55 protein-coding genes (2 of these 55 only partly in view) are annotated in these 56,342 nt (G+C 69.5%); 30 read left to right on the top strand and 25 right to left on the bottom strand.

Features of this window, described 5'->3' with window-relative positions; all coding sequences use genetic code 11:
- Together DFR72_RS24025 and DFR72_RS24030 are read left to right on the top strand one after the other, a co-directional pair.
- Positions 1–192, top strand: the final stretch of a protein-coding gene (locus DFR72_RS24025) for an ATP-binding cassette domain-containing protein (protein ID WP_090064975.1). It extends 753 nt beyond the left edge of the window; the window shows 192 of its 945 coding nt (coding positions 754–945); the start codon falls outside the window, past its left edge; its stop codon occupies positions 190–192.
- Positions 189–968, top strand: a complete 780-nt coding sequence (locus DFR72_RS24030; RefSeq protein ID WP_090064976.1) for an ABC transporter permease — start codon at positions 189–191, stop codon at positions 966–968. The genes DFR72_RS24025 and DFR72_RS24030 overlap by 4 nt, the downstream gene beginning before the upstream one ends.
- On the opposite strand, the gene DFR72_RS24035 is transcribed toward DFR72_RS24030, so the two are convergent.
- Complete coding sequence (locus tag DFR72_RS24035) at positions 885–1,640, bottom strand: lipopolysaccharide core heptose(II) kinase RfaY (RefSeq protein ID WP_090064977.1); 756 nt, start codon at positions 1,638–1,640, stop codon at positions 885–887. The genes DFR72_RS24030 and DFR72_RS24035 overlap by 84 nt on opposite strands.
- Before the next feature lie 100 nt (positions 1,641–1,740).
- Here DFR72_RS24035 and DFR72_RS24040 point away from each other — a divergent pair, with 100 nt between their 5' ends.
- A complete protein-coding gene (locus DFR72_RS24040; protein ID WP_090064978.1) occupies positions 1,741–3,255 on the top strand; it encodes a M28 family peptidase in 1,515 nt (504 codons plus the stop codon).
- Here the strand turns inward: DFR72_RS24040 and DFR72_RS24045 are convergent.
- Together DFR72_RS24045 and DFR72_RS24050 are read right to left on the bottom strand one after the other, a co-directional pair.
- Complete coding sequence (locus tag DFR72_RS24045; protein ID WP_090064979.1) at positions 3,248–4,654, bottom strand: carboxylesterase family protein; 1,407 nt, start codon at positions 4,652–4,654, stop codon at positions 3,248–3,250. The genes DFR72_RS24040 and DFR72_RS24045 overlap by 8 nt on opposite strands.
- A 33-nt stretch (positions 4,655–4,687) precedes the next feature.
- Positions 4,688–5,542 carry a bile acid:sodium symporter family protein gene (locus DFR72_RS24050; RefSeq protein WP_245983413.1) on the bottom strand — a complete coding sequence of 285 codons (855 nt, stop codon included), beginning with the start codon at positions 5,540–5,542 and terminating at the stop codon, positions 4,688–4,690.
- Between the two features lie 132 nt (positions 5,543–5,674).
- Between DFR72_RS24050 and DFR72_RS24055 the strand changes: the two genes are divergently transcribed.
- Positions 5,675–6,373, top strand: coding sequence for an LLM class flavin-dependent oxidoreductase (locus DFR72_RS24055; RefSeq protein ID WP_211335507.1), 699 nt, complete (start codon positions 5,675–5,677; stop codon positions 6,371–6,373).
- Positions 6,313–7,257, top strand: coding sequence for a DUF1152 domain-containing protein (locus tag DFR72_RS24060; protein ID WP_170176370.1), 945 nt, complete (start codon positions 6,313–6,315; stop codon positions 7,255–7,257). Before DFR72_RS24055 ends, DFR72_RS24060 begins: the two co-directional genes overlap by 61 nt.
- 7 nt (positions 7,258–7,264) lie before the next feature.
- Here DFR72_RS24060 and DFR72_RS24065 read toward each other — a convergent pair whose 3' ends face one another.
- Together DFR72_RS24065 and DFR72_RS24070 are read right to left on the bottom strand one after the other, a co-directional pair.
- The gene (locus tag DFR72_RS24065; protein ID WP_245983415.1) at positions 7,265–8,281 is read right to left on the bottom strand and encodes an MFS transporter; all 1,017 of its coding nucleotides are present in this window, start codon (positions 8,279–8,281) and stop codon (positions 7,265–7,267) included.
- Positions 8,282–8,452: 171 nt separating this feature from the next.
- Positions 8,453–9,775 (bottom strand): cellulose binding domain-containing protein, encoded by a 1,323-nt coding sequence (locus DFR72_RS24070; RefSeq protein ID WP_090064983.1) that lies wholly within the window; start codon positions 9,773–9,775, stop codon positions 8,453–8,455.
- A 232-nt stretch (positions 9,776–10,007) separates the two neighbouring features.
- On the opposite strand from DFR72_RS24070, the gene DFR72_RS47945 reads away from it, so the two are divergent.
- On the top strand, positions 10,008–10,202 hold the full coding sequence (locus DFR72_RS47945; RefSeq protein ID WP_369679968.1) for a methyltransferase domain-containing protein: 195 nt from the start codon (positions 10,008–10,010) through the stop codon (positions 10,200–10,202).
- A 450-nt stretch (positions 10,203–10,652) separates the two neighbouring features.
- Here the strand turns inward: DFR72_RS47945 and DFR72_RS24080 are convergent, their stop codons facing one another.
- From DFR72_RS24080 to DFR72_RS24110, 7 genes are all read right to left on the bottom strand, one after another.
- Positions 10,653–10,955: a hypothetical protein gene (locus DFR72_RS24080; RefSeq protein ID WP_143086686.1), complete on the bottom strand. Its 303-nt coding sequence runs from the start codon at positions 10,953–10,955 to the stop codon at positions 10,653–10,655.
- A gap of 3 nt (positions 10,956–10,958) precedes the next feature.
- Positions 10,959–12,206: a choice-of-anchor P family protein gene (locus tag DFR72_RS24085; RefSeq protein ID WP_090064985.1), complete on the bottom strand. Its 1,248-nt coding sequence runs from the start codon at positions 12,204–12,206 to the stop codon at positions 10,959–10,961.
- Positions 12,203–12,856, bottom strand: a complete 654-nt coding sequence (locus tag DFR72_RS24090) for an ABC transporter ATP-binding protein (protein WP_090064986.1) — start codon at positions 12,854–12,856, stop codon at positions 12,203–12,205. The genes DFR72_RS24085 and DFR72_RS24090 overlap by 4 nt, the downstream gene beginning before the upstream one ends.
- Positions 12,853–13,545, bottom strand: coding sequence for an ABC transporter ATP-binding protein (locus DFR72_RS24095; RefSeq protein WP_090064987.1), 693 nt, complete (start codon positions 13,543–13,545; stop codon positions 12,853–12,855). The genes DFR72_RS24090 and DFR72_RS24095 overlap by 4 nt, the downstream gene beginning before the upstream one ends.
- Positions 13,542–15,359, bottom strand: a complete 1,818-nt coding sequence (locus tag DFR72_RS24100) for an ABC transporter permease (RefSeq protein ID WP_090064988.1) — start codon at positions 15,357–15,359, stop codon at positions 13,542–13,544. Before DFR72_RS24100 ends, DFR72_RS24095 begins: the two co-directional genes overlap by 4 nt.
- A complete protein-coding gene (locus DFR72_RS24105) occupies positions 15,356–16,750 on the bottom strand; it encodes an ABC transporter substrate-binding protein (protein ID WP_143086687.1) in 1,395 nt (464 codons plus the stop codon). Before DFR72_RS24105 ends, DFR72_RS24100 begins: the two co-directional genes overlap by 4 nt.
- Positions 16,751–16,893: 143 nt before the next feature.
- Positions 16,894–17,652, bottom strand: a complete 759-nt coding sequence (locus DFR72_RS24110) for an SGNH/GDSL hydrolase family protein (RefSeq protein ID WP_090064990.1) — start codon at positions 17,650–17,652, stop codon at positions 16,894–16,896.
- A 138-nt stretch (positions 17,653–17,790) separates the two neighbouring features.
- On the opposite strand from DFR72_RS24110, the gene DFR72_RS24115 reads away from it, so the two are divergent.
- The 5 genes from DFR72_RS24115 (at position 17,791) to DFR72_RS24135 (ending at position 24,200) form a co-directional block, all read left to right on the top strand.
- Positions 17,791–18,690 carry a DUF4142 domain-containing protein gene (locus DFR72_RS24115; protein ID WP_090064991.1) on the top strand — a complete coding sequence of 300 codons (900 nt, stop codon included), beginning with the start codon at positions 17,791–17,793 and terminating at the stop codon, positions 18,688–18,690.
- A gap of 96 nt (positions 18,691–18,786) precedes the next feature.
- Positions 18,787–20,256 (top strand): DUF1996 domain-containing protein, encoded by a 1,470-nt coding sequence (locus DFR72_RS24120; protein WP_090064992.1) that lies wholly within the window; start codon positions 18,787–18,789, stop codon positions 20,254–20,256.
- Positions 20,257–20,444: 188 nt separating this feature from the next.
- The gene (locus tag DFR72_RS24125; protein ID WP_245983416.1) at positions 20,445–21,572 is read left to right on the top strand and encodes an alginate lyase family protein; all 1,128 of its coding nucleotides are present in this window, start codon (positions 20,445–20,447) and stop codon (positions 21,570–21,572) included.
- A 19-nt stretch (positions 21,573–21,591) separates the two neighbouring features.
- Complete coding sequence (gene ilvD, locus DFR72_RS24130; protein WP_090064994.1) at positions 21,592–23,280, top strand: dihydroxy-acid dehydratase; 1,689 nt, start codon at positions 21,592–21,594, stop codon at positions 23,278–23,280.
- 137 nt (positions 23,281–23,417) lie between these two features.
- A complete protein-coding gene (locus tag DFR72_RS24135) occupies positions 23,418–24,200 on the top strand; it encodes a DUF2382 domain-containing protein (RefSeq protein ID WP_090064995.1) in 783 nt (260 codons plus the stop codon).
- 60 nt (positions 24,201–24,260) lie between these two features.
- Here DFR72_RS24135 and DFR72_RS24140 read toward each other — a convergent pair whose 3' ends face one another.
- Positions 24,261–25,859, bottom strand: coding sequence for an AMP-dependent synthetase/ligase (locus tag DFR72_RS24140; RefSeq protein WP_090064996.1), 1,599 nt, complete (start codon positions 25,857–25,859; stop codon positions 24,261–24,263).
- A gap of 50 nt (positions 25,860–25,909) precedes the next feature.
- Here DFR72_RS24140 and DFR72_RS24145 point away from each other — a divergent pair, with 50 nt between their 5' ends.
- Positions 25,910–26,449 carry a TetR/AcrR family transcriptional regulator gene (locus tag DFR72_RS24145; protein WP_090064997.1) on the top strand — a complete coding sequence of 180 codons (540 nt, stop codon included), beginning with the start codon at positions 25,910–25,912 and terminating at the stop codon, positions 26,447–26,449.
- 37 nt (positions 26,450–26,486) lie between these two features.
- Positions 26,487–27,095 (top strand): alpha-ketoglutarate-dependent dioxygenase AlkB, encoded by a 609-nt coding sequence (locus DFR72_RS24150; protein WP_090064998.1) that lies wholly within the window; start codon positions 26,487–26,489, stop codon positions 27,093–27,095.
- Here the strand turns inward: DFR72_RS24150 and DFR72_RS24155 are convergent.
- The gene (locus tag DFR72_RS24155) at positions 27,092–28,171 is read right to left on the bottom strand and encodes an SDR family oxidoreductase (RefSeq protein WP_090064999.1); all 1,080 of its coding nucleotides are present in this window, start codon (positions 28,169–28,171) and stop codon (positions 27,092–27,094) included. The genes DFR72_RS24150 and DFR72_RS24155 overlap by 4 nt on opposite strands.
- 132 nt (positions 28,172–28,303) lie before the next feature.
- Here DFR72_RS24155 and DFR72_RS24160 point away from each other — a divergent pair, with 132 nt between their 5' ends.
- Complete coding sequence (locus DFR72_RS24160) at positions 28,304–29,146, top strand: helix-turn-helix transcriptional regulator (protein WP_090065000.1); 843 nt, start codon at positions 28,304–28,306, stop codon at positions 29,144–29,146.
- Here DFR72_RS24160 and DFR72_RS24165 read toward each other — a convergent pair.
- The 3 genes from DFR72_RS24165 to DFR72_RS24175 form a co-directional block, all read right to left on the bottom strand.
- Complete coding sequence (locus DFR72_RS24165; RefSeq protein WP_090065001.1) at positions 29,118–29,687, bottom strand: TMEM175 family protein; 570 nt, start codon at positions 29,685–29,687, stop codon at positions 29,118–29,120. The genes DFR72_RS24160 and DFR72_RS24165 overlap by 29 nt on opposite strands.
- Positions 29,688–29,726: 39 nt before the next feature.
- Positions 29,727–31,355, bottom strand: coding sequence for a PHP domain-containing protein (locus DFR72_RS24170; RefSeq protein ID WP_090065002.1), 1,629 nt, complete (start codon positions 31,353–31,355; stop codon positions 29,727–29,729).
- A gap of 71 nt (positions 31,356–31,426) precedes the next feature.
- Entirely contained in the window at positions 31,427–32,812 is a 1,386-nt protein-coding gene (locus DFR72_RS24175; RefSeq protein ID WP_090065003.1) for a PP2C family protein-serine/threonine phosphatase, read from the bottom strand.
- A gap of 137 nt (positions 32,813–32,949) precedes the next feature.
- Here DFR72_RS24175 and DFR72_RS24180 point away from each other — a divergent pair, with 137 nt between their 5' ends.
- A complete protein-coding gene (locus tag DFR72_RS24180; RefSeq protein WP_090065004.1) occupies positions 32,950–37,095 on the top strand; it encodes a HAMP domain-containing protein in 4,146 nt (1,381 codons plus the stop codon).
- A gap of 67 nt (positions 37,096–37,162) precedes the next feature.
- On the opposite strand, the gene DFR72_RS24185 is transcribed toward DFR72_RS24180, so the two are convergent.
- Positions 37,163–37,531 (bottom strand): STAS domain-containing protein, encoded by a 369-nt coding sequence (locus DFR72_RS24185; RefSeq protein WP_245983417.1) that lies wholly within the window; start codon positions 37,529–37,531, stop codon positions 37,163–37,165.
- A gap of 104 nt (positions 37,532–37,635) precedes the next feature.
- Between DFR72_RS24185 and DFR72_RS24190 the strand changes: the two genes are divergently transcribed.
- The 3 genes from DFR72_RS24190 (at position 37,636) to DFR72_RS24200 (ending at position 38,696) form a co-directional block, all read left to right on the top strand.
- The gene (locus tag DFR72_RS24190) at positions 37,636–38,022 is read left to right on the top strand and encodes an ATP-binding protein (RefSeq protein WP_245983419.1); all 387 of its coding nucleotides are present in this window, start codon (positions 37,636–37,638) and stop codon (positions 38,020–38,022) included.
- 21 nt (positions 38,023–38,043) lie between these two features.
- Positions 38,044–38,277: a DUF6480 family protein gene (locus tag DFR72_RS24195; protein WP_090065006.1), complete on the top strand. Its 234-nt coding sequence runs from the start codon at positions 38,044–38,046 to the stop codon at positions 38,275–38,277.
- 71 nt (positions 38,278–38,348) lie between these two features.
- Positions 38,349–38,696 carry an STAS domain-containing protein gene (locus DFR72_RS24200; RefSeq protein ID WP_090065007.1) on the top strand — a complete coding sequence of 116 codons (348 nt, stop codon included), beginning with the start codon at positions 38,349–38,351 and terminating at the stop codon, positions 38,694–38,696.
- Here the strand turns inward: DFR72_RS24200 and DFR72_RS24205 are convergent.
- Positions 38,685–39,569: a Ppx/GppA phosphatase family protein gene (locus tag DFR72_RS24205; protein ID WP_090065008.1), complete on the bottom strand. Its 885-nt coding sequence runs from the start codon at positions 39,567–39,569 to the stop codon at positions 38,685–38,687. The two genes, DFR72_RS24200 and DFR72_RS24205, sit on opposite strands and share 12 nt — an antisense overlap.
- Before the next feature lie 109 nt (positions 39,570–39,678).
- On the opposite strand from DFR72_RS24205, the gene DFR72_RS24210 reads away from it, so the two are divergent.
- The 3 genes from DFR72_RS24210 (at position 39,679) to DFR72_RS24220 (ending at position 43,071) form a co-directional block, all read left to right on the top strand.
- Positions 39,679–40,662, top strand: coding sequence for an alkaline phosphatase family protein (locus tag DFR72_RS24210; protein ID WP_090065009.1), 984 nt, complete (start codon positions 39,679–39,681; stop codon positions 40,660–40,662).
- A 64-nt stretch (positions 40,663–40,726) separates the two neighbouring features.
- Complete coding sequence (locus tag DFR72_RS24215) at positions 40,727–41,653, top strand: GNAT family N-acetyltransferase (RefSeq protein WP_143086688.1); 927 nt, start codon at positions 40,727–40,729, stop codon at positions 41,651–41,653.
- Positions 41,654–41,865: 212 nt separating this feature from the next.
- Positions 41,866–43,071, top strand: a complete 1,206-nt coding sequence (locus DFR72_RS24220; protein ID WP_425459913.1) for a glycoside hydrolase family 88 protein — start codon at positions 41,866–41,868, stop codon at positions 43,069–43,071.
- 40 nt (positions 43,072–43,111) lie between these two features.
- On the opposite strand, the gene DFR72_RS24225 is transcribed toward DFR72_RS24220, so the two are convergent.
- Positions 43,112–43,297, bottom strand: coding sequence for a hypothetical protein (locus DFR72_RS24225; protein ID WP_090065012.1), 186 nt, complete (start codon positions 43,295–43,297; stop codon positions 43,112–43,114).
- Between the two features lie 142 nt (positions 43,298–43,439).
- Between DFR72_RS24225 and DFR72_RS24230 the strand changes: the two genes are divergently transcribed.
- The 6 genes from DFR72_RS24230 (at position 43,440) to DFR72_RS24255 (ending at position 48,304) form a co-directional block, all read left to right on the top strand.
- A complete protein-coding gene (locus DFR72_RS24230) occupies positions 43,440–43,691 on the top strand; it encodes a hypothetical protein (protein WP_114773744.1) in 252 nt (83 codons plus the stop codon).
- Positions 43,692–43,697: 6 nt separating this feature from the next.
- A complete protein-coding gene (locus DFR72_RS24235) occupies positions 43,698–44,363 on the top strand; it encodes a response regulator transcription factor (protein WP_090065014.1) in 666 nt (221 codons plus the stop codon).
- A complete protein-coding gene (locus DFR72_RS24240; RefSeq protein ID WP_090065015.1) occupies positions 44,360–45,640 on the top strand; it encodes a HAMP domain-containing sensor histidine kinase in 1,281 nt (426 codons plus the stop codon). The genes DFR72_RS24235 and DFR72_RS24240 overlap by 4 nt, the downstream gene beginning before the upstream one ends.
- A gap of 424 nt (positions 45,641–46,064) precedes the next feature.
- Positions 46,065–46,688, top strand: a complete 624-nt coding sequence (locus DFR72_RS24245) for a DUF4360 domain-containing protein (RefSeq protein WP_090065016.1) — start codon at positions 46,065–46,067, stop codon at positions 46,686–46,688.
- Positions 46,689–46,889: 201 nt separating this feature from the next.
- On the top strand, positions 46,890–47,402 hold the full coding sequence (locus DFR72_RS24250; RefSeq protein ID WP_090065017.1) for a histidine kinase: 513 nt from the start codon (positions 46,890–46,892) through the stop codon (positions 47,400–47,402).
- Positions 47,403–47,677: 275 nt separating this feature from the next.
- Complete coding sequence (locus tag DFR72_RS24255; RefSeq protein WP_090065018.1) at positions 47,678–48,304, top strand: DUF4360 domain-containing protein; 627 nt, start codon at positions 47,678–47,680, stop codon at positions 48,302–48,304.
- 91 nt (positions 48,305–48,395) lie between these two features.
- Here DFR72_RS24255 and DFR72_RS24260 read toward each other — a convergent pair whose 3' ends face one another.
- From DFR72_RS24260 to DFR72_RS24275, 3 genes are all read right to left on the bottom strand, one after another.
- Positions 48,396–49,223 (bottom strand): extensin family protein, encoded by an 828-nt coding sequence (locus DFR72_RS24260; protein WP_090065019.1) that lies wholly within the window; start codon positions 49,221–49,223, stop codon positions 48,396–48,398.
- Positions 49,224–49,384: 161 nt separating this feature from the next.
- Positions 49,385–50,287, bottom strand: coding sequence for an SRPBCC family protein (locus tag DFR72_RS46400; RefSeq protein WP_245983421.1), 903 nt, complete (start codon positions 50,285–50,287; stop codon positions 49,385–49,387).
- Positions 50,284–51,576, bottom strand: coding sequence for an NAD(P)/FAD-dependent oxidoreductase (locus DFR72_RS24275; RefSeq protein ID WP_211335508.1), 1,293 nt, complete (start codon positions 51,574–51,576; stop codon positions 50,284–50,286). Before DFR72_RS24275 ends, DFR72_RS46400 begins: the two co-directional genes overlap by 4 nt.
- 79 nt (positions 51,577–51,655) lie before the next feature.
- Between DFR72_RS24275 and DFR72_RS24280 the strand changes: the two genes are divergently transcribed.
- Complete coding sequence (locus DFR72_RS24280) at positions 51,656–53,128, top strand: FAD-dependent oxidoreductase (protein WP_090065021.1); 1,473 nt, start codon at positions 51,656–51,658, stop codon at positions 53,126–53,128.
- A 36-nt stretch (positions 53,129–53,164) separates the two neighbouring features.
- Here DFR72_RS24280 and paaZ read toward each other — a convergent pair whose 3' ends face one another.
- On the bottom strand, positions 53,165–55,186 hold the full coding sequence (gene paaZ, locus DFR72_RS24285; protein WP_090065022.1) for a phenylacetic acid degradation bifunctional protein PaaZ: 2,022 nt from the start codon (positions 55,184–55,186) through the stop codon (positions 53,165–53,167).
- Between the two features lie 87 nt (positions 55,187–55,273).
- Between paaZ and DFR72_RS24290 the strand changes: the two genes are divergently transcribed.
- Positions 55,274–55,798: an SMI1/KNR4 family protein gene (locus DFR72_RS24290; protein WP_090065023.1), complete on the top strand. Its 525-nt coding sequence runs from the start codon at positions 55,274–55,276 to the stop codon at positions 55,796–55,798.
- A gap of 9 nt (positions 55,799–55,807) precedes the next feature.
- Here DFR72_RS24290 and DFR72_RS24295 read toward each other — a convergent pair whose 3' ends face one another.
- Positions 55,808–55,993 (bottom strand): CAP domain-containing protein, encoded by a 186-nt coding sequence (locus tag DFR72_RS24295; protein WP_245983422.1) that lies wholly within the window; start codon positions 55,991–55,993, stop codon positions 55,808–55,810.
- A gap of 99 nt (positions 55,994–56,092) precedes the next feature.
- On the opposite strand from DFR72_RS24295, the gene DFR72_RS47065 reads away from it, so the two are divergent.
- A protein-coding gene (locus tag DFR72_RS47065; protein ID WP_090065025.1) for a hypothetical protein crosses the window boundary here: on the top strand, positions 56,093–56,342 show its beginning. The gene runs 740 nt beyond the window's last position; 250 of the gene's 990 nt are visible here — the first part of the coding sequence; it begins with the start codon at positions 56,093–56,095; the stop codon falls past the right edge of the window.

The following is a 56,342-nucleotide window of genomic DNA, read 5'->3' on the forward strand; positions in this document are numbered from 1 at the left end:
GCCGAGGTGGACCCCGACACGTTCCGGGTGAGCGCGGCGGTGGCCGACCGGGTGGCGGCGCTGACGCGGGTGACGTCGGCACTGGCGGCACGCGGTGTCGAGGCCGAGGACATCGCACTGCGCCGGCCGACGCTGGACGACGTCTTCCTCGCCATCACCGGGCACAAGGCCGTCGCGGAGGTGCAGGCATGAGGTACGCGGTCGTCGACTCGTGGATCGTCGCCAAGCGGGACCTGATCCACTGGGTGCGCGAACCGGTGAGGGTGTTCGCGAACCTCGCCTACCCGGTCATCTCGGTGCTGATCTTCGGCCTGGTGTTCGGCAGCGCGATGAACGTCTTCGGCGGCGGTGACTACATCGAGTTCCTGCTGCCGGGCATGTTCGGCCAGACCATCGCGTTCGGTGTCGGCTCCACGCTGATGATGGTGTCGATGGACGCCGACCGGGGCGTCACGGACCGGTTCCGCGCCTCACCGATGTCGCAGACCGGCGTCGTGGCCGGGCGCAGCATCGCGGATCTGGTGAACTCGTCGCTGGAACTGCTGGTGCTCGCGCTGTGCGGGCTGGCGATCGGCTGGTCGTTCCGCGACGGGCCGCTCAACGCCCTGCTGGCGTTCGCGCTGTTCCTGTGGCTGCGGTTCGCGCTGGTCTGGGTCGGCATCTACATCGGCCTGCTGGTCAAGCCGGAGGCGGCGCAGGCGTCGTGGATGTTCCTGTTCCCGCTGACGATGTTCGCGAACACGTTCGTCTCGCCGGAGCTGATGCCGGGCTGGCTGCGGGTGGTCGCGGAGTGGAACCCGCTGTCGTCGACCGTGGCGGCGGCACGCGAGCTGTTCGGCAACCCCGGGGTCGGCGGTGACTCGTGGGCCGCGCAGAACTCGTTGCTACTGGCGGTGCTGTGGCCCGCGCTGTTCGTGGCGATCTTCTGGCCGCTCTCCGTGCTGAAGTACCGCAACCTCAGCCGCTAGACCGTCACTTCCCAGCAAGGCGGTCCGGAACTGGCCGGCGAGCCAGCCTGCGAGCAGGCGCCGCCAGTTCCGGACCCTGGCCAGGTGCTCCGGTTTCAGCGTCCGGTCGGCCTCCCACTGCCGCCAGTCCGAGCTCGCGAGCCAGGCGATGCACCCGGCGATCCGGTGCACCCGCAGCAGGTTCGGGTCGGGCCGGGAGCCGTAACCGATCCAGAACGCCTGGGGCAGCACGGTTCCGTGCAGGTAGAGGTGCTCCTCGAACGCCGCCAGCTCGTCGAGCGGGTTGCCCAGGCCCGGGTTGTCCCAGTCGATCAGCGTGGCGGCTCCCTCTCTGACGATGATGTTGTAGAGATTCACGTCGTTGTGCAGCAGCCCGACCGCGTGGACCTTCGCGAAGGCCTCGCCGATGCGCCGCCAGACCTCTTCGGACACCGGTAGCGCGTCCGCCAGCGTCCGGCCCTCGACGTACTCGACCAGCACGTCGCCGCGGCCGTTGTGCGCGAGGACCTCCGGTGCGCCGGGGATGACGAACTTCGGCAGGTCGCGCGCCACCTTGGGTTGCCGCAGCACGGCTTTGCGCCCGTCGGCCAGCGTCACGAGGTGCAGGACGTTGGTGAGCCCCTCCCCCTCCAGCGGCTCGACGCGGACGGCGGTCTCCAGCAAACGGAACAAACACCCACCTCCAGTAGCGCTCGGTGTAACACAAGACACATCGGACAGATAAGGAACCTCGGGGGTGCATTCGGCGGCGAAGACGCATGGAGGCATACCGATGGTTCGACGTCCTCGGCGCTTGGCGCTGTTCGCGGTCCTGACACTGGTTCTACCACTGGCCGTGACCGGACAGGCACTCGCTGATCCCAGCAACAACTCCCCTGCGAAGCTCACCCAGGCCGTCACGCTGAACGGCGTCCTGCGGCATCTCGACGCGTTCCAGTCCATCGCGGACACCCACGGCGACCGCGCGGCCGGACGTCCTGGATACCAGGCCTCGGTGAACTACGTGGTCTCCCAGCTGACCTCGGCCGGCTACTCGCCGAACGTGCAGGAGTTCGACTTCCCGTACGTGGAGGACAACTCACGGCTCGACCGCGTCGCGCCGGTCCCGCGGATCTTCCAGCGGGACACCGAGTTCACCCGCAACGGGTTCACCCCGACGTTCGAGGGTGACGTCACCGGCGTCGTCCAGCCGGTCGACGTGATCGTCCCGCCCGCGCCGGTGCCGAACACGAGCAGCAGCGGCTGCGAGCCGGCGGACTTCGCCGGGTTCGTCCCCGGCCGCGTCGCGATGATCCAGCGCGGCACGTGCGGGTTCAACGTCAAGGCGCTGAACGCGCAGGCCGCGGGCGCGTCCGCGGTCATCCTGTTCAACGAGGGCCAGCCCGGACGCACCGGCCTGAGCACCCCGGTCGGTGACACCCCCGGTCTCGCGGTTCCCGTGGTGTTCGCGACGTACGCCGCCGCGGAGGACCTCATCCTGAACACACCCGGCGCCACGGTGCGGGTGAAGGTCGACTTCACCGAGGAGACGCGCAAGACGTGGAACGTGTTCGCCGAGTCCCGTGACGGCGACGCGAACAACGTCGTCATGGCCGGCGCCCACCTCGACAGCGTGCAGGACGGGCCCGGCATCAACGACAACGGCAGCGGCTCGGCGGCGCTGCTCGAGACCGCGGTCCACATGAAGAAGGTCAAGCCCAACGCGAAGGTCCGCTTCGCCTGGTGGGGTGCCGAGGAGGAGGGCCTGCTCGGGTCCGAGCACTACGTCGCCACGCTGCCGCAGGCCGGACAGGACAGGATCGCGCTGTACCTGAACTTCGACATGGTCGGCTCGCCGAACCACTTCTTCGGCATCTACGACGGTGACGACTCGAGCGGCACGGCACCCGTGCCGATCCCGCCGGGGTCGGCGCAGATCGAGGACGTGTTCGAGAAGTTCTACGCCGACCGCGGCCTGCCGTCGGAGGACACGGACTTCTCCGGGAGGTCGGACTACGGCCCGTTCATCGCGGTCAACATCCCGGCCGGTGGCCTGTTCACCGGAGCCGAGGACGTGAAGTCGGCCGCGCAGGCGGCACGGTACGGCGGCACGGCGGGCATCGCGTTCGACCCGTGCTACCACCAGCCGTGCGACACCAGGTCGAACCTGAACCTGACCGCCCTGGACGTCAACGCCGACGCGATCGCCACCGCGGTGATCACGTTCGCGTTCGACACCTCGACGGTGAACGGCGTGCGCGCGCCCGGCAAGTCGCACGGACGCGCGCAGCGGGGTTCAACTAGCTAGACCAGAGTTCGCACCGGTGATCCGCCGGTGCGGCCTGTTCGGTCGCGAAGATCCGGACGTCCTGGCGTGACCAGCCAGGATGTCCGGTCCTCGCGAACCGGGTCCACGCCCGCACCATCTCGCCGGAGAGCTCCTGCTGCTTCCCGGCGAGCTCGACACCGGCGTACCGCATCAGGAACGGCAACTCGGAGCCGTGGTAGGCGCCGTACGGGAAGTCCGGCATGCCAGGGAAGATCATCGGCGGCTCGGGTTCGGCGAACTCGTAGCCGAACGCACGCGTCTGCGCACGCAGCTCGGCGGTGGGACAGGCCGAGGTCATGTCCGAGAGCGCCGCGGAGAGCGGCACTCGTTCGTCACCACCGCGCGGCGGGTAGGCGGCCAGGATCCGCTGCGCCTTGGCCGCGCCGAAGCCGTCGGCCAACGCCTGTTCGTATCCGGCGGCGTCCAGCGGTGGGTAGAACATCGCGGCGAACACCGAGAACTCGTCGCGCGCCGTGCCCGCGAGCACCGGGATCTTGTGGAAGCGGCCTTCGCGGAGTGCCGTGATCGGGTTCTCCGGCAGTGCTTCCGTGCCGTAAGCGGGCGAGGAGAACTGCGGTGTCAGCGCGGTGACCTGCTCGGCCGTGAGCCGGCGCAGGCACACGACGTCCGCACAGCCCGATGCCTGGGCACCGGCTCGTTCGACGTCTTCGCGCTTGACCCAGGTGTGCTGGACGTTGTTCTCGCCCGCCGGGACGCCGAACTGGCACGGTCCACTTTGGATGATCGCCCGGTGGAACAGGCCGCGAGCCTTGGGAGAGGTCAGCTGCGCGCACGCCGACAGCCCGCCCGCGGACGCCCCGAAGAGCGTGACGTTGTGCGGGTCACCGCCGAACTGGCGGACGTTGCGCTGGACCCAGCCGAGCGCGGCCTGCTGGTCGCTCAGCCCGAACGCGCCGGAGCCGGCGAGTCCGGGAAAGCCGAAGTACCCGAAGGCGCCGAGGCGGTAGTTGATCGTGACGACGATGGAACCATTGCGCGCCAACTTGTCTGCGCCGTAGTCGGATCCGGCGCCGCTGGTGAAGCTGCCGCCGTGGATCCAGACCAGGACCGGGCGGTTCGCGGCTTTCACCGGCGCGGTGACGTTGAGGTACAGGCAGTCTTCGCCGGTCTCGCAACGAGGACCGGGCCTGTCCGCCTTGAGTACGCCCTGCCAGGGCTTCGCGGGCTGCGGGTCGCGCCAGCGGTTCTCCCCGGTCGGCGGGGCGGCGAACGGGATGCCCTGGAACGTTAGCAGGGCTTCGACGGTGGTTCCTGACACGAATCCGGTGTCAGTGCGGACGGTTCCCGCGGCGTGGGCGGGAACGGTGGTTGCGGCAACGAGAACGGCCGCCATCAATACAGTTGAGGTTGAACGCATGTCACGATCAACCTAGCGACCACCGCAACCGCTTTAGACGACAGCCTTGGTGCGGGACAACAACCGTGCCGCCACCGCCGCCGGCAGGTACATGAGCACGCCGTACACGGCGGGCGGGATCGCCATCGTCTCGTCGTTGAGCACGGTCAGCGCCAGCGTGATCGCGATCGTGGCGTTGTGGATGCCGATCTCCATCGCGCTCGCGATGGCCTGCTTGCGTTCGACGTTGAACGCCTTGGGCACGTAGTAGCCGATCAGCAGGCTGAAGATGCTCAGCAGCAACGCCACCGGGCCGAGCGTGCCGATGTTGTCGATCAGCTGCTGGTAGGCCTGCGCGATCGCGGCGATGATGACGAGCACCAGCACCACGACGGACGCGATGCGCACCGGGTCGTTCATCTTCAGCGCCCAGGCCTCGAACCTGCGGCGCACCAGCATGCCGATCACCACCGGCACCAGGACGATCGCGAACACCTGCACGAACTTCGCCGGCTGCAGCCCGACCTCGGCGTTGTCCGCCATGAAGTGCGCCATGCTCAGGCCGACGACCAACGGCAACGTGAACACGGCGAGCACCGAGTTGATCGCGGTGAGCGTGATGTTGAGGGCCACGTCCCCGCCGGCGAGGTGGCTGAAGAGGTTCGCCGACGTGCCGCCCGGCGACGCGACGAGCAGCATCATGCCGACCGCGAGCACGCCTTCGAGCCCGAACGCGAGCACGAGCCCGAGGCAGATCGCGGGCAGGACGACCACCTGGCAGACCAAAGCGATGACCGCGGCCTTGGGGTACTTGGCGACCCTGGCGAAGTCGTCGGTGGTGAGCGTGAGTCCGAGTCCGAACATCACCAGGCCCAGCGCCAGCGGCAGGAAGATCTGTACGACTAGCACGGTGGCCTCCGCGGGTGTCCAGCTTGTGCAGTGTGATCTGTTCGGAAGATCCTGGCGTTACGCCCGGGCTGATGGAATCGGCCAGGTGGCGGCACCGTCTCACGGATCATGCCGAGAGCGCACACTGAGCGTGTGCAGATCGGCGTGTTCACGGCAGGTGACCTCGAACCGGCCGGAATCGTCGTGCTGGCGGTCGCGGCCGACGAAGCCGGTTTCGACGTCTTCGCGGTCGGCGAGCACCACAACCCGCCCTACAACTCGTCCTCGCCCGCCACGCTCCTCGCCCACATCGCGGCGAGGACGACGCTGCGGCTCTCCACCGCCACCACGCTGATCACCACGAACGACCCCGCCCGGCTCGCCGCCGAGTACGCGACACTCGCCCTCCTCGCCCCCGGCAGGACCGATCTGGTGCTCGGGCGCGGCAACACCGCGAAGGTGTTCGGATGGTTCGGCAAGGAGATCGAGTACAGCCTGCCGCTGACGATCGAGCACTACGCCGCGTTCAGATCCTCGTGGCCGGGCAGGCCCTGCGTCTGGCACGCCTGCACGCGTTCGCCCGAGATCGCCGATCTGGCGGCGGAGCACGACGACGGGCTGTTCGTGTTCGCAGGCCAGACCGAGCACGTCGGCCGGTACCGCGACCAGGCGGCACATCCCAGGATCGGCGTGCTCGCCGACGACCTCGACGAGGGCCTGGCCTGCGCGCCCGATCGCCTGCTGGTGAAAGTCAGCGGCCCCGCGGACGTCGAAAAGCTATGGTCGGCGGTGTGTTCAGCCTTGCCACACCGCCGCTCTTCGCCAGACTCCACCACGCACGGAACGTCCTGATCGCCGGGGCGGGCGGCGGCTTCGACGTGTTCGCGGGCATCCCGCTCGGCGTCGCGCTGCGCGAGCAGGGCAAGCGGGTGCACTACGCCAGCCTCAGCTTCAGCGACCTGGAGCGCCTCGACCTCGACGCGTGGCTCGAGCCCGGGCTCGCCGCCGTCGCACCGGAGACCTCCGGCGAGGACGCGTACTTCCCCGAACGCGAGCTCGCCCGGTTCCTCGGCGACACCGTCTACGCGTTCCCGCGCACGGGCGTGCGGCCGTTGCGCAGCGCGTACCGCACGATCATCGAGAAGCACTCCGTCGACGCGGTCGTGCTCGTCGACGGCGGCACGGACATCCTGCTGCGCGGCGACGAACAGCACCTCGGCACACCGACAGAGGACATGACGAGCCTCGCCGCGGTCGCGGGCATCGACGGCGTGGTGAAGATCGTGACCAGCCTGGGGTTCGGCATCGACGCGCACCACGGCGTGTGCCACGCGCACGTGCTGGAGAACCTGGCGGCGCTGGACAGGCAGGGCGCGTACCTCGGCGCGCTGTCGATCCCGTCGGACAGCTTCGAGGCCCGCGCCTACACGACCGCCGTCCAGCAGGCGCAGGACGCGACACCGTTGTCACCGAGCATCGTGAACGGCCAGATCGCGGCCTCGCTGCGGGGCGAGTTCGGGAACGTGCAGTTCACCAGGCGCACCGAGGGCAGCGAGCTGTTCGTGAACCCGTTGATGGGCGTGTACTTCAGCGCCGACCTCGACGCGCTGGCCCGCGGAGTGCACTACCTGCCCGCGCTGGAGAAGACGCGGACGGCGTTCGACGTGGCGCTCGCGATCGAGCACTACCGCGAGACCAACGACGAACGCCGCCCGATGCGCGCGCTTCCTCACTGAAATCGTCTTATCGGCGCCAGATCACCAGCGCCACCACCAGAACCATCACGCCGATGGCGACGGCCGAGCCCAGCACCCACAGTCCGTAGATCGCGAACGCCACGAACTCCGAGCCGATCGCGGCCACGGACGTGACCGTGGCACGGGCATCGGACTCGATCCGGTGCTGCAGCTCGGTCTCCACGTGCACCAGCACGAACCGGTACAGGCCGTAGAACAGTCCCAAGAGGATGATCGCGAGCGGCACGGCCAGCAGTGCCGCCGCGATCAGCGTCGCACCCGAGGCGAACAGCACCCAGCCGCGGAACGGCAACCGGCCGGCGAGCGAGGCTCCGGCGGCACCCATCAACGGCACGCCTATGGTCGCCATCGGCACCCACACCGTCGGCACGCTCCAGTCCTGCGCCAGCAGCGTGAAGTACTCCTCGAACGCGTCGATCGAGTACACCAGAGCCACCGCGAGCACAGCACGTTTGATCGGCACGGACGCGCGCAGGCCGGTCTTCAGCGTCGCGAGGTACCCGAGTTCGTCGTCGTCCTCGTCGTCGCGTTCAGGTTCCGGGAAACGCAGCGCGATCACCGACGACGCGAGGCACATCGCGACCGACGCCCAACCGGCGAGTTCGTAGCCGCCGAAGGAGAACAACGCCGTGGCGATGACCGCGACGGGAACCTGGGCGATCAGCTCGATGGTGTCGACACGGGCGTTGAGCCGTCCGTACCGGTCCTCGTCACCGTTGGCCGCCAGCCCGTCGTAGAGCAGGGCTTCGAAGGCACCGGACTGCAGCGTGCCGCCCAGGCCCCACAGCACGAAGCCGGCCGCGAATCCCCAGAACGACGGGAACAGCACCCAGGCCGCGTACCCGAAGGCCTGCAGCACACCGGAGGCGACCAGGCAGCCTCGCCGTGAGAAGCGGTCCGCGAGCGCGCCCGACGGCACCTCGAACACGACCGAGGTCAGCGACCAGATCGCGAGCAGCACCGAGATGGAGGCGTCCGACAGCCCGCTGTCGGCGAAGAGCAACGCGTACAGCGCGTAGATCGGGATGAGGTGCGAACACCACGCCCACGCCGTCGCGGTTCGGGATAGATCAGTTGAAGATCAATGTCGTCGTCGCATGACACAAGACTAGGCCGCCAGCGCCAGCGATTAAATGGCGCTGACGGCCTGTAGTCGTCTAGTGACGTGTCGCGGCTAGAAGCCGGCGGTGATCTTCGTGAACTCCAGCTCGGACTGCGCGATGCCGGAGCAGTGCGCGGCCACCTGGCCGTCGCAGCCGCCGCGGTCGCGGTTGACCGACCAGAAGGCCAGTCGCCCGAGGCCGTTGGCCTTCGACCAGTCGCGGATCGCGGTCCAGTCGTCGGCCGTGGTCAGCTCGCGCTGGTCCGACAGGCCGTTCATGCCCGAGATGCCGACGTGCTTGAACGCCTCGGCGTCGCTCCAGCCGAAGGTCGACTTGAGCTTGTTCTTCAGCCCTGTGGCCGCGTTGATCGTGTCCTGGCGGACGTTGGAGCTGCCGAAGTCGAACGGCATGATCGTGAACACGTCGATGTTCGCGTTCAGCGCCTTGGCCTGGTCGATCAGCCGGGCGCCGTAGAAGTTCGGGCCGGTGGTCGAGGTGCCGAAGGTGACGATCGTCTGGATGCCCGGGTTGTTCTGCTTGACGATCCGCAGGGCGGTGATGATCCGGTCGGCCACGACGGTGTTCTCGAACTCGTCGGTGTTCTCGATGTCGATGTCGATGGCCTTGAGCCCGTAGGCGTTGATGACCTGCTGGTACGCGCCGGCCAGCGCCTCGGGGGTCGAGCAGTTCGGGCCCAGCTTGTTGCCGCTCCAGCCACCGAACGACGGCACGATGTCACCGCCGGCCGCGCGGATGGCGTTGATCGCCTGCTGGTCGGCGCCGCCGGTCAGCGGGCGCTGGCCGTCCCACGACGGAGTGCAGCCGCCGCTGGACAGGATGAACGCCAGGGTGAACCACTTGACGCCGGTCTGGCTCATGACCTGCGTGGCGCTCTGCGGGTTGCCCCAGCCCAGGTACAGGTAGGGCGCGCCGCGGCCGGTGCCGGGCAACGGCGGGTTCGACGTCGTCGTCGTGGTCGTCGTCGTCGGGTTGCCGGTGCCGTCACACGAACCGCCGTTGACCTTGCAACCGGACGGGGTTCCGCCGGAGCCCTTGACGGTGAAGCCGAAGCTCACCGAGCCGCCGACGGGCACGCTGCCGTTCCAGGTGTTGCGGACGGTGATGTTCTGACCGTTCGCCCCGTAGCTGCCGTCCCACAGCGACGCGATCGACTGCCCGCCCGGCAGCGTGAACTCGACGGTCCACGACGTGAGCGCGGACCCGCCGCTGTTGGAGATCGTGTACTTGGCCTCGTAGCCGCTGCCCCAGTCCGAGGTCTTGGTGAACGCCGCCGTCACGCCCGACGCGCCACTCGCGGGCGCGGCGACAACGCCTCCGACCACGGTGGCCAGCGCCAGACCGAGGGTCAGGATCTGCCAGCGAAATTTCTTCATGGTGCTCCGTTCACGTGCAGGGGGTACGTGATGGCAGGCACGTTAACTGGTCTAAACCAATGGTTCAAGGGTGTCAACACCGCTAATCAGATGCGGTGATGAGAACGCTCTCTTGCTCTGCGACGCGATGAACGCTCAAGAGATCGCCTCGCTCATGGCCGCTTCGGCACACGATTCGGACATCCAGGTCACGCAGACCGGATTCCGTCTCGAACTGGCCGAGACCTGACAGATCCCCGAGGGCGCCAGGGTGCTGGAGTTCGGGTGCGGCCAAGGCGACATGACCGCTGTGCTCGCGGACCGCGCAGGTCCGAACGGGACGGTGGTCGGGACTGATGTCGCGCCACGAGACTACGGCGCACCGGTCACCGAGGGCCAGTCCGCGCGGCACCGGTGGGCGGCGCCCTCAGCAGCCACTCCAGCATGAGACGACGTGCTGACCGGTGACGCGTCGCAACCGGTTACGACCTTGCGAAGCTCACCCACCCGCCCACCCTGGTGGTTCGCAAGGCTTCGAGGGCTCGAGACGGCGCTGAAGACAAGCCCCGCCCTCCTCGGGGGACTGACCACCACTCAGTGGCCGAACCAAACCTAGCGGTGCCGAAACCCTGTCAAGCCACCGCTCGGCGATCTGTGGACAACTCGGCTGCAGCGGCGGGTTGTCCACAGATCGCCACCGAGGGCATTTGACAAGCCCTGCTCGCCGCTAGATTTGGTGCGTCGGGTCGGGTGGTCAGTCCCCCGTGGAGGGTGGGGCCCGTCGTCGGTCGCGATGTCGATCAAGCCCTCACGCAGCCGAGCACCAGAGGGCTGGCCGAGGAACTGTTGCGGCAGACCTCGCGCAAGAGCGGCACCGTGCCGCTGCCCGCCTAAGCCCTCACGGCACGCTAGTGCGGTCGCGCTCCTCCAGCAGCTGCAGCAGGGCGTAGGTCGTCTGCCGCTGTTCCTCCACGAGCTTCGTCAGCCACGACCCGAAGTACAGGAACCCGCCGACGCCGATCAGCCCGACGCCGAGGATGCCGCCCGACACGACGTACGGGATCTGCTCGAACGTGTACCCGGTGTGCGCGACGCCCCACCAGGCGAACAGGATCGCCGCGATGCCCGCGGTCATCAGCATCGTGCCGGCAAGCCCTAGCCCGCTGCGCATCCGTGCTCGGCGCCGGTCCTGGATCGTCATCGCTCACCCGTTGCGGAGGTCGGGGACACCGGTCGGGTGCCCGGAGGGACAGGGGGCGCCGCCCAGCAGGAAGGTGCCGAACGACTTCATGCCGAACGCTCCGGCCGCCGCGACCCCGAGGCCGGTGAGCACCAGCAGTGCCGGTACGCCCGGGAAGTCGAGCAGAGAGCGCGGCCTGGTGCGGGCGGAGGCGACCGGCGTGACCGGCTTCGACGGTGGGGTCACGCCCGCGACCGGAGGCGAACCCAGCGCCGGTGGCGGGGTGTCGGCGGCGGGTGGCAGCACCGGCACGACCGGCGCCGGTGCGTCCGGCGGTGTCGACGACGTTGACGCGGAAGCGTTTGCGACGGCCTCGGTGTCGCCGACGACCACCACCATCTTGCGCAGCGGGTTGAGCAGCGGCACGAGTTCCTTGGGCAGCAACGGGGCCAGAACGCCGTCCAGGATGCCGCCGAGTCCGAGCTTGGTGCGCAACGCCAGCACGTCGACGGTCAGGGTGAGGCCGCGGCTGGTGGACGTCGCCGCCGTGCCTTCGAGCTTCGTCGCGGCCGTGGGCCAGGTGAGGGTGATCCCCAGCGGTTCCAACGCCTTCAGCAGCCCGTCCGGTGGCGCGTCCGGGGCCTTGACCGGGAACTTCTGGCCCAGCACGGTGAACTCGGCGATCGAGAACGTGCTCGTGCCGCTCCCCTTGCTGCCGTCGCTCACGGCGACGGACTCGAACTTCACGCCCGACAGCACGACCAGGCCCGCCAGCAGTGAGATCGTCTGCGCGGACGTGACGGCGGTCGAGCGGGCCTCGGACGCGCCCGCCGAACTGACGCTGCTCGACGACAGCCCGTCCGCGGTGAGCAGGAACGGCACCTCCTGCTTCGCCCCCGCGTAGGACTCGGCCTTCGCGGCTCCCGCGGTGGCCTTCATGCCCGGCTTCGACTCGTCCGCCGGACCACCGGGGTGCGCCGCGTTGGCCTGCACCGGGTAGGCGAACCCGAGCAGCTGCGGCAGGCCGGTGCCGACGGCCGCGCCCGGCCACAGCGAGCTGGCGACCGACCGGCCGATCGGGCCGGAGCCCAGTTCCGTCTGGGTGTAGGAGAGGTGCACCTCGCCCTGTGGTTCGGCCGGCACCGGGATCAGGTCGGTGTGCAGCAGCACGGACACCGGCGCGGCGTGGGCGGTCAGCGTGAACCCGCCGATGTCCGCCTTCGCGGGTGCCGGGGACAGCAGGAGGAGCAGCAGGACGAGCGCGTACCTCATGACGTCCCTCCGAAGTAGACGGTGGCCAGGTCGTCGTCCGCGGAGATCTCGCCGTGCGTCATCACGACGACCTGGTCGGCGACGGCGGAGGCGGTCTCGGCGAACTGCTCGACGACCAGCATCGTGACGCCGGACCGCGCCAACTCCCCGACGACCTCGTACAGCTCAGCGACGATCACCGGGGCGAGGCCCATCGAGAGCTCGTCGATCACGAGCACGGCAGGGTCGGTGATCAACGCTCGGGAGAACGCGAGCATCTGCTGCTCGCCGCCGGACATCGAGCCCGCGAGCTGCCCGTGCCGCGCCTTGAGCTTCGGGAACCGCCGGTAGACCAGCTCGGCGTCGCCGCGCATCAGCCTCAGGTTCTCCGCCACGGTCAGGTTCGGGAAGATCGCGCGGCCCTCCGGGACCGTGCACAGCCCGGCGCGGGCGAGCTCGTCAGGCGCGGCGTCGTTGACGTGCACCCCGCCCAGGTGGACGTGGCCGGAGGTGGCCCTGATCTGTCCACTGAGGACCTTGACCAGGGTGGACTTGCCGGCGCCGTTCGGGCCGAGCAACGCGGTGACGGTGCCGCGCGGCACGGTCAGCGACACCCCGCGCAGCACCTCGATCCGGCCGTAGCCGGCGTGGACGTCCTTCAGGTCGATCATCCGAGGTACGCCTCCCGGACACCTTCGTGCGCACGGACGACGTCCGGCGTGCCGGAGACCAGCAACCGTCCCAGGTTCAGCACGTGCACGTGGTCGCAGTAGCCCATCACGAGGTCCATGTCGTGCTCGACCAGCACGACCGAGCGGCCCTCCGCGCTCAGTTGCCGCAGCAGCTCGCCGAACTCGTCGGTCTCGGCCCGGTCGAGACCGGAGGACGGTTCGTCGAGCAGCAGGAGACGTGGATCGGTGGCGAGCGCGCGAGCCAGTTCCAGCAGGCGCGCGGCGCCGGTCGGGACGGTGTCGGCCTGGTTGCCCGCGAACTCCGCGATCCCGACCCGTTCCAGCAGTTCCCGGGCCAGCTTCGCGGGCCTGCGACGGCTTTCCAGCGCCACCACGACGTTCTCCCAGACCGTCAGCGACCCGAAGACCTCCAGCCGCTGGAACGTCCGCGCGACACCCAGTCTCGACCGCTGGTGCGGCCCCTTGGTGGTGATGTCCTCGTCGCCGAGCAGCACCCGTCCGGCCGTCGGCTTGCGCAGTCCGCTGATCACGTCGAACAACGTCGTCTTGCCGGCGCCGTTGGGCCCGATCAGCCCGGTGACGCCGGGTTCGACGGTCAGGGACACGTCGTCGACCGCGGTCACCTCGCCGAAGCGGACCGTCACGCCCTCCACCCGCAACGTGCTCATGCGCGCCGCCAGGACCAGGCCCGGAAACCCCAGCCGACCAGTCCGTTGGGCTCACGCGCGAGCCCCGCCGCCGCCACCCCGAGCAGCACGACCGCCACTCCCGCGAACGCCGGGAAACCGCTCTGCAGCACGGGGAGCAGCATCAGCAGCACCCCGCCGAGCAGCGCGCCCGACACCGACGTCACGCCCGCGATCACCGCGAACAGCAGCAGCGGCAGGTTGTTGAACAGCTGGAAGTCGCTCGCCGCGACGGTCTCCCGCAGCTGCGCGAACAACCCGCCCGCGAGCCCCGCGATCGCCGCCGACAGGGAGAACACCCAGACCCGGATCCAGCGCACGTTCAGCCCGAGCGTCGCGCACGCCGCCGAGCTGTCCTTGACCGCGATCATCCGCCGCCCGAACCGGCCACGCCGGACGGCCAGCACTCCGACGCCGACCAGGACGAAGACGGCCGCGGCCAGCAGCAGCTGGGCGGACGCCGACTCGACGAGCTTCGGCACCTGCAGACTGCCCCGCACGCCGAACGCGATCGGCGACTGCAGCACGAGCTTGTCCATGAGCTGCGCGAACCCCAGCGTCGCCAGCGCCAGGTACAGCCCGCTGACCCGCAGCGCCGTCAACGCGATCACCGCCCCGACGGCCGCCGCGACGCCGGCCCCGATCAGCAACGTCACCGGCGACGGACTGCCGAGCCGCGCCACCGTCACCGCACCCACGCCGACGAACGTGAACTGCCCCAGCGACACCACACCGCCGTACCCGGTGAGCAGGACCATCGACAGCAGCACGATGCCGAACACCAGTGCCAGCGCGAGCTGCCCGGCCACCACCGAGTCGACCAGCAACGCCAGCGCGACGACCACCCCCGCGAACAGCCCGGCGCCCACCCCGGTCGTCAGCGCGTTCGGCACGGCCACCCCGCGCGATCCCCGGACACCGCCGATCCGCAGCGGCGACTGCGGCATCGCCAGCAACACCACGAACAGCAGCAACGCCGGGATCGCCGCCCGGAAGGAGATCCAGAACGGCGACGACGGCAGGTACGCCACCGCGTACGACTGCACCAGCCCGAGCCCGAGCGCGCCGGCGAACGTCCACGGCAGACTCCGCAACCGCCCCACCAGCGCGGCCGTGTACGCGGTGATCACGAGCAACGTCATCGTCACGTAGTCGAGCTGCACGACCGGCGTCAGCAGGATCCCGCCCAGCGCCGCCAGAGCCGACCCGATCGCCCAGCTCAGCGCCGACAACCTGGCCGGCCGCGTCCCGTAGAGCGCGGCCAGTTCCGGCGCGTCGACGCAGGCCCGCATCGCGAGCCCGGTCCGCGTCCGGTTCAGCAGCACGTACAGCCCGCCCGCGACGAGCACCGCGCAGGCCAGCGTCACCAGGTCGTGCCCGCTGACGAACGACTGTCCGACGTGGACGCCGAGCTGGTCGAGGAACGGCCGCACCGGCCGCGCCTGCGGCGGCCACACCACCTGCGCCACCCCGATCAGCCCGACCAGCAACCCGACCCCGGCCACCAGCGTGATCCCGACCGGCGCACCCGCGAGCCTGCGCATGACGAACCGCTCGACCACCAGCCCGAACAGCGGTGCGCACACGCCTACCACGAGCAGCAGCGCGAGCCACTGCGGCAGGCCGCGGTTCTCGGCGAGCTCCCAGTAGAGGAACGCCATGACCATGCCGATCGCGCCGTGGCCGACGTTGAAGACCTTGGAGGTGCTGTAGGTCAGCACGAGACCGCCGGCGACGACGGCGTAGGCACCACCGGTGACGAGGCCGAAGATGGTGTAGGCGAGGAGTGCGGTCATCCGCCCACCCCCGTGTCGATCAACGACCCGCACGAGTACCCCGACGCGGGCGCCAACCGGCTCCACGTCCCGCCCTTCAACCGCACCAGCGTCATGCAGGCCGAAGTCCGCTTCCCGCCGACGTCCTGCGGCGCGACCATCCCCTCGGCGGTGAAGTCGTGCACCCCGCGCACCGCCTCGACCATCGCCTTGCGGGTGAGCTGCGGCCCGACCTTCGCTGCCGTGGTCACGAACAACCGGGCGGCGGCCCAGGCGAACATCCCGAAGTACGAGGGCGCGGCACCGGGCGCCACCCGCCCCAGCCACTGCTTGTACAGCGCCACCTGGGCGTTGGCCTCCTCGAACAACGCGCCGTTCGTGTAGACCACGGTCCCGTCGACCGCCGCCCCGCCCTGCTTGACGTACTGCGGGTCGTACGCGGACGGGTCGGTGATGAACGCCTCCGGCGTGTACCCCTGCTGCCGCATGGCCTGCTGCAGACGCACCGCGTACTGGGCCGAGCCGATCCAGTACACGATCTTGGTGCCGGTCTCCTTCAGCTTCGCCACGTACGGCGCGTAGTTGACGTCGGTGATGTCGATGGCCTGCGAGTAGACGAACTTGATCCCGCGCGCCTCGGCCGCCTTCTGCATGCTGCGGGCGTTCTGCGCGCTCGCGTCGGCGTTGAGGTACAGGTAGGCCGCGGCACCGATGCCGCCGGGGAAGCTCGACTTGACCAGGTCCGGACCGGCCGACGACACGAGGTTCACGACGTTCGACGCCACACCGAAGCTCACGGGCGTGCGCTGGCGTTGCGCGGTGACGGTCGAGGCCCGCAGGTCGGGGATTCCGCAGCCGGCGGCCGCGGGTCCGCCGCCCTGGTCGAACGCCGACATCGAGCCGACCAGCGCGAAGGCCTGCTCGCAGGCCTGAGAGGTGGCCTGCTGGTCGCCGCCGCTGTCGGTGCGGGAGTCGAACGAGACGAGCTTGAGCTTGCGCCCGCACACCGCGCCCTGGGTGGCGTTGAAATACTCGACGAACGCCTTGGTGGCCTGCTGGGCCGACTGGAAGATGCCGGGCACCGGGCCGCTGATGTCGGAGATGTTGGCGATCGTGATCTCGCCGGCCGTGACGCCCTTGTCCGTGGCGCCGCCGGTGCCCTGACAGCCGCCCGCGATGCTGCCGGGCGGGTTCGGCTTCTTGTCGGCCTCCTGCGGGTTCGCGGCGCCCGGCTGCTGCGCGGTGCCTTCGGGCACCGCGCCGTCCTCGCCGGTCACCGCACCGTCCTGGGTGCCGGCCGACCCTCCCTGCGGCACGACGAGCGCCGCGCGTTGCTCGTCGGTGAGCCTGCTCCCGCACCCGGCGACCAACGCGCAGATCGTCAGTGCGATCAGTGCGGTCCTGCGACGCATGCCCACTGACGCTAGGGCTCTGCATCAATCCAGGTCCACACAACTTCTAGAACGCGTTCTACATGCAAACAATCGTCGCGAGATCCGTCACCAAAGCGCGGTCGCCTCGTTATGAGCAACCACGTCAAGGAACACGTTCTACCTTACGAGGGCGGCAGCGGTTCCGGTCGGCGCGGCCGGATCACGTCACCGGACGACTCGCCGCGCACCCGTCGCATCACCCACGGCACGACGTGCTCGCGCGCCCACCTCCAGTCCTCCGCGCGCCGGACCCGGCGGTCGACCAGCGGGGCCACGCCCAGCACGGTCCGCTGCAGCGGGTGCGGGACACCGAGAGCGTCCAGGACGGCGATCGCGACCTCGGCGTGCCCGGCCGAGTTGAGGTGCAGCCGGTCCGGCGACCACATGCGGCGGTCGCGCAGCTGGCGCATGTTCCACATGTCGCCCAGCACGCACGAGTGCTCGGCGGCGATCGCGCGCACGTGCTCGTTGTAGATGGCCACGCGACCACGCATCTTGCGGAACACCGGGTCGTCACCACCGTCGACGCCGGTGAAGAGGATCACGCGCGCGCCCGCGTGGGACAGGCGCGCGACAGCCGCGCGGTAACGGCGCATCAGCGCGTCGATGTCCACCTTGGGCCGCATGAGGTCGTTGCCGCCCGCGTAGAGCGAGACGAGGTCCGGCTTCATCTCCAGAGCGCGCTCGAGCTGCTCGCCCAGCACCTGGGGCAGCAGCCGGCCGCGCACGGCCAGGTTGGCGTAGGTGAACTCGGGGTCCGCGGCCCCCAGCACGTCGGCGACGCGGTCGGCCCAGCCCCGCACGCCGTTCGGCCGACCAGCGTCTTCGTCGCCCACACCCTCGGTGAACGAGTCCCCCAACGCCACAAAACGCTTGCTCATGCTCACGACCCTATGACGCGCATTCGGAGCAGAGCCCTGCGGGGGTTGCGGCCGCCTCGATAACGTTTCGGTAACGGCGACGTCTCGAACTGAGGCGGCTTCCCATTCCTGGCCGTATTCCCGTTCGTGCGACTCCCCATGGATCTGGCGAAGCCGACGCGACTGATGGTCGCGCTGGCAGGCTGTGCGCTGGCGGTGCTCCTGAACACCGGGACCGCTGCGGGGCAGCCCTCCACGCCGTCCACGCCCATCTCCACGCCGCCGCCCGACAGCGGCGGCAAGGGCGACGAGGTCGTCCAGACGCAGTGGGGGCCCCTCGGACCGGCTGACCGCGATTTCATGAACCGCGTCAAGCAGGCCGGCCTGTGGGAGAAGCCCGCGGGCGAGAAGGGCAAGGCCAAGCGGGCCGACCAGCCCAAGATCCAAGAGGCCTGCAAGCACCTCATCGAGGGGCACACACTCCTGGACAACGTGGTGAACCGGGCGGGCGTCCTGCTCGGCCACACGTTGCCCACCGAGGCCTCGGACGAGCAGAAGGGCTGGCTCGCCGAGATGGACGCGGCGGCCGGTGACGAGTTCGACGCGGTCTTCGCCAACCGGCTCCGTGCGGCGCACGGCAAGGTCTACGCCTACGCCGCGCAGATCCGGGCCGGCACCAAGAACGAGCTCATCCGCATCCTGTCCACGCAAGCGATGATCACCGTCTTCGACCACATCAAGGTGCTCGAGGAGACCGGTCGCGTCGACTTCGCCGGACTGGAATCGCCGCAACCGCTCGCACCGCCCCCGCCCGCGAACGACTCCGGGACCCCGGAGACGACGGGCGACCCGGCGGCCGAGCAGTCGGCCAACCCGACCGACGGCGTGATCCCGACCGTGCCCGAGGGCACCAGGTTCACCCGCACCGCCGAGCAAGGTGTGTTCGGGGACAACAACGGTGTCTTCTTCGGCGCCATCGGAGTGCTCGCGCTCGCGCTGGTGGGGATGCGAATGATATCCCGATCGAAGAAATCGCGGCGGAGATCTCGTTCGTACTGACCTAAAACAGCACACCCAGGTTCATCCCGAAGATAGCGGCCCCTAACCGCCGTCAGCTTCACCATGCCGATTTATCGGACTACCACGAGGTGGCAAATGGCTATTCACCGGAGGAAATCCACGATCTGGCTCACCGCCGCCGCTGCGGCGATGGCCGTGGTCGCGGGCGGTGCCGCGGTGGTGGCCATCAGTTCTTCTGATGGCGCCGCGCTCGCCGACGGTCCGGACAAGAGCTTGTTCGTCGACATCACCAAGGTGAAGCCGAACGTCAAGAAACCGAAGCCGGAGAACGACGCCACCACAGGCACGTTCACCGTCGACTGCGGCCGGAACGAGAACGCGCACTTCAACCCGGACAACTTCATCGCGCAGCCTGGCGTCCGCAACGGCGCACAGCACCTGCACGACTACGTCGGCAACCTCTCGACGAACGCGGACTCCAACAACAAGTCGCTGCAGGCGGCGGGCACGACCTGCAAGAACGGCGACAAGTCCGCCTACTTCTGGCCGGTCGTCCGCATCACCGACGAGGAGCCGGCTGAGGCCGCACCGCCCGCGGAGCAGGCCCCGCCGAAGAAGGACGACAAGGCCCAGCAGGACAAGGACAAGGCGGCCAAGGAAGCTGCCCAGCTCGAGTGCCCCGACGTCGCGTCGCTGCTGCCCGAGGACGTGCCGGACGCGGCCCAGGCGGAGATCGACCGCGAGCTCGAGAACATCGAGAAGGTGACCGCCGAGGCCGAGAAGAGGCTCGAGTCCACCAAGGCGCAGGACCGCGACAACATCATCGTCGGCCCGACGCGCGAGAAGCGCGCCGCGATCCTGAACCGGATGATGCTGGCGTTCAGCCGCCAGGGCCAGCAGGCACCCGACCTGAACCCGGCCGCCGCCTGTGCCGTGAAGGACAAGGCCGCGGGTGAAGAGGGCCTCGACAACGGTGGCGAGAACGCCGACGCCGCGCAGGCCGAGGGCACCGAGGACAAGAAGAACCAGAACAACCCCGAGGAGAACGCGAACAACGAGCTCGAGGGCAACGAGGGCGAGATCCAGCGCCCCGCCGTCGTCGACCTCCAGTTCCGCGGCAGCCCGACCGGCAAGGTCGTCGCGATGCCGAAGTTCCTCCGTGTTCTCTACGGTGACGCCAAGGCCGGCCAGAACGGCCCGAAGAACGCCAAGGCGTCCTGGACCTGCACGGGCTTCGAGGACAAGGTCCTGATGGACAAGTACCCGATCTGCCCGCAGGGCGCGAAGGTCAAGCGCGTGCACGACTTCCCGAGTTGCTGGGACGGCAAGAACATCGACTCCGCGAACCACCGCGACCACATCGTGTTCCCCGACCAGAACGGCAAGTGCAAGCAGGGCTTCAAGGCCGTTCCGCAGCTGCGCATCTCGCTGACCTACAACATCCCGCTCGACGTCCAGAAGGAAGGTCGCTACCTGGTCGACTCCTTCCCGGAGGAGGAGCACAACCCGCTCACCGACCACGACGACTTCGCGAACGTGATGTCGCAGAAGATCATGAACCGCCTCGTCAACTGCGTCAACACCGGCAAGAAGTGCCGCGAGTGACGTTCTGACCTCGTAGTTCAGATAGGCGAAATACCCCGGTGCACCTCCCGCGCACCGGGGTATTTCCGTTGTGCGGCTTGGGTTCGTTCACCACCGTGAACCTTGTTCCGGAATGATTGACCAAAAAGGTATAGACCACTAACACTGACCTCATGGTCACCCGTTCCTGCGCGGTCTTGATCGCCCTGATGGCATCCCTCCTGGTCCCGGTCACCGCCCAGGCGGCACCGGCGACGTTCGTCCACCCGGGAGTCGTGGTCTCCCGGCCACAGCTGGACTTCATGCGCACCAAGGTCCTGGCCGGCGCCCAGCCGTGGAAGACCGCCTACGACCGCATGATGGCGTCGAAGTACGCCGACCTGAACCGCACGCCGAAACCGCGGGCGGTCGTGGAGTGCGGCCCGGTCAGCAACCCCAACAACGGCTGCACCGACGAACGCGAGGACGCGCTCGCCGCCTACACGCTGTCGCTGGCCTGGTACGTCACCCGCGACGCCAGGTACGCGACCAAGGCCATCCAGATCATGGACGCCTGGTCCGCCACCATCCGCGACCACACCAACTCCAACGCCCCGCTGCAGACGGCGTGGTCGGCCAGCAGCTGGCCCAAGGCCGCCGAGATCATGAAGCACGTCTACGGCACCTGGCCGGGCAGCGCGCGGTTCGGCACGATGCTGCGCACCGTCTACCTGCCCGAGATCCAGAACGGCCGCGCGAACACCAACGGCAACTGGGAGCTCAGCATGATGGAGGCGTCGATCGGCATCGCCGTCTTCCTGGAGGACCGCGCGGCCTACGACAAGGCCATCAGCATCTTCCGGACGCGCATCCAGGCGTTCATCTACCTGACCACCGACGGGGCACTGCCGAAGACGCCGCCGGGCAGTGGCATCGACACCAGGGCGGAGATCATCTCCTACTGGCACGACCAGTCCACGTTCGTCGACGGCGTCACCCAGGAGACCTGCCGGGACTTCGCCCACACGGCCTACGGGCTCTCCGCCGCCTCGCACCTCGCGGAGACGGCGCGGCACCAGGGCCAGGACATCTGGGGCGAGATCAAGGACCGCATGCGGCACGCGTGGGGCCTGCACTCCAAGTACCAGAACGGCGAGCCCGTGCCGTCGTGGCTGTGCGGCGGTTCCTACAGCCGTGAGCTCGGGCCGACGCCGGAGGTCAGCTACAACGCGTTGAACACCCGGCTGGGCATCGCGATGGCGAACACCAAGATCTACACCGAGTCGAAGCGTCCACACGGGACCGACAACCTGTTCATCGCCTGGGAGACGCTGACTCACGCAGCCAACCCCTCGTAAGAGCGACTAGCGTGCGCTCATGACCGATACACCGGACGTGAAGCCACGCAGCCGCGACGTGACCGACGGCCTGGAGCGCACCGCCGCGCGCGGCATGCTCCGGGCCGTCGGCATGGGCGACGAGGACTGGGAGAAGCCGCAGATCGGCGTGGCCTCGTCGTGGAACGAGATCACACCGTGCAACCTGTCGCTGGACCGGCTCGCGAAGGCGTCGAAGGACGGCGTGCACGCGGCCGGCGGATACCCGCTGGAGTTCGGCACGATCTCCGTGTCGGACGGCATCTCGATGGGCCACGAGGGCATGCACTTCTCGCTGGTCTCCCGCGAGGTGATCGCCGACAGCGTCGAGACCGTCATGATGGCCGAGCGCCTCGACGGCTCGGTGCTGCTCGCGGGGTGTGACAAGTCGTTGCCCGGCATGCTGATGGCGGCGGCACGGCTCGACCTGGCCAGCGTGTTCCTCTACGCGGGGTCGATCCTGCCGGGCCGGGTCACGCTGACCGACGGCACCGAGAAGGAAGTCACGATCATCGACGCGTTCGAGGCCGTCGGGGCCTGCGCGCGCGGCCTGATGAGCCGTGAGGACGTCGACCTGATCGAACGCGCGATCTGCCCCGGCGAGGGCGCGTGCGGTGGCATGTACACGGCGAACACCATGGCGAGCGCGGCCGAGGCGCTGGGCATGTCGCTGCCCGGCAGTGCCGCTCCCCCGGCCACCGACCGGCGCCGGGACGGGTTCGCGCGCCGCTCCGGCCAGGCCGTGGTCGAGATGCTCCGCAAGGGCATCACGGCGCGGCAGATCATGACGCGCGAGGCGTTCGAGAACGCGATCGCCGTCGTGATGGCGTTCGGCGGCTCCACCAACGCGGTGCTGCACCTGCTCGCCATCGCGCACGAGGCCGGCGTCGAACTGTCGCTGGACGACTTCAGCCGCATCGGCGCGCGCGTGCCGCACCTGGCCGACGTGAAGCCGTTCGGGCGGCACGTCATGACGGACGTCGACCGCATCGGCGGCGTGCCCGTGGTGATGAAGGCGCTGCTCGACGCCGGTCTGCTGCACGGCGACTGCCTCACCGTCACCGGCCGCACGGTCGCCGAGAACCTCGCCGACATCAACCCGCCCGACCCGGACGGCCTCGTGCTGCGCGCGCTCGACAAGCCCATCCACCACACCGGCGGCATCACGATCCTGAAGGGCTCGCTCGCCCCGGAGGGCGCCGTGGTCAAGTCGGCGGGCTTCGACTCGGACGTCTTCACCGGCACCGCCCGCGTGTTCGACCGCGAGCGCGCCGCCATGGACGCCCTGGAGGACGGCACCATCACCGCGGGCGACGTCGTCGTCATCCGCTACGAGGGTCCCAAGGGCGGGCCGGGCATGCGCGAGATGCTCGCGATCACCGCGGCGATCAAGGGCGCGGGCCTCGGCAAGGACGTCCTGCTGCTCACCGACGGCCGGTTCTCCGGCGGCACGACGGGCCTGTGCGTCGGGCACGTGGCACCGGAGGCCGTCGACGGCGGCCCCATCGCGTTCGTGCGCGACGGCGACCAGATCACGCTGAACGTCGCCTCCGGGACGCTCGACGTGGACGCGGACCTCGACAGCCGCCGTGAGGGCTGGGCCCCGCTGCCTCCGCGCTACCAGCGCGGCGTGCTCGCCAAGTACGCCAAGCTGGTCGGCTCGGCCTCGCGCGGCGCCGTCTGCGATTAGGTCGTGTCCTAGGTCCCCCACTCGGCTGAACTGCCAGGCGGGAGCGGGTCACCCGGTCGGTGGGTGACCCGCGATCCGCCCGCGGAGGTGGGTACTTCGCCTGCAGGCAACCAGACCCAAGGCGGAGGGACGGCACGATGATCGATCAGACGCACGTTGAGGCTCTGTACGACTGCGACGTGATCGACAACAGGGGCGAGAAGATCGGCTCGGTCAAGCAGATCTGGCTGGAGGACGGCACCGGCGAGCCCATGTGGGCCGAGGTCCACACCGGACTGTTCGGTCTGCGGCAGAGCTTCGTCCCGATCCAGCAGGGCGAGGTGAGCGGCGGCGGCATCACCGTCCCCGTGTCCAAGGAGCAGGTGAAGGACGCGCCGAGCGTGCACACCGACGACAACCGCATGTCGGACGAGGAGCAGGAGGCGCTCTACCGGCACTACGGGATGATCCCGCACGCCAAGACCGGTGACCACGACCGGATCGACGGCGGGCAGGACCGCAAGCGGGCCGCGATGGAGAACCGCGAGCAGCCGGCGAGGCACGGCAGGCGGGACGAGGGCGCCGAGGTGACGCTCGCCGAGGAGAAGCTGGACGTCGGCACCCGCAAGGTCGAGGCGGGCCGGGTGCGGCTGGTCAAGCACACGGTGACCGAGCAGCGCAACATCACCGTCCCCGTGACGCACGAGGAGGTCCGGGTCGTCCGCGAGCCCGCCACCGGTCAGCCGGGCAGGGCGTTCGCCGACGAGCAGGCCGAGGTCACGCTGCACCGCGAGGAACCGGTGGTGCAGAAGCGCACCGAGGCAACGGAACGGGTCCGGCTGGAGAAGAACGCCGTCACCGAGCAGAGGGACGTCAAGGGCGAGGTCCGCAAGGAACGCGTCGAGGTCGAGCGCGACGGCGAACCGCGCGACCGCCGCTGACCGAACGCCTGGACGAACCGCCCGCCACTTCCGTCGGTGGGCGGTTCGTCCTTTCCTGGCCTAGTACAGGCTGTCGAGCACGTCCGCGTAGCGCCTCTCGATCTCACGGCGGCGCGGCTTGAGCGACGCGGTCAGCAACCCGTCCTCGACGCTGAAGTCGTGCTCCAGCACCGCGAAGCGCTTGATCGTCTCGTGCCGCGCGAGCTGCGCGTTGACGGTCTTGATCGCGTCGCCGACCTCGGACTCCGCGTCGGTGAGCCCGCCGGCGGTGTCCGGATCGAGCGTCACGAGCGCCACGCAGTACTTGCGCCGGTCGCCGTGCACGATCACGTTGCTGATGTACGGCGACGCCGCGTTGATCATGCTCTCGATCCGGGTGGGCGCCACGTACTTGCCGCCCGAGGTCTTGATGAGCTCCTTCTTGCGGTCGGTGATCTTCAACCGGCCCGCGTCGTCGAGTTCACCGATGTCGCCGGTGTGCAGCCAGCCGCTGACCAACGACTCGGCGGTCGCGTCCGGCCGGTTGTGGTAGCCGCGCATGACGCCGGGGCCGCGCAGCAGCACCTCGCCGTCCTCGGCGATCTTGACCTCCATGCCGGGGATCGGCGGGCCGACCGTGCCGATCTTGATCATGCCCGGCCGGTTGAAGAACGTCGCCGCGGACGACTCGGTGAGCCCGTAGCCCTCCAGGATCGTGATGCCGGCGCGTTCGAAGAACTCGGCGATCTCCGGGGCGAGCGGCGCGGAGCCCGACACGAAGTAGCGGATCCGGCCGCCCACCCGGTCGCGCAGCTTGCGGTACACCAGGCGATCCGCGAGCCAGCGCGTCGCCGGGCCGTGGTCGCGGTCGGCCCACCGGAAGATCTTCTCGGTGACGCCGCCCTTCTCCCGCGCGCCCGCGACGATCCGGCCGTGGATCTTCTCGAAGATGCGCGGCGCGGCGGCCACGATCGACGGCCGCAGCTCGCCCAGGTTGTCCACGATCCGCTCCACGCCGCCGTCGACGGCGGTCGGCACGCCCGCGGCGATCATCGCCATCGTGAGCACCTTGCCGAACGCGTGCGACAGCGGCAGCCACAGGAAGTGCAGGTCCGTCGGCTGCAGAATGCCCAGGGACGCAATGGCCTCCGCCGTCGTCAGCCAGTTCTCGTGGGTGAGCTCGACGCCCTTGGGCGTGCCGGTCGTGCCCGAGGTGTAGATCAACGTCGCCAGGTCGTCCGGTGCCAGGTCACCGATCAACGCGTCGTAGTCACCGGAAGCTCGGGGCACCGCCCCGAACCGCAGCACCTCGACGCCGTCCGGCACCAGCGCGGCGTGCTCATCGGTCTCCACGACCACGATCCGGCTGCCGGAGTCGCCGAGGATGTGCGCGACCTCCGCGGCCGTGCTGTTCGGGTAGATCGTCGTGGTGGCGCCACCGGCGGCGAGCACAGCGAGGTCGGTGACGATCCACTCGATGCTCGTGCGGCCCATCAACGCCACGCGGTCGCCCTTGCGCAGCCCCTCCCCGGCCAGCCCGAACGCAACCGCTGCCACCCGTTCCTGCAGCTCGGACCACGTGAGCGAGGCCCAGCCCCCGTTGTCGCGGTACCGCATCGCCTCGGCGTCGGGCGTGCGTGCGACACGATCGCGCAGCAGGCCGGGAATCGACAGCGCCATTGCTTCTCCCCTTCTCTGGAGCGTCGCTCCAGAGCGGTACTCTAACCCGCATGTCCGACCGACGACAGTCTCTCCTCGACGCGGCGCTCGAGCTCGTCGGGGAAGGCGGCCTCGACGCCGTCACGATCGCCGCCCTGACCGAGCGGTCGGGCATGTCGAACGGCAGCATCTACCACCACTTCGGCAGCCGCGCGGGAGTGTTCGCGCAGCTCTACGCCGACAGCTACGGCCGGTGCGTCGCCGCGATGCTGCCCGCGCTGCGGGCCGGGTCGGCCGAGGAGGGCGTGCGCGGCCTGACGCTGAGCTACCTCGACTGGGTCATGGCGAACCCCAGCCGGGCGCGCTTCCTCTACGCCGCACCGGACCACGCCGACCCCGCGGCCAAGATGGCGGAGTTCGCGCCGGTGCTGGCCTGGTTCCTCGACCGGATGGCGTCCGGCGAGCTGCGCACGGTGCCGCCGTGGGCGCTGGAACCCGTGGCGATGGGACCGGCGCACGAGTCGGTGCGCCGGTTCCTGCTGGGGGTGTTCGACCTGGCCCAGGCGCGCGAGATCGTCGCGGACGCCGTCTGGGCCGTGCTGAAGCCCTAGCTGGCCGTAGAACACACGTTCGATTATCCTGCGGTCCATGCGCCAGGGATCGCTGTTCGACCTGGAGACGGAGCCGGAACTGGCCCCGCTCGCCCCGCGCCGCACCGAACTGGGCGACGGCGCGTGGATCGACGTCCAGCCTGGCTGGCTCGCGGGCGCCGACGCGCTGTTCGACCGGCTCGTCGACGAGGTGCCGTGGCGCGCCGAACGCCGCCAGATGTACGACACGGTGGTCGACGTGCCGCGCCTGCTCTGCTTCTACAGCGGCGCGCTGCCGTTCGACGTCCTCACCACGGCCCGCGACGCGCTCTCGCACCACTACCTGGCCGAGCTGAACGAACCGTTCACGACCGCCGGTCTCTGCTACTACCGCGACGGCCGGGACAGCGTGGCCTGGCACGGCGACACGATCGGCCGCGGCGAGACCGAGGACACGATGGTCGCGATCCTGAGCGTCGGCACGCCGCGCGCCCTGCTGCTGCGGCCACGAGGCGGCGGCGAGACGCACAAGTACGCGCTGGGGCACGGCGACCTGCTCGTGATGGGCGGCTCCTGCCAGCGCACCTGGGAGCACGCCATCCCCAAGACCTCGAAGGTCGTCGGGCCGCGGATCAGCGTCCAGTTCCGCCCGCACGGAGTCCGCTAGTGCGGTGGCCCCTGACCTCCACCTGGTATTTCGCCAGTCGGACGGGTGCATCGCGGTGCCGTCCCCGCGTCCCGGGTACTGGACGTACGGGGGCGCGGGGACGGTGCCGCGAGGCGCCCTGCTGAGCGCCGGAAGACCCGGTGGAGGTTCGTGGTCACCGCACTAGCGACCATGTCCTCGGACACCTGCCACACGCGCCGGGCCTCGTCGGCGTCGCGCAGCCGGCTGTAGAGGGCCTGCTCGGCGGGCGGTCCGCTCAGGTGACCGACGCGGCTCGGACCGTAGAAGACTCCTGCGTCGGGCGCCGTCGCGGCGAGCAGGGCCGGGAGCTGGGCGGACTCGACGGTGCCGAGGACGCCCACGGACGACAGGACCCGGATCGCGCGCACGCCGAGCGTGTCACGGGCGCGGCCGACCTCGGGACGGGCGGCGAGCAGGCTCGTGGGCGCGACGCCGGGGTGGGCGAGGTTGCTCGTGATCCCCCAGCCGCCCGCCTCGCTGCGCCGCGCGAGCTCGAGCCCGAACAGGCCGAAAGCGATCTTCGACTGGCTGTAGGCCTTGCCGCCGTTGTACGAGCGTTCCCAGTTCAGGTCGTCCCAGTTGATGGCGTTCTGGTTCGCGGCGATGCTGATCTGCGACGTCACGCGGGCCCGGCCGGCCTTCAGCAACGGCAGCAGGTGCCCGACGAGGGCGAAGTGGCCGAGGTGGTTGGTGCCGAACTGCAGCTCGAACCCGTCCGCGGTCGTCTGCCGTTCGGGCGGGGTCATGACGCCCGCGTTGTTGACGAGGACGTGGATCGGCTTGCCCTCCTCCAGCAACACCGAGCCCAGCGCGGCGACCGAGGCCAGCGACGACAGGTCGAGGGAACGCAACGACACGTCGGCGTCCGGGGTCCGCCGGCGGATCGCGGCGATCGCCGCCTCGCCCTTGCGCTGGTTGCGGACGGGCATGACGACCTCGGCCCCGGCCGCCGCGAGCCGTCCCGCGATGCCGAGCCCGACACCGTCGCTGGCGCCGGTGACCACGGCCCGCCTGCCGGACAGGTCCGGGACCTCGACGTCGAACTTCCTGCTCATCGCGCACTCCCCTGCTCGTCGTGGTGTGTTCCTCCACAGTGGCCGGACCGGCACGGGCGCATCCAGGACCTCTCGCTCCGTGGCTGCGGCGGCGCGCGCACGTTAGAAACGAGGAAGGCGAAGGGAGCCGACGTGATCGACCGAGCAGGCCTGGCCGCGTTCCTGCGCAACCGCAGGGAGGCGTTGCAGCCCGAGGACATCGGCCTCCGGCGCGGACCGCGGCGCCGGACCAACGGCCTGCGCCGCGAGGAGGTCGCCGCCCGGTGCAACATGTCCACGGACTACTACGCGCGCCTGGAACAGGAACGCGGCACGCACCCGTCCGAACAGATGATCGCGGCGATCGCCCAGGGCCTTCACCTGTCGCTGGACGAGCGCGACCACCTGTTCCGGCTAGCCGGGCACAGCCCGCCTTCGCGCGGCGCGATCAGCGAGCACGTCAGCCCCGGCCTGGCGCGGATCTTCGACCGGCTGCACGACACCCCTGCCGAAATCGTCACCGAGCTCGGCGAGACCCTGCGCCAGACCCCGCCCGGCATCGCGCTCACCGGCGACGCGAGCCGGTACACCGGTCCGGCCAGGAGCCTCGGCTTCCGGTGGTTCACCGACCCGGCGTCCCGCGCGCTGTACGAACCCGCCGACCACGGGTTCCTCAGCAGGATGTTCGCTTCGGGCCTGCGCGAAGCCGTGACCCGGCGCGGTCCCGGTTCCCGGGCCGCGCGGTACAGCGAGCTCCTGCTCGCCCGCAGCGAGGAGTTCCGGCGGGTGTGGGACGCCCAGGAGGTCGGCATCCGCCCGCACGAGGTCAAGCGCTACGTCCACCCGAGCGTCGGGGCGCTGGAACTGCACTGCCAGACGTTGCTCGATCCCGGCCAGCACCACTTCCTGCTCGTCTACACGGCCACGCCGGGCAGCGAGAGCTACGAGAAGCTGCAGCTGCTGTCCGTCATCGGAGCCGCTGCACCAACGGGCTGACCAGCAACAGCAGCAGGCCCCAGTAGCTGGTCAACGGCGACAGCACGAGCGCGAGCAGCAACACCGCGGTCGGGACCAGGGCCGTCAGCACCACCCGCCGCGAGAGTCCGCGGGCTTCCACGGCCAGATCCGGGCTGCCGTGCACGAGCAGCGTCATCGCCGTCAGCAGCACACTGCTGACGGCGATCGTGCCGATGTAGAAGAACTGCGTGAAGTGGTCCTCCCCCGGCCTGCCGACGAGCTCGGTCGGGAACGGCAGCACCACGATCGTCAGGATCCAGGCCATGTTCAGCACCACCAGCGGGGCGCTGTACCGCTTCACGTTCTCGAACAGCCGGTGGTGGGTGAACCACAGGTGCGCGATGACCACGAAGCTCAGCAGGAAGCTGAAGATCTGCGGCCAGTGGTGGGAGACCAGCTCGCTCGCGGGCTCGGAACCCGGTTCCGAGGTGATCTCCACCAGCGGCAGCACCAGCAGCGTGATCGCGATGGCGACCACGGCGTCGGTGAAGAGGACCAGGCGGTCGGGCTCGCGCGTCATGGACACCCGACCAACCTAGTCCTCAAAGGACCCCGGACCTCAGACCACGTCGACGAACACCGGGTTGGCGTAGAACCAGAGGTCGGCCCACGGGTCGGAGTTGGCGATCTCGTCGATCATCGGGTCACCGGCCGAGGTGAGCCGCTTGCCGTCACTGCCCCGCAGCCGCAGGTAGAACGACCGCTCGACGTTCTTGAAGGTGTGCGAGAACCGGATCTTGCCGGTGCGCGGCACCTCGAACGTCTTCGTGACGGTGGTCTCCGGCGCGAGGAACAGGTCGCGGTCGGCGGACGGACCGGTGACCGGACCGGAGATCAGGTCGACCTTGGCCAGCACCGGCCTGGTACCGGAGAAGTTCGGTCCGGACGCGCGGTCCACCTCGATGGTGACCTCGACGTCGCCGCCGCGTCGTACGAACGTCCGGCCGCCCAGCGTCACGCCGCGCAGGTCGTCGCGCGAGCGCACGCGCAGCTCCAGGCCGTCGATCAGGCGGCCGTGCACGGTCAGCACCTTGCCCGACTGCAGGCCGCGCATGACGTCCACATAGGACTTCGACCGCGCGCCGACCACGTTCGCGCCGTACTGGCCGGGGAAGAAGTCGCCGTAGGCGGTCTGCTTGACGCCCGAGTCGATCGGGGCGCCCTTCGAGCCGGTCGTGGCGTAGTCCTGCTTGCCCGGCGTGAGGGTGTCGTTGAAGACCTGGTGCACGTCCGAGTTCGCGGTGATCCACCACGGGCGTCCCTCGGCGAGCAGGGAGTCCCACAGGCCGCCGACCTTGGCGGTCATCCAGTCGAAACCGCCGTGGGTGCGGTAGGACTCCGGCGGGTAGCCGGGGAACGACTCCGGTCCGGGTGCGGCCGTGTCGTAGTAGCCGCGCGCACGCCCGGAGCCGCCCGCGGACTTCGGCGTGCCGGCGGCCTGGTGGCCGGGCGCGCCCTCCATGCCGACCGCGACGCCCGGAGCCGCGTCGCGCCAGCCGCGGATCTCGTGCGGGCTGTCCACGCCGCGCCGCGACGGGTGGTTCGCGAACATCAGGGCGATCTCGGTCCGTCCGGAGAGGACCTGCGCCTCCAGGTACCGCAGCGCGGCCAGGGCGAGCGACTCGGCGTTGTTCGCGATGCGGCCGTCGTAGGACAGCTCGAACGCCTTGAGGATGTCGACGGTGTGCTTGCCGGGCGGCATGAACACGGTGGCGTGCTCGGCGCCGGGGATGTTCCACTCCAGGCCCTGGTAGACCAGCACGTCGCGCTGCGAGCGGCGGACGCGTTCGATGTCCGGCGTGATCTGGTCGATCGAGAACTTCTGGTGCGCGACGCCGCCGTGGTCGGTGATGACGACCCAGTCGAGGCCGAACTCGTGCGCCTTCGCGACCTGCTGCGCGATCGTGTACTGGCCGTCGTCGGAGTACTGGGTGTGGATGTGGTGGTCGCCCGAGTACCAGCGCTCACCGCCGCCCCAGGGGTTGACCGGGACGTGCGCCTCGGCCTTGCCCGTGCCGACGGCTCCGGCGACACCGGCGGCACCCGCCGCGATGCCCAGGCCCGCGAGGAACCGGCGGCGCTCGACCGACGCCGGGCGGTCGTCCGCGGGGTCGAGCCAGCTGCCCTCGACCGGCTCGACCTCGTGGTGCGTGTGATCACCGTGCGAGTGATCGTGTGAGTGGGACATGCGCAGATCTCAACCGGTCAAGCTGTCCAGGCGAACGAACGGGAGATGAACCCTTGGACCGGGAACTTCATTCACACGGCCTGGACGGCCAGCAGGGCCAGGTCGTCGTGGTCGTCGTGGTCCAGCCACTTGAGCACGGCCCGCTCGCAGTGCCGCGCGATCTCCTCCGCCGGCAGGCCCTTGCACTCCTTCAGCACCGCCTGCAAGCGCTGCTCGCCGAACAACTCCGTGCGGTTCGTGTGCGCGCGGGCCTCGGTGAAGCCGTCGCTGTACAGCACCAGCGTGTCCCCCGGCGCCAGCGTGACCTGCTCGCCGGAGAACCGGACGTCCGCCAGGATTCCGACGATCGCACCGGTGGCGCTCACCTCGTCGACACTGCCGTCCGCCCGCAGCACCAGCGGCGCGGGGTGACCGCCGGACGCGAGCGACAACCGCACGCCCCCGTCGGCCAGCGGCACCAGCTCACCGACGACGAGCGTGGTGAAGAGCTTCGAGCCGGTGGCGCGCAACGAGGTGTTGAGCAGGTGCAGCAGCCGCACCGGGTTGGTCTCGACCAGGGAGAGCGCCTGCAGCGACTGCCGGACACGTCCACTGTGGACCGCGGCCTCCAGGCCGTGCCCGCAGACGTCGCCCAGCACGAACGTCGCCGAGCCGTCCGTGCGCGGGTGGACGTCGTAGAAGTCCCCGCCCACCAGCGCCCGCTGGTGGGCGGGGATGAACACCGAGGCCAGCGTCACACCGCGCACCTCGGGCAGCGGCAACGGCAGCAGCGCCGACCGCAGCACCTCGATCGTCCGCTGCTGCTCCGTCAGCCTCGACGACGACTCCAGCGCCACGGCGGCGTGCTTGCCGAACAGCCGGATCCGTTCCACGTCGTTCGGCGCGAAGTCGCCCTTGCGCACCACCACGAGCGCACCGCCGACGCCCAGCGGCACGGCCAGCGCACAGCCGAAGTCCTCCGGCACACCCCAGCTGCCTTCACCCAAAGAGGTGATCCTGAGCAGGGTGGACGAGCCGGTCAGGACCTCGGAGATCTCCGAGGCACGGCGAGGCGTGCGCATGACCGTGGGCTCGCCACCACCACAACGCCACCACTCCAGCCGGTCGCGCGTGGCGGGCACGACGGCGACGCAGTGCTCGCCCAGCAACTCCGCCGCGAGCTGCACGATCGTCTTCAGGGTCGCTTCGCGCGATCCTTCGCCGGCGAGCCGCAGATGTGCGTGGTCGAGCGTGGAGTCCGTGACGTACCAGGCACTCCAGCCCTCGCCGAGGTCGTGCCGGCGGCCCGCGACGTGCACGTCGAACTGCCCGCCGAGGCCGAGCCGGGGGAACCGGTCGGCGGCCGCGGCGTTGCGCACGCGCACCACTCCGGCCGCGTCCACGACGAAGACGGCTTCGCGCAGCCCGTCCACCAGGCGCTGCCAGCCGTCGAGGTCGATGCCCACGGCGCTGCTCATCCGCTCTTGTCCTGCGCAGCCGGCCGGGTCATCACGGCCTCCTGCGGGTCGTTTGCGTGCATCGCGGCATCAAGTTACCTCGCTCCCAACCTAACGTGGCAGTCTTGGCTGCGACCACCGAGGCACGGAGGCTTGGAGTGACCACGGCCAACGAAGAGACGGACGCGACCCTCGAACGGGTGCTCTCCGCCATGAGAGATCTGCGTGACGGCAACTTCCGCCGCAGGCTCGTCGTGCCGGGGAACGGGCCCGTGTCGGCCCTCGCGGACGTTTTCAACGAGATCGCGGAACGGAACCAGTGGCTCGCCGGTGAGCTGGGCCGGGTCCGCCAGGCGGTGGGCCAGGAGGGCCGGCTGACCGAACGGGTGGCGCCCGCGGGCACCGCCGGTGGCTGGTCGCTGATCGCGGACTCGGTGAACGGCCTGGTCGAGGACCTGATGCGGCCGACGACGGAGCTGAGCCGCGTGCTCGCCGCCGTCGCCGAGGGCGACCTGACCAAACGCATGTCGGACCAGACGCTGCGCGGTGAGTTCGCCACGCTCGGCTCGACGGTGAACGGCCTGGTCGACCAGCTGTCGTCGTTCGCCGACGAGGTCACCCGCGTCGCCCGCGAGGTCGGCACGGACGGCCGCCTGGGCGGCCAGGCGAAGGTGCCCGGCGTCGCCGGCACCTGGCGCGACCTGACCGACAACGTGAACTCGATGGCGAACAACCTGACCAACCAGGTCCGCAACATCGCCCAGGTCGCGACGGCGGTGGCCACCGGCGACCTGACGCAGAAGATCACGGTCGACGTCTCCGGCGAGATGCTGGAGCTGAAGAACACGCTGAACACGATGGTCGACCAGCTGTCGTCGTTCGCCGACGAGGTCACGCGTGTCGCGCGCGAGGTCGGCACGGACGGCAAGCTCGGCGGCCAGGCGAAGGTGCCCGGCGTCGCCGGCACCTGGCGCGACCTGACCGACAACGTGAACTTCATGGCGGACAACCTGACGACCCAGGTCCGCAACATCGCCCAGGTCACGACCGCGGTGGCGCTCGGCGACCTGACCCAGAAGATCACCGTCGACGCGCGCGGCGAGATCCTCGAGCTCAAGTCCACGATCAACACGATGGTCGACCAGCTCAGCTCGTTCGCCGACGAGGTCACCCGTGTCGCGCGTGAGGTCGGTTCGGACGGCCGCCTGGGCGGTCAGGCGCAGGTGCCCGGCGTCGCCGGTACCTGGCGCGACCTGACCGAGTCGGTGAACGTCATGGCGAACAACCTGACGACCCAGGTCCGCAACATCGCCTCGGTCACCACCGCCATCGCGCGGGGCGACCTGACGCAGAAGATCACGATCGACGCCCGCGGCGAGATCCTCGAGCTCAAGACGACGATCAACACGATGGTCGACCAGCTCAGCTCGTTCGCCGACGAGGCCACCCGCGTCGCCCGCGAGGTCGGCACGGAGGGCAGGCTGGGCGGCCAGGCGACGGTGCCGGGCGTCGCGGGCACCTGGCGCGACCTGACCGACAACGTCAACTTCATGGCGAACAACCTGACCAACCAGGTCCGCAACATCGCGCACGTCGCCACCGCCGTCGCGAACGGCGACCTGTCGCAGAAGATCACCGTCGACGCGCGCGGCGAGATCCTGGAGCTCAAGTCCACGCTGAACGTGATGGTCGACCAGCTCAGCTCGTTCGCCGAGGAGGTCACCCGCGTCGCCCGCGAGGTCGGCACCGACGGCCGCCTGGGCGGTCAGGCCCGCGTGCAGGGCGTCGCCGGCACGTGGAAGGACCTGACGGACAACGTCAACCTGATGGCGGACAACCTGACCAACCAGGTCCGCAACATCGCCGCCGTCGCCACCGCCGTCGCGAACGGCGACCTCTCGAAGAAGATCACCGTCGAGGCCAAGGGCGAGGTCGCGGCCCTCGCCGAGACGCTGAACGGCATGGTCGACACGCTCCGCGCGTTCGGTGACGAGGTCACCCGTGTCGCCCGCGAGGTCGGCACCGAGGGCATCCTGGGCGGCCAGGCCCGCGTGTCCGGTGTCGCCGGCACGTGGAAGGACCTCACCGACTCGGTGAACTTCATGGCGGACAACCTGACCAACCAGGTCCGCAACATCGCCCAGGTCACCACGGCGGTGGCCCAGGGCGACCTGACGAAGAAGATCGACGTCTCGGCCCGCGGCGAGATCCTGGAGCTCAAGACCACCATCAACACGATGGTCGACCAGCTCAGCTCGTTCGCCGACGAGGTCACCCGCGTCGCCCGCGAGGTCGGCACCGAGGGCAAGCTCGGCGGCCAGGCCGAGGTCGACGGCGTGGCCGGCACGTGGTCGAAGCTGACCGACAACGTCAACCAGCTCGCCTCGAACCTGACCACCCAGGTCCGCGCCATCGCCGCCGTCGCCACCGCGGTGACCGCGGGCGACCTGACCAGGCAGATCACCGTCGACGCGTCCGGCGAGCTCGCCGAGCTCAAGGACAACGTCAACCAGATGATCGCGAACCTCAAGGAGACCACGCGCGCCAACCGCGAGCAGTACTGGCTCAAGACCAACCTCGCGCGCCTGTCCGGTCTGATGCAGGGTCACCGCGACCTGCGCGCGCTGGCGTCGTTGATCATGAGCGAGCTGACGCCGCTGGTCAGCGCCCACCACGGCGCGTTCTTCCAGATCGAGGAGGACGAGTCCAAGCACTCGCTGGAGCTGACCGCGACCTACGGCTTCCGCCTGGACACCGCCCGCACCACCCACGTGGCCATGGGCGAGTCCCTGGTGGGCCAGTCGGCGCTGGAGAAGAAGACGATCCTGGTCACCCAGGTCCCCGGCGGCTACCTGACCGTCTCCTCGGCGCTGGGCGAGTCGGCCCCGGTGAACCTGGTGATCCTGCCGGTCCTGTTCCAGGGCGAGACCCTCGGCGTGATCGAGCTCGCGTCCCTCAACGAGTTCTCCGACGTCCACCTCGACCTCCTGGACCAGCTCAAGGAGGCCATCGGCGTCAACGTGAACACGCTGCTGGCCAACTCCCGCACCGATGCCCTCCTGGTGGAGTCCCAGCGCCTCACGACGGAGCTCAGGGCCGGTTCCGAGGAACTGGAGGACCGCGCGCGTCAGCTCCAGACGGCCTCGAAGTACAAGTCCGAGTTCATGGCCAACATGTCCCACGAGCTCCGGACGCCGCTGAACTCGCTGCTGATCCTGGCCAAGCTGCTCGCCGACAACCTCGACGGCAACCTCAACCCCAAGCAGGTCGAGTTCGCCCGCACGATCCACTCGTCCGGCTCCGACCTCCTGCAGCTCATCAACGACATCCTCGACCTCACCAAGGTCGAGGCGGGCCACATGACGCTGCACGAGGACCCGGTCCGCCTGGACGAGCTCGTCCGCTACGTCGAGACGTTGTGCCTGCCGCTCACGGCCGAGAAGAACCTCGAGTTCTCCGTGCGCGTGGACCCGAACGTGCCGGAGACCCTCCACACCGACGAACACCGTCTTCAGCAGATCCTCAGGAACCTGCTCTCGAACGCGGTGAAGTTCACCCATGACGGTGGCATCCGCCTGCACGTGCGCATGGACGACCCGTCCACCGTGGCGTTCGACGTGCACGACACCGGCATCGGCATCCCGGCCGAGAAGCTGGCCGTCATCTTCGAGGCCTTCCAGCAGGCGGACGGCACCACGTCCCGCAAGTACGGCGGCACGGGCCTGGGCCTGTCCATCAGCCGTGAGCTGGCACAACTGCTCAACGGCGCGCTACGGGTCCGCTCAGAGCCGGGAATCGGCTCGACCTTCACCCTGTGCCTGCCGCTGGGCAAGGTCGTCTCGGACACGATCGTCCTGCCGGAACCGACCCCGATCGTCACCCCGGCGCCGGTGCTGGCCGCCTCGGCCTCGATCCGCTTCCACGGCGAGAAGGTCCTCGTGGTGGACGACGACCTGCGCAACGTCTTCGCGCTCACGAGCGTGCTCGAGCTGGTGGGCCTGGAGGCGATCTTCGCCGACAACGGCATCACGGGCGTGCGGGCCCTCGAGCAGTACGACGACGTGGCCATCGTCCTGATGGACATCATGATGCCCGAGCTGGACGGCAACGCCACGATCTCGGCGATCCGCGCGATGGAGCGCTACGCCGACCTCCCGGTCATCGCCGTCACGGCCAAGGCCATGAAGGGCGACCGCGAGAAGTCCCTGGCCTCGGGTGCCACCGACTACGTCACCAAACCGGTGGACACCGAGCACCTCATCCGCCTGATCGCCTACTACCTGGGCGTGTCGGCGGAGGCCTGAGGCACTCGACGGGCCCGCGCGGACGGGGCGAAGCCGGAGACCGGCCGCCCTTCCGCGCGACGCGGCCTCAGCGGGCCGAGTCCACCGCCTCCTGCACGGCCACGTCCACCGACTCGTGCAGGCTCAGCACCTCGGCCACGTCGGCCAGCTCGAACAACCGCCGGACCGGCGCCTGGGCGGCGGCGATCCTCAGCTGCCCGCCGGCCTCGGCCAGGCGGCGGTGCCAGTCCAGCACCAGTGCCAGCCCGGTCGAGTCCATGAACGCGAGTTCGGCCAGGTCGAGCACCGCGTGCGCCCCGGTCACGTCCTCGTCGAGCCTGGCCGACAACAGGGGGACGGTGTCGATGTCCAGTTCGCCGGCGACGGCGAGCACTCGCCATCCCCGCTGGACATCGCTGCCGACGTTGAGCTCCATCGTCGCCGTTCCCTTCGCCACGCCCGACTCGTGCGACCCAAATCGTGCAGCACGACGTTCGACCATGCGACCACCGGGGGGCTGAAAGATCCGAACGACGCGCCGGATGTGCGACGATGCGCTTTGTGTTGAACGACCCACTGGCAGAGGTGCGGGTGATCCTGACCGCCGAGGGCGGTTCGTGTGCTCGTGCACGTCAGGTGGTGCGCGAGGCCGCCGCGTCGTGGGGGCTGTCCGAGGATCTCGTCGACGACGCGCAGCTCGTCGTCACCGAACTGGTGTCCAACGGCATCGACCACGGTGAGGGCCCGATCACACTCGTCGTGAGCCGGAAGGCGGGCGGCATGCTCGTCGAGGTGCACGACGAGTCGCCGGCGCAGCCCCAGCTGAGACCGGTCGATCCCAGCAGCCCGCGCGGGCGCGGCATGCAGCTCGTGCAGGCGCTGAGCGTGAAGTGGGGCACGAAACCGCAGAACAGCGGGAAAGTGGTCTGGGCTCAGCTAGAAGCGTGAAAACGGGGTACCTCCACCCTTATGACCGCTCTTCCGCCCGACCCCGAACCCGACCTCACGCCTGGGAAGGAACCCGGCGGCGGGGTGAACCCAGGAGAAACCCCTCCGGACTCCGGGTCGACCACCGCGGGTCTGTCCCACCACGAACGGACTCCGCCCAAGGCGACCGCCGGACGAATAGTGATCGCGATCATCGTCCTTTTCGCGCTGCTGGTGGCCGCGATGCTCCTGACCCGCGCTTTCCTGCTCGTGTAGCCGCGGCTCCGAACGTTTCAGGTTGTGGGCGTCCGGAGGTGGCGCGTACGGTCGGTGCGGACGGGAGTCTTATGAACCAACTCAGGCAGAGAACTACCTACGTCCAGTCCATTCCGATCGTCGCTCTCACCGGCGAGATCGACATGATGTCGTCGGCACCGGTGACCAGCAGGCTCGCCGAGCTGCTCGACCGCAAGCCACCCGCGTTGGTCGTCGACCTGCGGGAAGTCCGCTTCTTCGGGTCCGAGGGCATCCGCACGCTGGTGGAGGCACAGCACCAGGCGGACGAGCTCGGCATCAAGCTCGGCGTCGTCAGCGACAGCAGGATCGTCCTGCGTCCGCTGCAGATGACCGCGGTCGACCAGCTCTTGCTGCTGTTCGCCGACCTCGAGGACGCCGTCACCGCGTTACGCGGCTGACGAGCTCCGCGCCCGGGATCGTTCCACCAGGGAGAGCAGCAGCCCTTCCTTGGTGGACCACGGCGAGATGTCCACGACGTCGTGGCCGGAGACCTTCATCAAACCCTCCGCGACCACCGCGCCCGCCAGCGACTGCTGGGCCCGGTGGCGCGAGATCCCCGGTAGAGCCGCGCGTTCGCGCACCGACAGCTTCGCGAGCCGCGGAATCCACTTCTCCAGGTCCTTGAGCCGCAACTGGCGCGGCGCGTAGGTGCCGTTGCGGGCGCCGGCGAGGCGGGCCAGCTGTTCGAACACCTTCGAGCACCCCACGGCGTGAGCGCTCTCACCCCACGGGAACGCGGACTCGAGGCGCTGCGCCACCTCCACGCGCATCTCCGTGACGGTCAGACCGGTGCGGGTCAGAGTCCTTGCCCCCAAAGGCAACGACACCGCGCGTTCCGGCTCGGCGCTGGAACCGGCGGCGAGTTCGACGGTGCCACCGCCGACGTCCAGCACGACCATGGGACCCGCGCTCCAGCCGAACCAGTGCCGGGCCGCCGCGTACGAGAGACGCGCTTCTTCCTTGCCCGACAACACCTTCAGCTCGACGCCGGTGCGTCTGGCCACCTTGCGGATGACTTCGTCGACGTTCGCCGAATCACGCACGGACGACGTGGCGAAGGGCAGGAACTGGGTGTCGCCCGCCTTCTTGCGGGCGGCGAGCACGGCGGCGCAGAGCGACTCGACGCCCTCGCGGCTGATGGCTCCGTCCGCGTCCAGTTCCCGGTCCAGCCGCAGCCGGACCTTGTGGGACACCAGCGGACGCATGAGGTCTCGTTCCACGACCACCAGGTGTGCGCTGAAGCACCCGACGTCCAGAACTCCGACCGCCATCCGCCACCTTCCTTCTACCAAGTCTTCTTTACCCCATCGGCAGTCATTGTGCGGAACTCAGGCCCCGAACGAGCAATCTTGACCCGATGAGATGCGTTACAGTCACCGAATGTCACTGGCGGAGATACCTTCCCGGCTCGAACACGCCCTCGGCAAGGCACATTCCGGCGTGATCGTGCTGGCGGTCGACGGTCTCTCGTCGGACGTGGCCAAACAGTCCTGGCTGTCGGCCTCCATCGCCACGCTGTCCTCGACGGTGCCGCCGACGTCCGCGTCGGCGTTGCTGACGGCGCTGACCGGCGTTCCCGCCGACGTCCACCGGGTGCCGGGTTCGGTGTACCGCAACGGATCCGGGCTCGTGCACGCCATGAACGGCATGCCCGCGATCCCCGCGCTGCCGACGGTGCTCGAAAGGCACGGCGCGACCGTGCTCGCCCGCGAACTCGACCTCCTCGAAGGAACCTGGGCGCAGGCACTGCTTCGAGGGTGCACCCGGATACCCGCGCCCGCCAGGCACAAACTCGTGGCGCAGTCCGAGGACCCGCCGCTGCTCGTCGCCAACGTCGTCGCGGATCTCGACAAGGCGCTCAAGGACGCCCGGTTCCTCTGGACGTACGTCAACATCGACGACCACGTGCACCGCCACGGTTACGACGAGTCGGTGCACGAGGCCATGCTCCGACTGGACGCGCACGCTTCCCGTTGGGCCGCACAGGGTTGGACCGTCGTGGCGCACTCCGACCACGGCATGGTGCCCGTCGACCCCGATCCGGAACTCGTCGAGGCCTGGGACGCGATCGTGCGCGAGGAGTGCGTCATCCCCTCCGGCGGCGCGGGGCGCATGCGCTGGCTCTACCCGAAGGCCGACCGCCTGGAGGTCGTTTTCGACCGCGTGGCAACGACTCTGGGCGACACGGCGACCATCCACCACGCCACCGATCTCGGCCTGCCGCAACCCGAGGCCGGGCCGGTCGTCGCGGTGGCCGCGTCGCCGCGGTTCCCCCTCCCGGACCCCTCGGTGCGCTACGAGCACGGTGGCCTGAGCCGCGACGAGATCGACGTCCCCTTCGCCGTCTGGCAAGCCGTACAGTGAGTGCGTGCACGTCGAATTCTCCAACAGCATAAGGGAAATCGATTCTGCCGATTGGGATTCGGTGGTGCGCCAGGCAGGTGCACCGGTGTTCTACCGGCACGCGTTCGTCAGTGCCTACGAACAGTCCCCGCTGACGACCGTCGACGCGTTCGCGTACTTCGTGGCGCGCGACGGCGGCACACCGGTGGCCGTCATGCCCGCCTACCTCCAGACGGCCGCGAACCCGTTGCGCCTCCTGCACGAGGTCTACCCGGAGGCGGTCGGTGAGCCCGCGCTGCTCAGCCACACCTGGCACTGCTACGACGCGCACGTGCCCGCCACCACGCAGGTGCTGCCGAGGTTGCTGGACTCGATGATCCGCACGGCGTCGATCCTCGGTGCGCGCTGGTGCGGGTTCATGAACGTCCAGCGCGGCGGCACCCTGTCGCAGGCACTGCGCGCGGCCGGCCTGCCCGCACGCCACCTGACGGACCGGTGGGCCACCGGCCTCACCACCTACGAGCAGTACCTCGCGGGCCTGAGCCTGCGGGCCAGGGCGAACCTGCGCCGCAACGAACGAAGATCGGCCGAGGCCGGCGTCACCGTCGAGGCCCTCCCCGTCGACCACGCCTCGCTCGACGAGATCACCCTGCTGTGCGCCAAGACCGCCAGCCGCTTCGAGGACAACGGGTACCACCCCGGCACCACCTTCGCGAGGTTCGTGGCGGCGCTGGGCGACCTGGTGCACGTGATCGAGGTGCGCCAGCGCGGCAGGCTCGTCGCGGCCGGCGTCTGCCTCACCGACGCCACCCGCTTCCACACCTGGACCTGCGGCGTCGACTACGGCGTGGAAGGCAACTACAGCCCGTACGGCGCGCTGTTCGCCGAGTCGGTCCGGCTCGCGATCCGGCTGGGTCTCTCCACGCTCGAGGGCGGCCGGGGCAACGCACCGTTCAAGCGGCGCCACGGCCTGAGCCCGCGCCACCTCGACGCCGTTCTCTTCCGCACCTGAACACCGAATTGTTCACAAGGGTGAACAATTAGTTTTACAACGTCGGAATCCAGGAAGTTCATATATCTGATCAACCTCGACATCCGCCTTTACGCTGTTCAGCGGCATCGGACAAGACGAAAGAATCAATTTTTGACGCACCTTTACATTCCTTGATCCGATCTGGCAGGGTGACGCCGGGCGCAAGACGAAGAAAGGGACTGGACGGTCTCGTGAATCTGTCTCGACGCACCCTTCTGGCGTCCGCGGCGGCCACTCCCCTGCTCTCCGGAGCAGGCATGGCCATCGGTGCGGGAGAAGCAGCCGCTTCGCCCGCCACCCTCCGTGCGGCCCTCGACTACGGCAACACGAAGCTCAAGGCGGTCGCCCCCGGCATCACCTCGTTCCCGGAGATCACCAGGGCCGAGAAGTGGACCTACGTCGCCGATGGCGGCTGGGTCGGCGGCTTCTGGCCGGGCACGCTGTGGCTCGCGCACCTCGACAGCGGCGACGCCCAGTTCCGCGCGCTCGCCGAGGCCGCCAACGACCGGCTGGCACCGCGGCGCCTGGACCCGCGCGACCACGACCTGGGGTTCCTCTTCTACCCCTCCTGGGTCACCGCGTACCGGCTCACCGGCGACACGAAGTGGCGTGACGGCGCCATCGACGCCGCCAACACGCTGATCCAGCGCTGGAACGCCACCGGCAAGTTCATCCGCGCGTGGGGCAGGCTAGGCACGCCGGGCAACGCGGGCCGCGTCATCATCGACACGATGATGAACCTGGACCTGCTCGCGTTCGCCACCGAGCAGACCGGCGACCGCAAGTTCCTGGACATCGCGATCGCCCACGCCAGGACCACCCAGACCCACTTCCTGCGCCCGGACGGCTCGACCCCGCACGTGTTCGACTTCAACCCGGACACCGGCGCGGCCATCGGCCCGAACACCGTGCAGGGCTACAGCCCGACGTCTTGCTGGGCGCGCGGCCAGGCGTGGGGCATCTACGGCTTCACGACCATGTACCGGCGCACGGGCCTGCGCGAGTTCCGCGACACCGCACGCAAGATGTCCGACTACGCGCTGTCGGTGCTCACCCCGGACGGCGTGCCGGTGTGGGACTACCGCTCGCCGCTGGGCGTCAACGACATCAAGGACTCGTCGGCGGGCGCGATCATGGCGTGCGGCCTGCTCGACCTGGCCAAGGCCACCGGCACGAGCCGCTACCGCGACCGGGCGCTGAGGATCCTCGACGGCCTGGTCGCCACCTGCCTGACGACCAGGTCGGCGCGGGCCGAGGCGATCCTGGCCCGCGGCACCCGCAACCGCCCGTCCGAGGACGGTGTGGAGATCTCGCTGCCGTACGGCGACTACTACCTGTACGAGGCGATCCTGCGGGTGCTCAAGCCCACGCAGATCGCCAAGGCCATCGGCCTCTAGCGAGCGCCGTGGCCTGAAAGGTCGGCCGCAAGATTCCGCTCTACTGCTCGATCACCTTCGCCGTCGGTCCGTTGTCCCAGGTCGCTTCCAGCCTGGACAACCGGCCGGCGGCGTTGCGGAAGTTCACCACCAGCGGCCCGCCGGGCTGTTCCACGGACACCGAGTACCCGTCCGAGGGTGTGGCCGACAGCGCCTGCACCCCCTGCGGCCGGTAGCGCACGACCACGTCACCGCCCCGCAGGTGGAACGCGTGGACGTAGGAACCGTCCGCCTGCCATTCCCCCTGCGGAGATTGAGCCGAGGGGGGACGCGCATCCGTACTACTGGGAGGAGCCGGAACAGATGACGTGGTGACGACAGGAGGCCTGGTGGACGAAGGCGTGACAGGCGGAGGCGGGGTGCCGGCGGAGGCACCGGGCTCGGGTACCGGGACGGTCAGCGAGGTGATGGTCGGCATCGGCAGCACGGCCGAACCCGTCGCAACTCCCGCGACGGCGATGGGCGCGGGTTCCATCGCCCACCGGATGCCGAACCACGACAGGCCGACGGCGACCGCGGTCACCACCGCCCAGGCGACCAGGTATCCGACGGACCGTCTCACTGCGGCAATCCTCCTGTAGCGGCTCATGGCATCAGTACTGCTGGTCGAAGACGACCCGGTGGTGCGGGCGGCGATCACCCGCGCTCTCACCGGCCAGGGCCACATCGTGCACGGTGTCGCGCTCGCGATCGAGGCCTTGCGGGAAGTCACCGCGAACGACTACGACGTCGTGGTGCTCGACCTCGGGCTCCCCGACCTCGACGGCGGTGACGCGCTGCGGATGATCCGGGGCGTCACGAACACCCCGGTGGTCATCGCGACCGCCCGCGACGACGAGGCCGGCATCGTCCGGCTGCTCAACGCGGGCGCGGACGACTACCTCGTCAAACCCTTCTCCAGCGAGCACCTCGAAGCCCGCCTGCAGGCGGTGCTGCGGCGTGCGCGCGACAACAAGCAGCTCGTGATCGGCGGCCTGGAGATCGACGTGCACCTCCGCAGGGCCACAGTGGACGGCCAGGAGCTCTCCTTGACGCACAAGGAGTTCGAGCTGCTCTCCTACCTCGCGGCACGGCAGGGGGAGGTGGTGCCGCGGGCGGAGATCCTCGCCAGCCTCTGGCCGTCCCACCGCGACGACCAGACGCTCGACGTCCACCTGTCCTGGTTGCGCCGCAAGCTCGGTGAGCGAGCCGCGCAGCCGCGTTATCTGCACACGGTGCGGGGGGTCGGCGTGCGCATGGTCGCTCCGCAATGAGGCGGTCACTGGTGCTGGTCGCTCTCGCGGCGACCAGCATGGTGGCGCTGGCGTTCCTCATCCCGCTGGCGATCGTCGTGAAGAACTCCGCGTACAACCGCGCTCTGAGCGAGGCCGAGAAGCAGGCCAACGCGATGACGCAGACGTTGCTGATCACGCGCAAGCCGCAGGAGATCCGCCAGGTGATCAGGAGCACCCGGTACGGCGCTCAGCAGCGGCTGGCCGTGCACCTCAGCGTTCCGGCCACCACCTACGGCTCCTCGCACATCACCGCCGCGGACCTGCAGAAGGCCCAGAAGCTCGCGACGGCGTCCACGGTCGAGAAGCCCGACGGCGTGGCCTACCTGCAACCGCTGGCCACCAGCGAGAGCGGCATCGCGATCGTCGAGGCGTTCGTGCCGCACGAGCAACTGACCCACGGCGTGATCGGCACCTGGTGGGTGCTGGCGGGAGTCGCGGTCGGCCTGGTCGCCGGTTCGGTGCTCGTGGCCGACCGCCTGGGCGCACGGGCCGTCAAAGCCACCAGGGCGTTGGCCGAAGGCGCGCGCCGGATGGGCCAGGGCGACCTCACGGCACGTGTGGCGGTGAAGGGGCCACCGGAGTTCGAGGAGGTCGGCAAGGCCTTCAACGCCATGTCCGAACGCGTCCGGCACCTGCTCGCCGCCGAACGCGAGGTGGTCGCCGACCTCTCGCACCGCCTCAGAACGCCTCTCACGGCCCTTCTCCTGGACGCGGACACGCTCGGGAACGGTCCGGGGGCGGACCGCGTCCGGGAGGCCGTCCAGGGCCTCGAGAGGGAGGTCGACGAGATCATCAAGATCGCCCGCTCCGGCCTGCAGCCCGACGACAGCGGCGCCGACGCGGCGGAGGTGGTGCGCGACCGGCTGGTGTTCTGGTCCGCGCTCGCGGACGACCAGGAACGGCCCTGGACCGTGCGCGGCGCCGACCGGCCCGCCCCCGTGCCGCTGTCCCGAGCCGATCTCGCGGCCGCGCTGGACGCGTTGCTGGGCAACGTCTTCCGCTACACGCGGGAGGGCACGCGGTTCGCCGTGACGCTGGTGCACCAGGCAGATCTGGTGGCGCTGGTGGTCGAGGACGCGGGTCCGGGCATCGCGGACTCCGCCCAGGCGGTGCGGCGTGGCGCCAGCGGCGGTGGTTCCACCGGGCTGGGCCTCGACATCGCCCGCCGTGCCGCGGAGGCCACGGGAGGTTCTCTCCACGTCGACCGCGGTCCGCTGGGCGGTGCACGCGTGCAATTGAGGCTCCGGAGGCTCTAGGACCCCTGTGGGGGCCGAAAGACGAACACCGCCGGCGGCGCCGGACCGTGGGACGGGTCCAGCGCCGCCGGCGGGCACCGGCCGGCTGCGCGGCACCGCTGCCGCACCACCAGGTCCCGAGCAGGAGGGAGGAACCCGATGAGCAGTGCGCGCTTGCCTTTCCCACACCGGTGTAACGAGGTGGATCAGCCGGGGCTCTCGGCGCCAGGTGTGGGGACCAGCGTATTCAGTCGGTCTGGGTCGGATCGGTTTTTGCGATCTGACATGAAGTTAGCCGACCGCCGATCGTCCCCAATCCTCCATTCAGACGATTAATCTGTTTTAAATATATTTAAGTTCGCCCGGTCGGTCGTCCACGACTTAAGTGAATTTAAGATAGCGTCACCCGCACGCCGCCATCCGTGCACAATTCGGAAGGCAACTCATGCTCAGTGCGATGGCAGCCGCGGGTTTGACACTTTCCCTCCTCGTCGCCCCGGAGGCGCCGAGCACGGCCGATGTGGTTCCGCCCGGCAAAATCACGGTCGACGTCGTCACGGTGAACGGTTCCGGCTGTCCCGCCGGAACGGCCGCGGTGGCGGCTTCCGACGACAACACGTCATTCACGGTGACTTACAGCGACTACACCGCCCAGGCCGGTTCCGGGTCGGCACCGACGCAGTTCCGCAAGAACTGCCAGCTGAACCTGCGCGTGCACTACCCGCAGGGCTTCACGTTCGGGATCGCGAAGGCAGACCACCGCGGGTTCGCGCACTTACCCAGAGGCGCGCGCGGCGTGCAGCGCGCCAGCTACTACTTCGCCGGTTCGCCGTCCACGGGAACGAGCACGCACGACATCGCGGCACCGACGAGCGACAACTGGCAGTTCACCGACGCCACCGACGTCGCGGAGATCGTGTTCGCCCCGTGCGGCGCGGTGCGGCACCTGAACGTGAACACCGAGCTGCGGGCATTCACGAACTCGGCGAACCAGCCGGCGTTCGTGTCGATGGATTCCACGGACGGGAGCGTCAAGACCCGCTATCAGTTCGCCTGGAAGCGATGCTGACCCGAGATGATCACAGAGGGGGCCCAGCGCTATACTCACAGTGAGCAACGGGCCTCCTCTTCGTGACCCACACGTGACTTTTGACGGGTGAGTCAACCGGACCATTGCTTCCCGCGTATACCCATGTAGATTCCCGCTCACCGTGACGGCCATTCGGGTGACTGTCGCGGAGTCGCGCGCCGCACGCGAATCGGAGGCAGCATGCAGGCGAACACCCAGACCGCCCAGGTCGACGACCTGACACTCATCGCGCTGCCCACCGCGGTGAACTGCGCGGATCTGTTCGTGCGCTTCACCTTGGGTGAATGGCGCCTGCGCAACATGACCGCGGAGTGCTCGGCCGTCGCCTGTGCGCTGGTCGAAGCCGCCATCGAGTCAGCTGATCCGAAGACGTCGCGGCTGATCACGCTGCGACTGCGACTGAGCGGCGACTACCTCGTCGTCGAGCTGGAGGCGGCCCGGTTCATCATGCCGCCGACGTCTCCGGACCTGCGCACCGGCGAGCTGCAGCTCGGCAACGGCACCAAGCTGATCTGGTGCGAGCTGGCCCTGCCGACGGGCGTGAACGCCAACGCGGTGCCGCTGCCCCGGCGTGAGAAGCGCCGCTCCCCCGCCGCGGAGGCGCTGGGCGACGAGCCGGACGTCGATCCCGAGCTCATCCAGCGCATCCTGTTCGGCCTCGGTGGCTCGATGGGCAACGGCCACCAGCGCTAGAACCGGTTTCACCCGAAGGCGCATCCAGCCGCGGATGCGCCTTTGTCGTGTGCGCGCTCTCATAGCGGTGGACGCTTCACCTATGGACTTCGCAACCCAGAAATAACCGCTTCGCGTCAATCCTGGGCGCCAATTCACCCGGCCCGGCGAAAACAATTCTTGGTGCTCTCGCCCACGATGTTGGGCTGCTTGGCGGACGGTTCGTCAACTACCTTTCCGATACGGTCTCGTACCACGCCGCCCGAACTGTCCTGCACATTCGGAAAGGTGTCGCAATGATCAGCATGATGGCCGCAGCCGGCTTGGCTCTGTCCACCATCGTCATTCCCCCGGTCGCCGACCCGCCCCCGCCGGGCCAGATCACCATCGACGTCGTCACGGTCATCGGCTCCGGCTGTCGCGCCGGTACGGCCGCCGTCGCCGTCTCCCCCGACAACAAGGCGTTCACGGTCACCTACAGCGACTACCTGGCGCAGGTGGGCCCCGAGTCGCGGCCGACCGATTTCCGGAAGAACTGCCAGCTGAACCTCAAGGTGAACGTTCCCGGCGGATTCACCTACGGCATCGCCCAGGCCGACTACAGAGGATTCGCCCACCTCGAAAAGGGGGCGAAGGGCACGCAGAAGGCGAGCTACTACTTCCAGGGCATGTCGGACAACGACCAGCGGTCCAAGACCTGGAGCGGCGCGCTGAGCGACAGCTGGCAGGTCACCCACAAGACCGACATCGCCTCGATCGTCTACCACCCGTGCGGCGCGAAGCGGAACTTCAACATCAACACCGAGCTGCGAGTGGACAAGGGCACGTCCGACCCGAAGAAGACCAGCTTCATGGCCATGGACTCGACGGACGGCTCGATCGAGACCGTCTACCACTTCAACTGGAAGAAGTGCCCCAAGTAGTCCGTCACGTCAGCTGAACGGCGCCCTCGCACGGCAAGGCCGGAGCCCAGGAGGCATGGGCTCCGGCCTTGCCGGTTCCTGCTGACGCAGATCAGATGTTCTGGTTCGCGAACCCCTTGGTCGCGATCTTCGACAGCATCCCCTGCCACACCGAGGTGCTGGTGTGCGGGTCGCCGGTCACGCCGAGCGCCGACTTGAGGCCGTTGAACGCGCTCGTCGTGGCAGGGCCCCAGATGCCGTCGATCGCGAGGCCCGAGCCGCGGAAGTTGTTGCAGGTGCCCTGGACGAACTTGGTGTCCGCCTCGGAGTCCTTGAGCACGCGGACCGGCATGCCGCCGAAGTCGGCGTGGATGTGGTCGCGGTGGTCGGCGTTGTACCAGCCGTCGAGCACGTAGCGGAACCGGCGGCGGGTCACGGCCTCCGTCGCGAGGTAGCGCTTGCGCAGCGCGGCGCTGCCCGACGCGTGGTGCTGGTCGAGCGGCGAGGTGACGTTGCCGCCTGACCAGCGGACGTGGTCGAGGTCCATCGCGGTGCCGGCGCCGTGCTGGCCCGCCTTGTTGACGTAGAAGCCCGCCGAGACGATGTAGCTGATCGAGCCGTAGCTCGACGAGAGCGAACGCAGGTCGCGGATCCACGCGACGAGCGCGTTGTAGAACGCGTCGGTGGCCTGCCAGTTGCGCGCGGTCGTGTTGCCGCGGCTGGAACGCCAGTAGTAGACGGGAGTGCCGTCGATCTTCTGGAACGTCATCATCGCCAGCGCGCCGGCCTCGGCGGCCTCGATCTCCGCGGGCGAGTGCTGGTCGTTGGGCATGGGGGCGGCACCGGCCAGCCCCGGCGCGATGGTGGACAGGCCGGCGAGACCGGCGACCGCGGCCGCGCCCGTGACGAAGCCGCGCCTGGTGACGTTGTTCTCGAACACCCCAGTACTCCCTCTGCGTCCAAGCCGGCGGCGGCAGGAGGAAGAGCCTGTCTCACCTACCGGCCCGAGGGAGTCTAGGGATCACGCTCGAACGGCGGAATCGGGCCTGACCTGCGTTTTTCCTTTGCCTTTACCGGTGGACCGGATCCGCCGCGACGGAGTCAGCGGACGGGCCCGAGCACGCGGATCAGGTTCTTCTCGGTGTCGTTGCCCAGCTTCTCCAGCGCGAGCTTCGCCACGGGTGCCCCGAACTTCGCGAGCCCGTTGAACTCGACGTGTGCGTGGTAGGCGATCCTGGCCGTACCCGGCGTGTCCCCCGCGGTGATCGAGATGTCGTCGGTCGACGTGGCGGTGTCGTTGCGCCCCACGAACTGCAGGCCGCTCGCGTCGTCACGGGTCAGCTCGTAGACGAGTTCGGTCTTGCGGCCGAGGAACGACGAGACGTTGCGCCAGCGCGAGCCCACCTCGACCGGGCCGTCGTCCAGGCGCGTGCACGACACGGTGCCCGGATCCCACTGCTCGGCGCGGGAGAAGTCGCGCAGGTACTCGACGACGCCCTCGGGCGTGGACGCGACGGTGAAGGTGCGCTCGACGTCCACACCGGACACGGTCGGTGAGTTGAACACCTGCGGCACCCGGTTCAGCCGGTACTGGTCGACGAGCTCGGCCTGGCTCTCCGCACGGTGCGCGAGGCGCTCCAGCCGCGTGTCGTCGAAGCTGTTCAGCTTCCGCAGCGTCCGCCACAGGGCGATCTTGCCCTCGATGCCGACGCGCAGGGTCTCCAGTTCGAGGACGTCGCTGAGCGGTGACCGGCCGAGCACCCTGCCGTTGAGCTTGAGCCTGCCCGCCTTCTCGGTGAGCCAGCCGAGCGCTTCCTTGTGCGGACGCGACTCGACACCGGCCTGGCGCATGAAGTCGAGCAGCTCCTTGCGGTCCGCCTCGATGTCGTCGGCGAGAACCCGCAGCTCGGGGTGCGTGCGGCTGATGCGGCGGGCGAGCTCGGTGCCCGCCATCGCCCCGGTCAGGTGGTCGTTGAGGTAGATGCTGAGCAGCTCCGTGTTCACGCTTTCCGGTTACCCGCCGCCAAACCTTCGCGCCGGTCGATCGCCTGCATCGGCTCCAGGATGATCGGCTGCGCGCGACGGCCCGTGAGCAGGTTCCACGCCCACTGCGCGAGCACCGCGGCCCGGTTGCGCCAGCCGACGAGGAACGCGATGTGCACGCCCGCCCACGCCGCCTTGCCGATGAGGCCCTTGAGCCGCAGCTTCTTGATGTCCGCGACGGCGTCACCGGGCGAGATCGTGGCCATGGTGCCGAGGTCGAGGTACTTGAACGGCTTGGCCCTGCGCCCGTCGAGGCGTGCCTTGATCACGCGGGCGACGTGGTGGCCCTCCTGGATCGCGGGCTCGGCGATGCCGGGCAGGTCGTTCAGGTTCACCATGTCGCCGATGGCGAAGACGTCGTCGGTGACCGAGCAGTCGACCGGGTTCACGATGATCTTGCCCTTGCGGTCGGTCTCGGCGCCGGTCGCCTCGGCGAGCTTGCCCGCCAGCGGCGAGGCCTGCACCCCGGCCGCCCAGATGATCGTGCGGGCTTCGACCCGGTCGCCGTCCTTGGTCGTCAGGCCGTCCGCGTCGATGGACGCGACCATGGCGTTCGTCATCACCGTGACGCCGAGCCGTTCCAGCTTCACCCGCGCGTGCTCGCGCAGCGGCGCCGAGAACGGCGGCAGCACGTGCGACACGGCGTCCATCAACGTGATGCGGACATCACGCGGGTCGATCTCCCGGAACTGGCCCTTCAACGCCCTGCGCGCCAGGTCGGCGAGCTGTCCGGCCAGCTCGACGCCGGTCGGTCCGGCACCGACGACCGCGAACGACAGCCACTGCTTCGGGTCCGCGGCCGACACCGCCGTCTCGAACGCCCGGAGCAGCTTCGAGCGCAGGTCGACGGCCTGTTCGAGGGTCTTCATCGGCGGCGCGTGCTCCGCCCACTCGTCGTGGCCGAAGTAGCTGTCGCGCGAGCCCGCAGCGACGACCAGGGTGTCGTACTCGACCTGGCTGGACCTGCCGTCCGGCAGGTCGACGTGCACGCGCTTGGCGGCGGTGTCGAAGCCGGTGACCTCACCGAGCAGGACGTGCGCGTTGCGTTGCCTGTGCAGGATCGCGCGGAACGAGGGCGCGATGTCGCCGGCGGGCAGCAACGCCGTCGCCAGCTGGTACAGCAGCGGCTGGAACAGGTGGTGGTTCGTGCGGTCGATCAACGTGACCTCGGCGTCCGCGCGCTTCAGGCCGCGCACCACGCCCAGCCCGCCGAACCCGCCTCCGACAACGACAACCCTGTGCTTGCTCATGGGAGTCGCATACCCGCTGAAGCCGGACGGTATCCAGCCGTCCTCGCATACCCGCCCGGAACGGGGGTATCCGGCCGCCATGACCACCACCGCTGACCAGTCGCTCTGGCTTGCCGCCCTCCCAGCGAAGACACGTCCCCCGCTGACCGGACAGCACACCTTCGACGTGGCCGTGGTCGGCGGCGGCATCACCGGCCTGACCACCGCGTTGCTGCTCAAGCGCCGCGGCCTGAACGTCGTGGTGCTGGAGGCCGAGCGCGTGGCCTCGGGCGTGTCCGGCAACAACACCGCCAAGGTGACCGCTCTGCAGTCCACTGTGTACTCGCAGATCCGGCAGACCCACGGCCTGGCCGCCGCCACCGACTACGCCGCCGCGTCCGTGGCCGCCGTCGCCCAGGTCGCCGACCTGGCGAAAGGCATCGACTGCGACCTGCGCCGCTCCCCCGCCGTCACCTTCGCCTACTCCGAGTCCGAGGTGCGCGACGTCGACCACGAGCTGATCGCGGCACGTCAGGCGGGCCTCCCGGTGCGCGACGCCAAGAACGTCGACCTGCCGTTCGAGGTGCACGCCGCGGTCTGGCTCGACGACCAGATCGGTCTGCACCCGGTGAAGTACCTGCAGGGCCTGGCCGAGGAGATCGACGGCGACGGCAGCCTGGTGTGCGAACACAGCAGGGTCGTCGACGTGAGCGGGCACCGCGTGTCGACCGACGACGGCCACGTCACCGCCGACAAGATCGTGATCGCGACGCACTACCCGACGCTGGACCGGGGCCTGTACTTCCCCCGCCTCGAACTGACCCGCGCCTACTGCATCGCGGCACGGGTCAACGCGCCGACGCAAGCGCTCGCCATCAGCACCGGCAGCCCGTCCTGGTCGATCTCGGCGCACGAGGACAAGCTGATCATCGCCGGTCAGAGCCACCAGACGGGCAAGCCCGCGGTGGAGCCGTACCGCCGGCTGGAGGACTTCGCGCGCCGGCACTGGCAGGTCGAGGAGATCACGCACCGCTGGTCGGCGCAGGACCCGACGGCCTACGACCACCTGCCGATGATCGGCAGCTACACGCCGGGCAACACCACGCTGTTCACGGCCACCGGCTACATGAAGTGGGGCCTGACCAGCGGCACGTTCGCCGCATCACTGCTCGCGGACCTGGTGACGGGCAAGCCGAACGAGCTGGCGGAGCGGTTCAGCCCGCACCGGCTGTCCCTGAAGTCGCTGCCGACGCTGGTGAGGAAGAACGCCGAGGTCGCGGTGGAGATGGTCGGCGACCGGATCATGCCCGCCGACGCCACGTCCAGCGAGAACCTGCCGCGCGGCCAGGCCCACGTCATCCGCGACGGCCTGGGCAAGACCGGCGTCTACCGCGACGAGAACGGTGAGCTGCACGGGGTGTCGATGCGCTGCACGCACCTCGGCTGCTTCGTCCGCTTCAACGCCGCGGAACGCAGCTGGGACTGCCCGTGCCACGGTTCGCGGTTCGACGTGGACGGCGCGGTGCTGGAGGGACCGGCGACCCGGCCCCTCCCCCGCAAGGAAGCGCGCTAGTGGTGGCTCGGCCCGCCAACGGGCCGAGCCACACCGCTAGCTCTTGGCCACGAGGGTGAGCACGTCGTACTTCGCGACCGACTCGCCCTTCTGGTTCGTCACGTCGGAGTCCCAGCGGACCTCGCCGTACTCCTGGTCCTCGCGCGGCGTGATCTGCTTGACCGTCAGCGTCACGGTCAGCTGGTCGCCGGGGAACGTCGGCGTGACGAACCGCAGGTTCTCCAGCCCGTAGTTCGCGAGCACCGGTCCGGGCTCCGGCGAGACGAAGAGCCCCGCCGCGAACGAGACCACGAGGTAGCCGTGGGCGACCCGGCCGCCGAAGAACGGGTTCGCGGCGGCCGCCTCCTCGTCCATGTGCGCGTAGAACGTGTCGCCGGTGAACGACGCGAAGTGCTCGATGTCCTCCAGTGTCACCTCACGCGGACCGGCGACGACCGTGTCGCCCAGGCGCAGTTCGGCCAGCGTCTTGCGGAACGGGTGCACCGCGTCCTCACGGCGAGGCGCGCCCGTGACCCAGCGGTTCGTGATGGCGCTCAATGCGCGCGGGCTGCCCTGCACGGCCGTGCGCTGCATGTGGTGCAGCACGCCGCGCATGCCACCCATCTCCTCACCGCCACCGGCTCGGCCGGGGCCGCCGTGCACGAGCATCGGCAGCGGCGAGCCGTGGCCGGTCGACTCGCCGGCGTCCTCGCGGTCGAGCACCAGCAACCGGCCGTGCCACGGTGCCGTGCCGATCACGACGTCGCGCACGAAGTCCGTGTCGGCCGAGACGATCGAGCCCACCAGCGACCCCGCACCGCGCGCGGCCAGCGCCACAGCGTCGTCCACGGAGGTGTAGGGCATCAGCGTCGAGACCGGGCCGAACGCCTCGACCTCGTGCGGCTGCACGGCGTCGGCGGCGGCGCGCAGCAGCATCGGCGACATGAACGCGCCCCGCTCGGCGTCGGCATCCACAAGGGACAGAGCGCCGTCGCCGTAGACGACCGAGGCGTTCTCCCGCAACGCCTTCAGCGACCGGCGGACCTCCTCGCGCTGCTCCAGACCGGCCAGCGCGCCCATCTTCACCGACTTGTCGGCCGGGTTGCCGATGACCACCTCGGCCAGCTTCGCCGCCGTCGCCTCGGCCACGGCGTCCATCAGCGACTCGGGCACCAGCGCGCGCCGGATCGCCGTGCACTTCTGGCCTGCCTTGGTCGTCATCTCGGCGACCAGCTGGCCCACGAACAGGTCGAACTCGGGCGTGCCGGCGACGGCGTCCGGGCCGAGGATCGAGCAGTTCAGCGAGTCGGCCTCGGCGTTGAACCGCACCGACGACCGGATCACGGCCTGGTGCGTGCGCAGGTGCTGGGCGGTGGACGCGGACCCGGTGAACCCGACCAGGTCCTGCGGGGTCAGGTGGTCGAGCAGGTCACCGGCCGAACCGCAGACCAGCTGCAGCGACCCCTCGGGCAGCAGACCGGAGGCGAGCATCAGCTCGACCATCTTCTCGGTCACGTACGCCGTCTGGGACGCGGGCTTGATCAGCGTCGGCACCCCGGCGATGAACGCGGGCGCGAACTTCTCGAGCGGCCCCCACATGGGGAAGTTGTAGGCGTTGATCTGCACCGCGACCCCGTGCAGGGGCGTGCAGATGTGCTGGCCGACGAACGTGCCGCCCCGCCCGAGCGGCTCGACGGGCCCGTCGACGTAGACCTTGTCGTTGGGCAGCTCGCGCTTGGCCTTGGACGCGTACCCGAGCAGCACGCCGAAGCCGCCGTCGATGTCGATCCACGAGTCGGACCTGGTCGCGCCGCTGCGCGCGGACAGCGCGTACAGCTCGGCCTTGTGCTCCTTGAGGTAGAGCCCGAGCGCCTTCAGCAGCTGCGCGCGCTGGTGGAACGTGAGCTCGCGCAACGCGGGCCCGCCGACCTCGCGCCCGTACCGCAGCGCCGCCCCCATGTCGACGCCCGCCGACGAGATCCGGGCGATCTCCTCGCCCGTGACGGCGTCGTGCAACGGCGCGCCCTCCACCGACGGCGTGTGCCATCCACCCGACACGTAGCTGCGCAGCAAGCTCATCGAGCCCCAACCCTTCTCGCGGGGGCGCTGGATCCTCAGCGACCCGACCACCGGGCAACGTATCAGCCGCCGGGTAGCGTCGCGGGCGTGAAGGCTCTGCTCACCGAGCTCGGCGAACTGCTCGCGCGGAAGGACCCGCGGGCACGCTCGACGTTGCTGCCGGGCGCCTCCACCGCGGCCTTCGCCCCGCTGACCGCGAGGCTGCCCGTCCCGCTGCACCCCGACCTCGTGACGTTGTGGGAGTGGCACGACGGCGCCGACCACGGTGAGCCGTCGCCGTTCGAGATCGCGTCGTCCTGCGCGTTCATGAGCGTCGGCATGGCCTCGCGGACGTGGGACCAGCAGCAGGCGATGCGGGAGGAGTACCCGTACGCGCCGTGGCGGCCGGAGTGGGTGCCGCTCGGCTCGGACGGGTGCGGCGGCCTCCTCGTGGCCGACCACACCCCCGCGTCCGCTTTCCGCGTGTTCAAGGCGTTCGCCGAGGCCGGCGAGTTCGTCCACGTCGTGGCGGAGTCACCCCGCGCCATGGTCGCCGCCCTCGTGGCGCGCGTGCGCGACGATCTGCCGGTCGATCACATGACGAGGTACGACCAGCGCTATCCGTTCTCCTGACGAAGCGCCTCAGCGCGTGCCGAAGTTCTGCGTCCAGTGGTGCCCGTACCGGGTGTTCTGCCGGTACTGGTGGCCGACACCGCTGTCCCGCAGGGCGCAGTTCAGGATGTTGGCGCGGTGCCCGGCGCTGTTCATCCACCCGCGCACGACGCCGGCGGCCGTCGAGTGGCCGGCGGCGACGTTCTCGGCGATCACGCGACCCCAGCTGATAATTCGTATTACAGCCTTGTTTCGTCGCATCCTCACCCCCTACCGTCCGGAACCTCGGAGTCCTCGACGCAAAGGAGCGTTCCCATGACACCGAACCGCCGACAACTGCTGCTCGGGACCGCGGGAGCGGCCTTGCTGGCGGCGAGCGCAGGGGCGGCACCCCAGGCCGCCGCAGCACCCGCGGGGTTCCCGGACTACCGCTACCGCAGGCTCGCCCTGGTCAAGAGCAAGCTCCGCTACAACCCCACCGGCGAACTGATCTTCCCCACGATCCGCGGCACGAAGAACCGGATTCCCGGCGCTCTCGCCGCGTACTACCTCTACTACGCGCCTC

This window comes from Lentzea flaviverrucosa (genome assembly GCF_003350445.1).
Lineage (GTDB): Bacteria > Actinomycetota > Actinomycetes > Mycobacteriales > Pseudonocardiaceae > Lentzea > Lentzea californiensis.

Coding starts and splice junctions, on each gene's coding strand:
- DFR72_RS24030 (WP_090064976.1), top strand. CDS start 189: ATGAGGTACGCGGTCGTCGACTCGTGGATCGTCGCCAAGCGGGACCTG.
- DFR72_RS24040 (WP_090064978.1), top strand. CDS start 1,741: ATGGTTCGACGTCCTCGGCGCTTGGCGCTGTTCGCGGTCCTGACACTG.
- DFR72_RS24045 (WP_090064979.1), bottom strand. CDS start 4,654: ATGCGTTCAACCTCAACTGTATTGATGGCGGCCGTTCTCGTTGCCGCA.
- DFR72_RS24070 (WP_090064983.1), bottom strand. CDS start 9,775: ATGAAGAAATTTCGCTGGCAGATCCTGACCCTCGGTCTGGCGCTGGCC.
- DFR72_RS24080 (WP_143086686.1), bottom strand. CDS start 10,955: ATGACGATCCAGGACCGGCGCCGAGCACGGATGCGCAGCGGGCTAGGG.
- DFR72_RS24085 (WP_090064985.1), bottom strand. CDS start 12,206: ATGAGGTACGCGCTCGTCCTGCTGCTCCTCCTGCTGTCCCCGGCACCC.
- DFR72_RS24090 (WP_090064986.1), bottom strand. CDS start 12,856: ATGATCGACCTGAAGGACGTCCACGCCGGCTACGGCCGGATCGAGGTG.
- DFR72_RS24095 (WP_090064987.1), bottom strand. CDS start 13,545: ATGAGCACGTTGCGGGTGGAGGGCGTGACGGTCCGCTTCGGCGAGGTG.
- DFR72_RS24100 (WP_090064988.1), bottom strand. CDS start 15,359: ATGACCGCACTCCTCGCCTACACCATCTTCGGCCTCGTCACCGGTGGT.
- DFR72_RS24105 (WP_143086687.1), bottom strand. CDS start 16,750: ATGCGTCGCAGGACCGCACTGATCGCACTGACGATCTGCGCGTTGGTC.
- DFR72_RS24110 (WP_090064990.1), bottom strand. CDS start 17,652: ATGAGCAAGCGTTTTGTGGCGTTGGGGGACTCGTTCACCGAGGGTGTG.
- DFR72_RS24115 (WP_090064991.1), top strand. CDS start 17,791: ATGGATCTGGCGAAGCCGACGCGACTGATGGTCGCGCTGGCAGGCTGT.
- DFR72_RS24120 (WP_090064992.1), top strand. CDS start 18,787: ATGGCTATTCACCGGAGGAAATCCACGATCTGGCTCACCGCCGCCGCT.
- DFR72_RS24125 (WP_245983416.1), top strand. CDS start 20,445: ATGGCATCCCTCCTGGTCCCGGTCACCGCCCAGGCGGCACCGGCGACG.
- ilvD (WP_090064994.1), top strand. CDS start 21,592: ATGACCGATACACCGGACGTGAAGCCACGCAGCCGCGACGTGACCGAC.
- DFR72_RS24135 (WP_090064995.1), top strand. CDS start 23,418: ATGATCGATCAGACGCACGTTGAGGCTCTGTACGACTGCGACGTGATC.
- DFR72_RS24140 (WP_090064996.1), bottom strand. CDS start 25,859: ATGGCGCTGTCGATTCCCGGCCTGCTGCGCGATCGTGTCGCACGCACG.
- DFR72_RS24145 (WP_090064997.1), top strand. CDS start 25,910: ATGTCCGACCGACGACAGTCTCTCCTCGACGCGGCGCTCGAGCTCGTC.
- DFR72_RS24150 (WP_090064998.1), top strand. CDS start 26,487: ATGCGCCAGGGATCGCTGTTCGACCTGGAGACGGAGCCGGAACTGGCC.
- DFR72_RS24155 (WP_090064999.1), bottom strand. CDS start 28,171: ATGAGCAGGAAGTTCGACGTCGAGGTCCCGGACCTGTCCGGCAGGCGG.
- DFR72_RS24165 (WP_090065001.1), bottom strand. CDS start 29,687: ATGACGCGCGAGCCCGACCGCCTGGTCCTCTTCACCGACGCCGTGGTC.
- DFR72_RS24170 (WP_090065002.1), bottom strand. CDS start 31,355: ATGTCCCACTCACACGATCACTCGCACGGTGATCACACGCACCACGAG.
- DFR72_RS24175 (WP_090065003.1), bottom strand. CDS start 32,812: ATGAGCAGCGCCGTGGGCATCGACCTCGACGGCTGGCAGCGCCTGGTG.
- DFR72_RS24195 (WP_090065006.1), top strand. CDS start 38,044: ATGACCGCTCTTCCGCCCGACCCCGAACCCGACCTCACGCCTGGGAAG.
- DFR72_RS24200 (WP_090065007.1), top strand. CDS start 38,349: ATGAACCAACTCAGGCAGAGAACTACCTACGTCCAGTCCATTCCGATC.
- DFR72_RS24205 (WP_090065008.1), bottom strand. CDS start 39,569: ATGGCGGTCGGAGTTCTGGACGTCGGGTGCTTCAGCGCACACCTGGTG.
- DFR72_RS24210 (WP_090065009.1), top strand. CDS start 39,679: ATGTCACTGGCGGAGATACCTTCCCGGCTCGAACACGCCCTCGGCAAG.
- DFR72_RS24235 (WP_090065014.1), top strand. CDS start 43,698: ATGGCATCAGTACTGCTGGTCGAAGACGACCCGGTGGTGCGGGCGGCG.
- DFR72_RS24240 (WP_090065015.1), top strand. CDS start 44,360: ATGAGGCGGTCACTGGTGCTGGTCGCTCTCGCGGCGACCAGCATGGTG.
- DFR72_RS24245 (WP_090065016.1), top strand. CDS start 46,065: ATGCTCAGTGCGATGGCAGCCGCGGGTTTGACACTTTCCCTCCTCGTC.
- DFR72_RS24250 (WP_090065017.1), top strand. CDS start 46,890: ATGCAGGCGAACACCCAGACCGCCCAGGTCGACGACCTGACACTCATC.
- DFR72_RS24255 (WP_090065018.1), top strand. CDS start 47,678: ATGATCAGCATGATGGCCGCAGCCGGCTTGGCTCTGTCCACCATCGTC.
- DFR72_RS24275 (WP_211335508.1), bottom strand. CDS start 51,576: ATGAGCAAGCACAGGGTTGTCGTTGTCGGAGGCGGGTTCGGCGGGCTG.
- DFR72_RS24280 (WP_090065021.1), top strand. CDS start 51,656: ATGACCACCACCGCTGACCAGTCGCTCTGGCTTGCCGCCCTCCCAGCG.
- paaZ (WP_090065022.1), bottom strand. CDS start 55,186: ATGAGCTTGCTGCGCAGCTACGTGTCGGGTGGATGGCACACGCCGTCG.